This window comes from Limnobacter sp. UBA3528, from assembly GCF_002377005.1.
In the GTDB taxonomy this organism is placed as follows: domain Bacteria; phylum Pseudomonadota; class Gammaproteobacteria; order Burkholderiales; family Burkholderiaceae_B; genus Limnobacter.
On sequence record NZ_DFOZ01000022.1, the window covers coordinates 57,672 to 100,779 of the forward strand.

At 52.0% G+C, this 43,108-nt stretch carries 45 protein-coding genes and 1 tRNA gene (1 of these 46 running past the window's edge); 23 read left to right on the forward strand and 23 right to left on the reverse strand.

Annotation, left to right across the window (positions count from 1 at the left end; all coding sequences use genetic code 11):
- The 3 genes in view from ilvD to B4N58_RS06395 are tightly spaced (at most 50 nt apart) and all read left to right on the forward strand, a layout consistent with a single transcriptional unit that may run on beyond the window.
- On the forward strand, positions 1 to 766 hold the 3' portion of the coding sequence (gene ilvD / locus B4N58_RS06385) for a dihydroxy-acid dehydratase (protein WP_291747133.1). The gene continues 923 nt to the left of window position 1, outside the view; 766 of the gene's 1,689 nt are visible here — the last part of the coding sequence; its start codon lies beyond the left edge, outside the window; its stop codon occupies positions 764 to 766.
- On the forward strand, positions 747 to 1,073 hold the full coding sequence (locus tag B4N58_RS15695) for a hypothetical protein (RefSeq protein WP_291747135.1): 327 nt from the start codon (positions 747 to 749) through the stop codon (positions 1,071 to 1,073). The genes ilvD and B4N58_RS15695 overlap by 20 nt, the downstream gene beginning before the upstream one ends.
- A 50-nt stretch (positions 1,074 to 1,123) precedes the next feature.
- A complete protein-coding gene (locus tag B4N58_RS06395) occupies positions 1,124 to 1,432 on the forward strand; it encodes a c-type cytochrome (protein WP_008248641.1) in 309 nt (102 codons plus the stop codon).
- A gap of 64 nt (positions 1,433 to 1,496) precedes the next feature.
- Here B4N58_RS06395 and B4N58_RS06400 read toward each other — a convergent pair whose 3' ends face one another.
- The gene (locus B4N58_RS06400; RefSeq protein WP_291747139.1) at positions 1,497 to 2,651 is read right to left on the reverse strand and encodes a branched-chain amino acid ABC transporter substrate-binding protein; all 1,155 of its coding nucleotides are present in this window, start codon (positions 2,649 to 2,651) and stop codon (positions 1,497 to 1,499) included.
- Between the two features lie 246 nt (positions 2,652 to 2,897).
- Between B4N58_RS06400 and B4N58_RS06405 the strand changes: the two genes are divergently transcribed.
- The 4 genes from B4N58_RS06405 to B4N58_RS06420 are packed head-to-tail and all read left to right on the forward strand — an operon-like array spanning position 2,898 to position 6,382.
- Positions 2,898 to 3,785 carry a branched-chain amino acid ABC transporter permease gene (locus tag B4N58_RS06405; RefSeq protein WP_369745844.1) on the forward strand — a complete coding sequence of 296 codons (888 nt, stop codon included), beginning with the start codon at positions 2,898 to 2,900 and terminating at the stop codon, positions 3,783 to 3,785.
- On the forward strand, positions 3,782 to 4,855 hold the full coding sequence (locus B4N58_RS06410; protein WP_008248644.1) for an ABC transporter permease subunit: 1,074 nt from the start codon (positions 3,782 to 3,784) through the stop codon (positions 4,853 to 4,855). The genes B4N58_RS06405 and B4N58_RS06410 overlap by 4 nt, the downstream gene beginning before the upstream one ends.
- The gene (locus tag B4N58_RS06415; RefSeq protein WP_291747145.1) at positions 4,852 to 5,625 is read left to right on the forward strand and encodes an ABC transporter ATP-binding protein; all 774 of its coding nucleotides are present in this window, start codon (positions 4,852 to 4,854) and stop codon (positions 5,623 to 5,625) included. The genes B4N58_RS06410 and B4N58_RS06415 overlap by 4 nt, the downstream gene beginning before the upstream one ends.
- The gene (locus B4N58_RS06420; protein WP_291747147.1) at positions 5,618 to 6,382 is read left to right on the forward strand and encodes an ABC transporter ATP-binding protein; all 765 of its coding nucleotides are present in this window, start codon (positions 5,618 to 5,620) and stop codon (positions 6,380 to 6,382) included. The genes B4N58_RS06415 and B4N58_RS06420 overlap by 8 nt, the downstream gene beginning before the upstream one ends.
- 15 nt (positions 6,383 to 6,397) lie before the next feature.
- Here B4N58_RS06420 and B4N58_RS06425 read toward each other — a convergent pair whose 3' ends face one another.
- The gene (locus B4N58_RS06425; RefSeq protein WP_291747150.1) at positions 6,398 to 7,417 is read right to left on the reverse strand and encodes a CDP-6-deoxy-delta-3,4-glucoseen reductase; all 1,020 of its coding nucleotides are present in this window, start codon (positions 7,415 to 7,417) and stop codon (positions 6,398 to 6,400) included.
- On the opposite strand from B4N58_RS06425, the gene B4N58_RS06430 reads away from it, so the two are divergent.
- Positions 7,409 to 8,371: an SDR family NAD(P)-dependent oxidoreductase gene (locus B4N58_RS06430; RefSeq protein WP_291747153.1), complete on the forward strand. Its 963-nt coding sequence runs from the start codon at positions 7,409 to 7,411 to the stop codon at positions 8,369 to 8,371. The genes B4N58_RS06425 and B4N58_RS06430 overlap by 9 nt on opposite strands.
- A 19-nt stretch (positions 8,372 to 8,390) precedes the next feature.
- Here the strand turns inward: B4N58_RS06430 and B4N58_RS06435 are convergent, their stop codons facing one another.
- The 3 genes from B4N58_RS06435 to B4N58_RS06445 are packed head-to-tail and all read right to left on the reverse strand — an operon-like array spanning position 8,391 to position 10,533.
- Positions 8,391 to 8,666 (reverse strand): polyhydroxyalkanoic acid system family protein, encoded by a 276-nt coding sequence (locus B4N58_RS06435; RefSeq protein WP_008248652.1) that lies wholly within the window; start codon positions 8,664 to 8,666, stop codon positions 8,391 to 8,393.
- Between the two features lie 50 nt (positions 8,667 to 8,716).
- Positions 8,717 to 9,844 carry a TRAP transporter substrate-binding protein gene (locus B4N58_RS06440; RefSeq protein ID WP_008248654.1) on the reverse strand — a complete coding sequence of 376 codons (1,128 nt, stop codon included), beginning with the start codon at positions 9,842 to 9,844 and terminating at the stop codon, positions 8,717 to 8,719.
- A 2-nt stretch (positions 9,845 to 9,846) separates the two neighbouring features.
- On the reverse strand, positions 9,847 to 10,533 hold the full coding sequence (locus tag B4N58_RS06445) for a LutC/YkgG family protein (protein ID WP_291747159.1): 687 nt from the start codon (positions 10,531 to 10,533) through the stop codon (positions 9,847 to 9,849).
- Positions 10,534 to 10,700: 167 nt separating this feature from the next.
- Between B4N58_RS06445 and fdxA the strand changes: the two genes are divergently transcribed.
- The 7 genes from fdxA (at position 10,701) to B4N58_RS06480 (ending at position 16,024) form a co-directional block, all read left to right on the forward strand.
- Positions 10,701 to 11,024 carry a ferredoxin FdxA gene (gene fdxA / locus B4N58_RS06450; protein WP_008248660.1) on the forward strand — a complete coding sequence of 108 codons (324 nt, stop codon included), beginning with the start codon at positions 10,701 to 10,703 and terminating at the stop codon, positions 11,022 to 11,024.
- Between the two features lie 33 nt (positions 11,025 to 11,057).
- A complete protein-coding gene (locus tag B4N58_RS06455; RefSeq protein ID WP_171099620.1) occupies positions 11,058 to 11,864 on the forward strand; it encodes a ferredoxin--NADP reductase in 807 nt (268 codons plus the stop codon).
- 116 nt (positions 11,865 to 11,980) lie between these two features.
- Complete coding sequence (locus B4N58_RS06460; protein WP_008248663.1) at positions 11,981 to 13,216, forward strand: polyhydroxyalkanoate depolymerase; 1,236 nt, start codon at positions 11,981 to 11,983, stop codon at positions 13,214 to 13,216.
- Complete coding sequence (locus B4N58_RS06465) at positions 13,209 to 13,850, forward strand: RnfABCDGE type electron transport complex subunit B (RefSeq protein WP_291747165.1); 642 nt, start codon at positions 13,209 to 13,211, stop codon at positions 13,848 to 13,850. Before B4N58_RS06460 ends, B4N58_RS06465 begins: the two co-directional genes overlap by 8 nt.
- Entirely contained in the window at positions 13,847 to 14,479 is a 633-nt protein-coding gene (nth, locus tag B4N58_RS06470) for an endonuclease III (protein WP_008248668.1), read from the forward strand. Before B4N58_RS06465 ends, nth begins: the two co-directional genes overlap by 4 nt.
- Positions 14,476 to 15,582, forward strand: coding sequence for a hypothetical protein (locus B4N58_RS06475; RefSeq protein WP_291747169.1), 1,107 nt, complete (start codon positions 14,476 to 14,478; stop codon positions 15,580 to 15,582). Before nth ends, B4N58_RS06475 begins: the two co-directional genes overlap by 4 nt.
- Before the next feature lie 7 nt (positions 15,583 to 15,589).
- Entirely contained in the window at positions 15,590 to 16,024 is a 435-nt protein-coding gene (locus B4N58_RS06480; RefSeq protein ID WP_008248671.1) for a DUF1841 family protein, read from the forward strand.
- Positions 16,025 to 16,118: 94 nt separating this feature from the next.
- On the opposite strand, the gene B4N58_RS06485 is transcribed toward B4N58_RS06480, so the two are convergent.
- Complete coding sequence (locus B4N58_RS06485; protein ID WP_008248674.1) at positions 16,119 to 16,451, reverse strand: c-type cytochrome; 333 nt, start codon at positions 16,449 to 16,451, stop codon at positions 16,119 to 16,121.
- A 22-nt stretch (positions 16,452 to 16,473) separates the two neighbouring features.
- Positions 16,474 to 16,794: a c-type cytochrome gene (locus tag B4N58_RS06490; protein ID WP_040512392.1), complete on the reverse strand. Its 321-nt coding sequence runs from the start codon at positions 16,792 to 16,794 to the stop codon at positions 16,474 to 16,476.
- Positions 16,795 to 17,043: 249 nt separating this feature from the next.
- Here B4N58_RS06490 and B4N58_RS06495 point away from each other — a divergent pair, with 249 nt between their 5' ends.
- The 4 genes from B4N58_RS06495 (at position 17,044) to B4N58_RS06510 (ending at position 20,332) form a co-directional block, all read left to right on the forward strand.
- Positions 17,044 to 17,886 (forward strand): AAA family ATPase, encoded by an 843-nt coding sequence (locus B4N58_RS06495; RefSeq protein WP_291739489.1) that lies wholly within the window; start codon positions 17,044 to 17,046, stop codon positions 17,884 to 17,886.
- Between the two features lie 14 nt (positions 17,887 to 17,900).
- Positions 17,901 to 19,076, forward strand: coding sequence for a vWA domain-containing protein (locus tag B4N58_RS06500; protein ID WP_291747177.1), 1,176 nt, complete (start codon positions 17,901 to 17,903; stop codon positions 19,074 to 19,076).
- Between the two features lie 69 nt (positions 19,077 to 19,145).
- On the forward strand, positions 19,146 to 19,736 hold the full coding sequence (locus B4N58_RS06505; protein WP_105029410.1) for a glycine zipper 2TM domain-containing protein: 591 nt from the start codon (positions 19,146 to 19,148) through the stop codon (positions 19,734 to 19,736).
- Between the two features lie 134 nt (positions 19,737 to 19,870).
- Positions 19,871 to 20,332, forward strand: coding sequence for a hypothetical protein (locus B4N58_RS06510; protein ID WP_291747180.1), 462 nt, complete (start codon positions 19,871 to 19,873; stop codon positions 20,330 to 20,332).
- 9 nt (positions 20,333 to 20,341) lie between these two features.
- Here B4N58_RS06510 and htpG read toward each other — a convergent pair whose 3' ends face one another.
- The 4 genes from htpG to rnr form a co-directional block, all read right to left on the reverse strand.
- Positions 20,342 to 22,240, reverse strand: coding sequence for a molecular chaperone HtpG (htpG, locus tag B4N58_RS06515; protein WP_291747182.1), 1,899 nt, complete (start codon positions 22,238 to 22,240; stop codon positions 20,342 to 20,344).
- 97 nt (positions 22,241 to 22,337) lie between these two features.
- A complete protein-coding gene (gene parC / locus B4N58_RS06520; RefSeq protein ID WP_291747186.1) occupies positions 22,338 to 24,659 on the reverse strand; it encodes a DNA topoisomerase IV subunit A in 2,322 nt (773 codons plus the stop codon).
- An 18-nt stretch (positions 24,660 to 24,677) separates the two neighbouring features.
- On the reverse strand, positions 24,678 to 25,412 hold the full coding sequence (gene rlmB / locus B4N58_RS06525; protein WP_291747188.1) for a 23S rRNA (guanosine(2251)-2'-O)-methyltransferase RlmB: 735 nt from the start codon (positions 25,410 to 25,412) through the stop codon (positions 24,678 to 24,680).
- Between the two features lie 14 nt (positions 25,413 to 25,426).
- Positions 25,427 to 27,943 (reverse strand): ribonuclease R, encoded by a 2,517-nt coding sequence (rnr, locus tag B4N58_RS06530; RefSeq protein WP_291747191.1) that lies wholly within the window; start codon positions 27,941 to 27,943, stop codon positions 25,427 to 25,429.
- Positions 27,944 to 27,987: 44 nt separating this feature from the next.
- On the opposite strand from rnr, the gene B4N58_RS06535 reads away from it, so the two are divergent.
- Positions 27,988 to 28,074, forward strand: a tRNA-Leu gene (locus B4N58_RS06535).
- A gap of 135 nt (positions 28,075 to 28,209) precedes the next feature.
- On the opposite strand, the gene B4N58_RS06540 is transcribed toward B4N58_RS06535, so the two are convergent.
- The 10 genes from B4N58_RS06540 to B4N58_RS06585 form a co-directional block, all read right to left on the reverse strand.
- The gene (locus B4N58_RS06540) at positions 28,210 to 29,241 is read right to left on the reverse strand and encodes a DUF481 domain-containing protein (RefSeq protein ID WP_198006793.1); all 1,032 of its coding nucleotides are present in this window, start codon (positions 29,239 to 29,241) and stop codon (positions 28,210 to 28,212) included.
- Positions 29,242 to 29,386: 145 nt separating this feature from the next.
- Positions 29,387 to 29,863 (reverse strand): phosphoribosyltransferase, encoded by a 477-nt coding sequence (locus tag B4N58_RS06545; protein ID WP_291747194.1) that lies wholly within the window; start codon positions 29,861 to 29,863, stop codon positions 29,387 to 29,389.
- Between the two features lie 17 nt (positions 29,864 to 29,880).
- Positions 29,881 to 31,182 carry an adenylosuccinate synthase gene (locus B4N58_RS06550; RefSeq protein ID WP_040512347.1) on the reverse strand — a complete coding sequence of 434 codons (1,302 nt, stop codon included), beginning with the start codon at positions 31,180 to 31,182 and terminating at the stop codon, positions 29,881 to 29,883.
- Complete coding sequence (locus B4N58_RS06555) at positions 31,179 to 32,381, reverse strand: ATP phosphoribosyltransferase regulatory subunit (RefSeq protein WP_291747198.1); 1,203 nt, start codon at positions 32,379 to 32,381, stop codon at positions 31,179 to 31,181. The genes B4N58_RS06550 and B4N58_RS06555 overlap by 4 nt, the downstream gene beginning before the upstream one ends.
- A gap of 27 nt (positions 32,382 to 32,408) precedes the next feature.
- Positions 32,409 to 32,588, reverse strand: a complete 180-nt coding sequence (locus B4N58_RS06560; protein WP_008248713.1) for a DUF2065 domain-containing protein — start codon at positions 32,586 to 32,588, stop codon at positions 32,409 to 32,411.
- 69 nt (positions 32,589 to 32,657) lie between these two features.
- Positions 32,658 to 33,524 carry a protease modulator HflC gene (hflC, locus tag B4N58_RS06565; protein ID WP_040512348.1) on the reverse strand — a complete coding sequence of 289 codons (867 nt, stop codon included), beginning with the start codon at positions 33,522 to 33,524 and terminating at the stop codon, positions 32,658 to 32,660.
- Between the two features lie 2 nt (positions 33,525 to 33,526).
- On the reverse strand, positions 33,527 to 34,822 hold the full coding sequence (hflK, locus tag B4N58_RS06570; protein ID WP_008248717.1) for an FtsH protease activity modulator HflK: 1,296 nt from the start codon (positions 34,820 to 34,822) through the stop codon (positions 33,527 to 33,529).
- Between the two features lie 36 nt (positions 34,823 to 34,858).
- Complete coding sequence (gene hflX, locus B4N58_RS06575; protein ID WP_291747203.1) at positions 34,859 to 35,980, reverse strand: GTPase HflX; 1,122 nt, start codon at positions 35,978 to 35,980, stop codon at positions 34,859 to 34,861.
- A 36-nt stretch (positions 35,981 to 36,016) separates the two neighbouring features.
- Positions 36,017 to 36,250 (reverse strand): RNA chaperone Hfq, encoded by a 234-nt coding sequence (hfq, locus tag B4N58_RS06580; RefSeq protein ID WP_008248719.1) that lies wholly within the window; start codon positions 36,248 to 36,250, stop codon positions 36,017 to 36,019.
- 179 nt (positions 36,251 to 36,429) lie between these two features.
- On the reverse strand, positions 36,430 to 37,797 hold the full coding sequence (locus tag B4N58_RS06585; protein ID WP_008248720.1) for a YihY family inner membrane protein: 1,368 nt from the start codon (positions 37,795 to 37,797) through the stop codon (positions 36,430 to 36,432).
- Between the two features lie 50 nt (positions 37,798 to 37,847).
- On the opposite strand from B4N58_RS06585, the gene wrbA reads away from it, so the two are divergent.
- The 3 genes from wrbA to B4N58_RS06600 are packed head-to-tail and all read left to right on the forward strand — an operon-like array spanning position 37,848 to position 40,271.
- Positions 37,848 to 38,453, forward strand: a complete 606-nt coding sequence (gene wrbA / locus B4N58_RS06590; RefSeq protein WP_291747208.1) for an NAD(P)H:quinone oxidoreductase — start codon at positions 37,848 to 37,850, stop codon at positions 38,451 to 38,453.
- Complete coding sequence (locus tag B4N58_RS06595) at positions 38,453 to 38,836, forward strand: DUF2069 domain-containing protein (RefSeq protein WP_008248722.1); 384 nt, start codon at positions 38,453 to 38,455, stop codon at positions 38,834 to 38,836. Before wrbA ends, B4N58_RS06595 begins: the two co-directional genes overlap by 1 nt.
- Positions 38,837 to 38,840: 4 nt before the next feature.
- On the forward strand, positions 38,841 to 40,271 hold the full coding sequence (locus tag B4N58_RS06600; RefSeq protein ID WP_291747212.1) for an FAD-binding oxidoreductase: 1,431 nt from the start codon (positions 38,841 to 38,843) through the stop codon (positions 40,269 to 40,271).
- A gap of 74 nt (positions 40,272 to 40,345) precedes the next feature.
- Here B4N58_RS06600 and dusA read toward each other — a convergent pair whose 3' ends face one another.
- Complete coding sequence (gene dusA, locus B4N58_RS06605; RefSeq protein WP_050771149.1) at positions 40,346 to 41,326, reverse strand: tRNA dihydrouridine(20/20a) synthase DusA; 981 nt, start codon at positions 41,324 to 41,326, stop codon at positions 40,346 to 40,348.
- A 78-nt stretch (positions 41,327 to 41,404) separates the two neighbouring features.
- On the reverse strand, positions 41,405 to 43,108 hold a 1,704-nt coding region (gene typA / locus B4N58_RS06610), incomplete at its 5' end, for a translational GTPase TypA (RefSeq protein WP_291747218.1).

The following is a 43,108-nucleotide window of genomic DNA, read 5'->3' on the forward strand; positions in this document are numbered from 1 at the left end:
GCCTTCTGGCCAATACGTTGCCACTGACCTGCACGATGCCGGTGGTATTCCACAAGTCATGAAAATTTTGTTGGATGCGGGCCTGTTGCATGGCGATTGCATCACCATCACTGGCAAAACCATTGCAGAAACCCTGGCCGATATTCCTTCAGTGCCCCGCGCGAATCAAAACGTGATCATGCCGATCGAAAAAGCCCTGTACAAGCAAGGCCACTTGGCGATTCTGAAAGGCAACCTGGCACCCGAGGGTGCTGTGGCCAAGATCACAGGCCTCAAAAACCCTGTAATTACCGGACCAGCCAAGGTTTTTGACGACGAACAAAGCGCGATGGACGCAATTTTGGGCGACAAGATCAAAGACGGCGACGTGATTATTCTTCGCTACTTGGGCCCCAAAGGCGGTCCAGGCATGCCGGAAATGTTGGCCCCAACCTCGGCAATCATTGGCAAGGGCTTGGGAGAAACAGTCGGCCTGATCACCGACGGCCGCTTTTCCGGTGGCACCTGGGGTATGGTGGTCGGCCACGTTGCGCCAGAGGCCTACGTTGGCGGCCCGATCGCGCTGATCAAGGAAGGTGACTCCATCACGATGGACGCACATCAGAAATTGTTACAGATCAACGTGAGTGAGGAAGAACTGGCGAAGCGTCGTGAAAGCTGGGTAAAACCCAAGCCACGCTACACCACTGGTGTGCTGGCCAAATTCGCAGCCTTGGCCAGTAGCGCCAGCAAGGGTGCAGTCACCGATGGCGATCTCGACCTGTAAACCACCCAGCGATTTATTTAAACGGAAAACCCCGGCGTTGTCGTCGGGGTTTTTTATTTTGAAAATGTCGAATCCTCGCCTCCAGCTGGCGCCTTCTAAACTGTTGTCGGCGAACATCCAGGCCAAGCCAAGGCTCGAAAAGTTCAAACCAGCAAATGGCCATGAGAAACGGCAAAGCGATGGAAAACCACTCCCAATTGATCACAGGATGCACACCGCCAAGTTTCATTGTGAGCAAAAGGATGCCCAGAAGGATAAAAATCATGCTGTTTCACATGACAAACAACTGTGTTGTCTGCCAAAATGACGCCCGAGACGTTATTAATGTGCTAACTGTAACAAAGTGAGGAGTTCAGTATGATCAAGCAAATGGGTGTCTTGGCGATTGCAGCCACCATGGTTGCTCTGCCGTTGTCAGCCAGCGCCGACGAAGCATTGGCCAAGAGCAAAGCGTGCTTGGCCTGCCACCAGGTTCAGAAAAAAGTAGTTGGCCCAGCCTTTAAAGACGTGGCAGCCAAGTACAAAGGCCAAGCAGGTGCAGAAGCAATGCTGGCCGGCAAAATCAAGAACGGCACCAAGGGCGTTTGGGGTCCAGTTCCCATGCCTGCTCAAAACGTGACCGAAGAAGAAGCCAAGAAATTGGCAGCTTGGGTTCTTGCTCTGTAATCAGTGGGCAAGCAACTCAAAAAAGCCAAGGTGTTGCGCCTTGGCTTTTTTTATTTGAAGTCGCTTAATTCACAACCTTCACTGGAAATTTTCCTTGAGGGCCGTAAGAGTTCAAGGTCACTGCTGCATTCAGCACATCGCCCACTTCGTCAAATGCGATAGTTCCGATCACACCGTCATATCGTATGTCTTTCAACTTCGGAAGATACTTCTTGGGATCGGCTGACTTTGCATTTTTCATGGCCATGCCCATGGTCATGACAGCGTCGTAAACGAAAGGGGCATAAACCTGAATGTCAGTCTTGAACTGGGCTTTGTATCGCTTTTCGAATGCTGGTCCACCTGGCATTTTGCTCAAAGCCATACCGCCCTCAGCACAAAGTACATTCGAACCCACATTGTCACCACCCAAACGCATCAACTCAGCGGTGCAAATGCCATCACCGCCAATTAACTTTGCCTTGATGCCCAACTGCTTCATTTGACGCAACATAGGGCCAGCTTGTGCATCCATGCCGCCGTAAAAAACCAGGTCAGGGTTCACGCGCTTTACCGAGGTCAAAATTGCTGCGAAGTCGGTCGCTTTGTCGTTGGTGTAGTGGCGCTCCAGCACCTTGACACCCTTGGCCTCCAACTGCTTGGTAAAAATATCCGCCAACGGTTGTCCATAACCCGTGCGGTCATCAATGACCACAACCCTTTTCGCCTTCATTTCATCGACAGCATATTTGGCCAAGGCAACACCTAGCACGCCATCATGCGCAATCACCCTGAAGACGGACTCAAATCCCTGCTTGGTCACTTTGGGTGTAGTAGCGGACGGTGTGATTTGAGGAATGCCGCAATCGTAATAAATGCGCGATGCGGGAATTGTGGTGCCACTATTCAGATGCCCCACAATGCCATTGACCTTCATGTCACACAATTTTTGGGCAACGATTGCACCAGTTTTTGGATCGGCAGCATCGTCTTCTGCAATCAACTGAAACTTGGCAGTGCCCCCATCCAGCTGAATTTTCATTTTGTTCAAATCCTCAATCGCCAGCCTGGCACCCGATTCATTGTCTTTGCCGTAATGCGCCTGCGGCCCAGAGAGCGGAGCAATGTGCCCTATCTTGACCAACACCTCTTTGGCTTGAACTGCACCGCTTACCAAAGCCATCAACACAGATGTACACAACAATGAATGTTTTAAATGCCAGGAACGAGAAAGGTTCATGACCACCTCCAACTTGTTTTTAGGATTGATTCCGCCAATGTAGCATCTAAACCGGTAATGGGTTGACCTGTCAATTAACTGACTTCTTTCTGAAGAATGGCACCGAAGCCAAACACAAATTGCTCTATTCTTTTTCTGGTCACCCTTCTCTCAATTGCTTTGGCGTATATGGATATATTTGCGCAACAACTGATCAACGGCCTGGTGCTTGGCAGCATTTATGCTTTGGTGGCACTTGGATACACCATGGTGTACGGCGTTTTGGGGTTGATCAATTTCGCGCACGGCGAGGTTGTCATGATTGGAGCCATGGTGGCTTTCAGCGCAATCACCTTGTTTCTGGGACTGTTTCCGGAAACACCTGGCTGGATGCTTTTTCTGGTGGGTGTGCTGTGCGCTGTGCCTGTGTGCATGTTGGTTAGCTTCTCCATTGAACGCTTTGCCTATCGCCCCTTGCGCAATGCCCCCCGCCTGGCACCTTTGATCTCCGCCATTGGCGTTTCAATTATTTTGCAAACCCTCGCCATGATTATTTGGGGGCGGAATTACCTTATTTTTCCAGCCACTCTGCCCACAGACCCCATTGTTTTGCACACCTTTGCTCCCAGTCTTGAAAGCGATTACGAAAGAATCGTCTCCATCACCCCGGTTCAACTTCTGATCGTTGTAGTGTCCGCAGCACTTATGTTTGGGCTCACTTACACAGTGAATAAAACCCGCTTGGGCAAAGCGATGCGCGCTACATCCGAAAACCCTCAACTGGCTGGCCTCATGGGAATCAATGCAAATTCAGTGATTGCCGCCACGTTTGTAATTGGTGCGGCTTTGGCTGGAGTGGCCGGTGTCATGGTGGCTGCCAATTATTCAGTGGCTCATTTCTACATGGGGTTTTTGCCGGGATTAAAAGCATTTACTGCTGCGGTACTCGGCGGTATCGGCAATATTTACGGTGCCATGTTGGGTGGCCTGCTTTTGGGTATTGTCGAGAGCCTCGGGGCCGGTTACCTGGGGCAGTTGACGGGTGGTTTTTTGGGTTCGCACTACCAAGATATCTTCGCGTTCGCGGTGTTGATTTTGGTGCTAACCCTTCGACCATCAGGCCTGCTGGGTGAAAGGGTGTCGGATCGCGCATGAATAAACTTGCCAATCGCCATCAACAGATCATCGGATTCCTGCTGGTCGCAGTCGCACTGGCTGCACTGCCCTGGGTCGCGGGCTTGATCGGTAACAGCTGGGTTCGAATTTTGAACATCGCATTGCTGTATGTGATGTTGGCGTTGGGGCTCAACATTGTGGTGGGCTTCGCAGGCTTGCTCGATCTGGGGTATATCGCATTTTATGCCGTGGGGGCCTATGTTTACGGTTTACTCGCCTCACCCCATTTAACCGACAACTTCGAAACCATTGCCGCCCTCTTTCCCGATGGTCTTCATCTTTCCATTTGGTTAATGATTCCACTGGGTGCACTGATTGCTGCGCTGTTTGGTGTACTTCTGGGTGCGCCCACTCTTCGGCTGCGAGGCGACTACCTGGCTATTGTTACCCTGGGTTTCGGTGAAATCATTCGACTGTTTTTGAACAATCTGAATGCCCCAGTCAACATCACCAACGGCCCTCAAGGCATCAACATGATTGAACCCGTGGAAATTGCGGGGGTTCGTTTTTCACGCACAGTTGATTTATTCGGCATCGAGGTTCCTGCGCTTCACCTTTACTACTACCTGTTTCTCGCCCTCACTCTCATCATTATTGTTATTTGCATGCGACTACAAAACAGCCGAATTGGACGAGCATGGACAGCGATCCGCGACGACGAAATTGCGGCAAAATCGATGGGAATTAACACCCGCAACATGAAATTGCTGGCCTTCGCACTGGGAGCCTCTTTCGGTGGCGTTGCTGGGGCCATGTTTTCTGCGTTTCAGGGCTTTATCAGCCCGGAATCCTTTGGTCTAATGGAATCAATCATTGTGCTTTGCATGGTGGTGTTGGGCGGGATGGGTCACATTCCTGGCGTTATATTGGGCGCACTTTTGCTGGCAGGTTTTCCGGAAATGCTGCGGCAAGTGGTTACACCCGTTCAAGAGTTTTTGTTTGGTACTGTGCTGGTGGATGCCGAAATACTTCGCTCCTTGATCTATGGGCTCACCATGGTGTTGGTGATGCTGTATCGCCCAAATGGGCTTTGGCCACATCGCAAATGAACACGCCATTGTTTAGCGCCACTAACCTGAAAAAAAACTTCGGCGGTATTGCTGCCGTGGATGATGTCAGCCTGAGCATTCAAACCGGGCAAGTCATTGGGCTAATTGGTCCGAATGGCGCGGGTAAAACCACCTGCTTTAACCTGATTACGGGTTTGTACACACCCGATGTTGGGCTCTTTGCATTCAAGGGCAAAACCTACAACCCTGCTTCGCCCCACCATGTTGCCCAAATGGGTTTGGCCCGCACCTTCCAAAATATTCGTTTGTTCAAAAGCATGACAGCGCTTGAAAATGTGGCTGTGGGTATGCACAGCAAAACCAGTCAGGGTGTGTTCGGTGCGGTACTTCGTACCCCTGCACAACGCAGGGAGGAAGAACAGGTTCGGCAGCGTGCCCTGCATTGGTTGCATTACGTGGGCATTGGCGCCTACAGCAATCACCTGGCCGGGCAGCTTTCATACGGCGATCAACGTCGACTTGAAATTGCACGCGCCTTGGCCAGTGAGCCTGCATTACTGGCGCTGGACGAACCGGCTGCCGGCATGAACGCAACAGAGAAATTAAAGCTGCGCGAGTTGCTGCTTCAAATTCGACAAGATGGAAAATCAATACTGCTGATTGAACACGATGTCAAACTGGTCATGGGTATTTGTGACGAGGTTACTGTGTTGGACTACGGCAAAATAATTGCACAAGGCACCCCTGCACAGGTACAGCAGTCCCCTGCCGTGATTGAAGCTTATCTTGGGGGGCTTCACCATGCGTAATGCTGTCCGAAACACTCTGCCGAACACCATATTGGATATTCAGGGTCTCACCGTGGCCTACGGTGGCATTCAAGCGGTCAAGGGCTTAAATTTTCAGGTGCAACAGGGTGAACTGGTCTGCCTGATTGGCTGCAACGGCGCGGGCAAGACATCGACCATGAAAGCCATTGCGGGCTTATTGCCCTTCCAGGCCCATGCAGCAACCCTCAAAAGTTCAATTGACCTGATTACGCTGCCTGCACATGAAAGACTAAAAAACGGTTTGGCCTTGGTACCAGAAGGACGCGGAATTTTTGCACGCATGACCGTGTTGGAAAATCTTGAGTTGGGCGCAAACGCGCGCTTGCAAACTGGGTGCCCACAAGCAGAGCTCAATGCTGATCTCGACCATCTGCTGACATTGTTTCCACGCATCAAAGAACGACTAAAGCAATCTGCTGGAACCTTGAGTGGTGGAGAACAGCAGATGTTGGCAATGGCACGGGCCCTAATGGGCAAACCTGATTTGCTGCTGCTGGACGAACCCAGCATGGGCTTGGCCCCATTGATGGTTGAGAAAATTTTTGAAGTCATTCAACAGGTACACCAGCAAGGCATGACCATATTGCTGGTGGAGCAAAATGCACACATTGCCCTGCAACTGGCGAATCGCGCCTATGTAATGGACTCCGGTTTGATAGATTACGAAGGCTTGGCCAGTGAACTGATTAATGACCCCAGAATCCGTGAGACCTATCTGGGGCAAGTGCCGCAATAAAAGCTGCTTTGTCGATCAGGCATCTGCCATTGAGGTGAAAGAGTCTGCAAAAAACTCATCCTCGGGCAAGCCACACTGGGCAGTGAAATCACGCTGCGCTGACTCAATCACAATAGGTGCACCACAGGCATACACTTGGTGCGCGCTCAAATCCGGGAAATCCTGCATCACCGCGTGATGCACAAAACCTGTTCGCCCTCTCCAGTTGCAGGCCGGGCTTGCATCGGAAAGCACCGGCACAAATTTGAAATTTGAATGATCGGCCATCCACCGAATGGGTAAATCAAGCAGGTACAAGTCAGCCTTGGTTCGAGCACCCCAATACAACACAAAATCACGGCTGCTGTTCTTGAAAAAGGCCTGTTCCAATAACGATTTAATTGGGGCAAAACCAGTGCCACTGGCCAACAACACCACAGGCTTTGTAGAGTCGTCGCGCAAGAAAAATGTACCGAACGGTCCTTCAAAACGCAGAATTTCTCTTTCTTTCATGGTGTTGAATACATGGTCAGTGAACAAGCCACCCGGCATGTGACGAATATGAAGCTCGATTCCACCTTCTTGATAGGGTGCGTTGGCCAGCGAGTAACTGCGTCGAGATCCATCGCGCAACATGAATTCAATGTACTGCCCGGCATTGAATTGCAACACCTCATTGGCGGGTAACTGCAACTTGAGAATTGCCACGTCGCTCGCTGGCTTTTCGAGGCTCTGCAAACGACACGGCATCTTCTTGATGGGAATATCACCCAAACCGGAAAGCTCTCGAACTTTCAATTTCACAGGGCCCAATGGTTTTGCACAACAGGTGAGCACCTTCCCGCGTACACGCTCTTCTTCGCTCAGGGCGCGTGACTGGTAGGTGCCATAATCCACCTGGCCTTCAAGCAAATCGGCCTTGCAAGATCCACATGCACCGTCTTTGCAGCCATATGGCAAAATGACGTTTGCGCGCAGTGCTGCCGACAACAGAGTATCGTCAGACTCGCATTCAAACTGTTTTTGACTGGGAAGAATTTCTACGTTGTGAATCATCAAACTACTTTCCGTGACATCGACAAACCCGACGGGTTATTTTTCAAACGCAGTTTGCCCCGTCGCTTTCGGCAAAGCAAAATTAGCGTTGCGGGCTGCGGGCAAGTGGGCTTGGTCTTGTTGCAAACCTTTCCAGATCAACATTTTACAGCGACTTACCGCCCTGGGGCAGACACGGCAGCAAAGCGCGCTGCCATCTTGGCCCACAACACGCGACCACTTGCGATCGACCTGAACTCAAAACAAGACTTGTTGCGTCTTATTTCGCTGGGTCACCGAATTGTCTGGATGGCCCCACCCAACGCATCACTAAACACCGACAACACACTGAAGAAACTGGTGTTGTGGGCCGCCACGCGTGCCAAAGCCCACGGCAAACCCGCTCCACGCATCAGCTACGTATCTACCACTGGTGTTTATGGCAATGCGCAAGGGCAATGGATCAATGAATACACTCCACTGAATGCCCAATCAGAAAGGGCCAAACGGCGTGTTCATGCAGAAACCCAACTGCGTTTGGGTTTAAAACATGGTGTGCACGTACACCTGCTGCGTGCACCGGGTATTTATGGCGATGACCGATTGCCAATTGACCGCATCAAAAACCGCACACCTGCCTTGCTGCCTGATGAAGATGCGTGGTCAAACCACATTCACGAACTCGATTTGGGCCGTTTAAGCCGATGGGTCAATTACAAAGGCGGTACCTTTGAGGTGCTGAACGCCTGCGATGCGAAACCCAGCAAAATGGGAGACTACTTTGATATGGTGGCCGATGCTTATCAGCTTCCACGCCCACCCCGCTTTTCACGGGAAGAGGTGAAACGAATGGTCAGCCCCATGATGTGGAGCTTCATGTCGGAATCGCGGCGAATCGAATCGTTGAATCAGAAAAAGCTGGGATTCCGTCTTCGCTATCCCAGCGTTGCTGACTTTTTAAGTGTGAAGTTCTGATTCAATCCAATCCACCTTTTCAGGCAAACATCTTGTCGATATTTTTGTCGATTTCGGCCTGAATTTTTCCTTTGAACGCCTTCAGCATAAAACCCAAGGAAATATCGACAGTGACATCTTTGTCGGTTACGTCCAGTTTGCCCTTCACACCCGAACGCGTGAAGTTCAAGGTGTTGCCTTGCCACTGGCTATCCAGCTGGAATTCTTTTTGAAGTTGATCTGCCAGTTTCTGCGCAGTTTGCTTGGCTTCTTCCAGGGTCAAATTGTGTGTTTTGCGGGCGTGAATATCAGACATGTTGGCTCACTCTTGAAGGTGTTATGGCTGCATATTAACCCAGCCTGGGTTTACACGGTAGAGAACCAAAAATCGAAGGCCATTTTAGAAGAAGGTGTCAGGTCATTCTCAAAACCAACCACACGTTTGGCAAAACGCATTTGGGAATCAATGATGCGCTTGAAAATCCGACTGTTGGCTGATTCGCGCGCAATGATTTTGCGCCACGCAGTCAGCTGTGCCTTCAAAATATCATCAGGAGTCACGTAATAGCGAACGCCTTGTTTGCGGCGCATTTCCTCGTAATCAGTTGAAAACCGGTCAGAGGCCTTCCAGCTTAAATCAGCAGAGGAAGCCTGCAAGGCGTATCGAATAATCGAGCGCAACGCAAATGGCAAACTGTCAAAACGCTGCTTGTTGAAGATAACTTCAAATACCTCACTGCTTTGGTGAAAGCTGCGAATCATGCACACCGACGAGACACTTGGAAAGCCCAAAGCACGATCGGAACTGGGGTTGTTGAACTCCGCCGCATCAATCAGGCCTTTGTCCAGCCAGGGCACAATATCGGCGGGCTGCAAGGCGGTGGTGGTCAGGCCAAGTTCCTTGAACACTTCTGCGGCCAAACCTACAGCGCGAAAACGCATTTTGTCGAGGTCTTTGATGCTCTCGATCCGATTCTTGAACCAGCCCAAAGGCTGGGGTGTCAATGGCCCGTACATGAAGCCTTGAATATTCAAGTTCATTTCTTTTTGAACCAGTTCGTCATAGAGCTGTTGACCACCGCCGTACTGAAACCACGCCAGAATCTGGTTCGAGCTCATGCCAAAACTGGGGCCGCTGCCGAACAGGGAAAAGGCAGCGTGGCGATCATGCCAATAAGTTGGAACTCCATGACCACCGTCAAGCTGCCCTTTGTGCACAGCATTCTGAATACCGAAAGCTTTCACAATGCTGTTGGTGGGGTACACATCAATGCGCAACTCGCCGCCCGACATGTCGTTCACCTTCTTTGCGAAATCCTGGGCAAACTCATTGAAAATGTCTTTGGTGGGCCAAGTGCTTTGGAACTTGAATACGACAGGTTTTGCTGTTTTGACCAAGGCAGCAGACTGGGAAGCCACTGGAGTGACCATGGCTCCTGCAGCACCCGCCACCAAGGCCTTTTTTACAAAGCGTCGCCGGGAGTCGTCGCGCATGCTTATTTGCCGACCAAAATTAAATGCACCCTGTATGGACCATGCGCGCCCAGCACAATGGTTTGTTCAATGTCGGCTGTACGTGAAGGGCCAGACACAAAGTTCAATGCACGCGGCATTATCCGACTTTCTTTTCTCAAAAGCTCAAATGCGTCTTCCATGGTGTGTACCACTTGCTCTTCCCGAACAATCGCAATGTGAGTTTCAGGCAGCAAGTGCGTGCTGGCAGGTTCGTCGGTTTTGCTGGCAAAAACCAGGGTTCCGGTTTCCGCCACCGCGCACGCCACAGCGCTGATACCGATCAGATCATCGCCTGTCGGGGCACCCAAACGCGCCTCATGCGGCAACACGGACCAGTCCAACTGATTCAACGACGGCCAAATAGCCACAGTGCCGTTCAATTCATTCTCGGCAAGAAAGGCCGCACAGGCTTGGGCCACCTCCGCAGTCGACTTCACCCGTTGAACAGTGCAAAGCATCGCCCGGGATTTCTCCTCAAACAAAGCCACCACGTTCTCAAACGGGCTTGGTGCAGGTCCTCGGGTTTTCCTGGCCAGATACCCCTTGGCCAGGGTCATCTCGTTCTCGTGCATGGTGACAGGCCGAGACTGGAGGCTGCGAATCCGGCTCAGAATTTCTGAACGAGCCGCGGTGGTATCCAGGTCGTCGTCGTTGAAAGATTGGCTCAAAGTGCACCCTAGGCAGATATTCGTAGTAATCATTATAGAAAAACCACGCCACTGTCGCCCCTAGGGTATGCCCCATGCCAGTTGGTGAATTCGAGCGGAGATTCAGGTGCAATGCGGTCCAATCGATTACAATGTCTCGTTATCTTGTCTAACCAATCATTTTCACCATGACACACGTAGTTACCGAGTCTTGCATCAAGTGCAAATACACCGATTGTGTGGACGTATGCCCAGTCGACTGTTTTCGCGAAGGCCCCAATTTTTTGGTAATCGATCCAGACGAGTGTATCGACTGCGCCGTTTGCATTCCTGAATGCCCCGTCAACGCGATTTATGCCGAGGAAGATGTGCCTGCCGACCAGGTGAAATTCATCGACATGAACGTAGAACTGGCCAAAGATTGGCCAAGCATTACTCGCATGAAGGCGCATCTGCCCGATGCCGATGACTGGAAAGATGTGAAAGACAAGCTGCAATACCTTGAGAAGTAATCGGCTCCAAGGTAGTACCCATCGAGTAGCACCATGAGTGAAGTTGAAGACAAATACACCCGTGAAACAATTACCAGCTTACGAGTCTGGGTACCGGGCAAATTGTTTTCCTTCACTTGTACCCGCCCAACTGGCTTTCGCTTCACCGCGGGCCAATTTGCAAGGCTGGGTGTTGACAACACGCTGCAACTGCCCGCTGAACCAGAAATTATCTGGCGAGCCTATTCCATGGTTTCCGGTCCGTTTGACGAACATCTCGAGTTTTTCTCGATTGTCGTACCCAACGGGGCTTTCACCAGTCACCTAAGCCAGCTGAAGGTGGGCTCTCCCATCTACATCGACAAAACCAACTTCGGCTTTCTCACCACCGCCCGCTTTGAAACCGGCAAAGATCTCTGGTTGTTGGGCTCGGGCACAGGTCTGGCACCGTTTCTCTCGATCCTTCATGACCCTCACACTTGGGAACAGTTTGAAAACATCGTGCTGGTGCACAGTGCCCGCACGGCTGAGGAACTGGTTTACCAAGACATGATCAACGGGTTTGTTGAACATCCCGTGTTTAGCGAATTAATCGAGAACGTCAAAAAACGATTTGTTTACGTACCTGTGGTCACCCGCGAGAAGATACCGAATTGCCTGGATGAACGGATTACCGCACTGCTGGAACAAGGCATCTTGGCCAAACACACAGGCTTACCCATGAATGTTGAACGCAGTCGATTCATGATTTGCGGCAACCCCGAGATGGTTACTGACATACGCAAGGTACTGAAATCAAAAGGCTATTCACCAGCAAGACGAAACACCCCAGGTGAAATCGCGGTTGAAAACTATTGGTGATCGAAGAATCATTCAAACATGTTGCGTTGCAGCAATGTTTGCAAGATAATCGTCAGGAACCTGACACATAATTGTCAAATCAAGACAATCGCCTAATAAAGCCGGAGGCACTTTCAATGCTGTATCAAATGCACGAATTTCAGCGAGCGCTGTTAAACCCCATGACCATCTGGGCAGAAGCAGGTTCTAAGCTATACAGCAATCCATTCAGCCCTTTGGCGCATTTGCCCATGGCACGTCGTATTTCAGCGGGTTTCGAATTGATGTACCGCTTGGGCAAGGAATATGAGAAACCTGAATTCGGAATTACCACAGTCAAGTGCGGCGATCGCGAAGTATCTATTGCTCAGGAAATTGTTGAAACCAAGCCATTTTGCAAACTGATTCATTTCCGCAAAATGATTCCCGCCGAATCCAAACCCTTGAAGCCACAACCCAAGGTATTGGTATTTGCGCCCTTGTCTGGTCATCACTCCACCCTGCTGCGAGACACAGTCAAAACGCTGCTTCAAGACCACGATGTGTACATCACCGATTGGGTTGACGCGCGCATGGTTCCCCTGTCTGAAGGCGAATTCCGCTTGGACGATTATGTGCATTACTGCATCGAATTCATTCAACTTCTGGGTCCCGATGTTCACCTGATCTCAGTGTGCCAACCCACTGTACCGGTGATGGCTGCCGTGTCGCTGATGGCATCCAACAAAGACCCCAAACAGGCCAAAAGCATGACCATGATGGGCGGCCCGATTGACACCCGTGAAAGCCCCACCGAGGTGAACAATCTGGCCACCAAAAAGCCCTACTCCTGGTTTGAAAACAATGTAATTTACAGCGTACCCCACACCTACCCAGGCTACCTGCGCCGCGTGTATCCAGGCTTTTTGCAGCATTTGGGTTTTGTCAGCATGAACCCGGACAAACATGCCCAAAGCCATTACGACTTTTACATGCACCTGGTTGAAGGTGATGGGGAAAGCGCTGAAAGCCACCGCCAATTTTACGACGAATACAATGCCGTGCTTGATATGCCGGCTGAATATTATTTGGACACGATCAAAACCGTGTTTCAAGATCACGCCTTGCCACTTGGCACTTGGGAAGTTCGAGGCCAGCAGGTCAAACCCGAAGACGTAAAAACAGTGGCGCTATTAACCATTGAAGGCGAGTTGGACGATATTTCTGGTCCAGGTCAAACCAAGGCTGCGCTCAAGCTGTGCAAAAACCTGCCTGTGGACAAGAAAGAACATTACGAAGCCATGGAATGCGGACACTATGGTATCTTCAGCGGTCGCCGTTGGCGCGAGAAGGTTTATCCGAAAATCCGCGAATTCATAGCCAAGAATGCATGAGCAACTTGTACATCAAATAGACGATCTACTTCCTCAAACCCAATGCACTCAATGTGGGTTTGAGGGCTGCTTACCCTACGCCAAGGCCTTGGCGAGCGGTGAGGCCGATTTAAACCGGTGCCCCCCCGGCGGCGAGAGTACAATCGTCGCGTTGGCTGCCCTGTTGAATCTTCCAGAAAAACCAGTTGACCCCAGCTGCGGCACTACCATTGAGCGTCACATCGCCAGCATTCACCCTCAACATTGCATCGGCTGCACTTTGTGCATCAAGGCGTGCCCTGTTGACGCAATCGTGGGAAGTAGCAAACGCAGGCATGCCGTGCTGGCCGAGCTTTGCACGGGCTGCGAGCTGTGCATTCCGCCTTGTCCCGTCGACTGCATCGATATGGTGTTCATGCCTGAATTCAGCGCTTGGGATCAAACCCAGGCGCATGCTGCCCGTACTCGCATGCAAACTCGCGAAATACGCTTAGAACGGCAAAAAGAAGAACAGGCAGAAAGACTCGAAGCCAAAGCAATTCACAAACTCGACGAGCTAGACGACACTCCCAGCCCCGAGGCAGCAGCCAAAAAAGCGGTGGTACAAGCCGCACTGGCCAGGGCGCGGGCACGGCGGCAGGCACAAACACCATGAACAAAGAAAAGCGTACCGAGATTTTCAAACGGTTTCAGCAGGCCAATCCCGAACCAAAAACCGAGCTGGAGTATTCAACGCCGTTTGAACTGCTGGCTGCAGTGTTGCTGAGCGCACAGGCCACCGACAAAGGCGTGAATATCGCCACGCGGAAACTGTTCGCTGTCGCAAATACACCAGCATCCATCGCGGCGCTTGGTGTAGCCGGGGTAGAGGGTTACATCAAAACCATTGGTCTTTTCCGATCCAAAGCCAAGCACCTTGTGCAAACTGCCGAAATTTTGCGGGACCAGCACAATGGCGAGGTTCCGGCTGACCGGGAAGCACTTGAAAGCCTTCCGGGCGTTGGTCGCAAAACAGCAAACGTGGTATTGAACACCGCATTTGGACAGCCCACCATGGCTGTCGATACGCATATTTTCCGGATTAGTAACCGCACAGGTATAGCCCCTGGAAAAGACGTACTGGAAGTTGAAAAACGATTGTTGAAGCTGGTGCCCCAAGAGTTTATGTTAAACGCCCACCATTGGCTGATTTTGCATGGTCGCTATGTGTGCAAAGCACGCAAACCCGAATGCACTCGTTGTAGTATCGTGGACTTGTGCGAATTCAAAAAGAAAACAACATGACCCACGCTATTTGCGTTCAGGTGTTCAGTGATGCCAGTCTTGAAGACGCGAGTACGCTGATTGAAAGTGCTGTCGAAAAAGCTGGACTTCGCCGCCACTCCGACTACATCAGCCGGGTCATTTTGTTGTGCACTCCCCATTTCGCGCCGCTTTTGCAGGACCTGGCACAGATGTGTGTCAGCAAAACCAACTGTATGAATGTGTGGGGAGGTTGTGCCTCTGGCCTGTTGGGCCAGGGCCAGGTGTACAGCAACGAGCCCACAATATTGGTCGCTGTGTTTGGCAAAGAATTTGAAATGCCGCAAGACAATATTCCTGCGAGGCACACTGCGCTGAAGCTGTGCATGGTGGAGCACGAGCAAGTACTGACCGACCATTGGGTAGTGGCCGAGAGCGAACCCGACTCAAGCGTGGTGCAGGCCGACACACTGGGCTTGTTGTCGTATGGTGCAAATTACGCAAAAATGCCACGCGTTGAGCACGGTCGCATTTGCGGTGAAGCTATTTGTGCAACCCAGCTGCTGGTGCAAACTCCCGTGATTCTCAACTCTGAGGGACTCACATTTCTAGGACCCTATCAAACAGTGACCGAAAGCAACGGCCTGTTCCTGATTCGCGTAGGCCATGAAAAAGCGGCCACAGCACTTCAATGCCCGGGCGAGCAACCGCGCCCGGTGGGCATGCGTTTGCAGGTGGTGCACGACAAAGGCGAAAGCTGGATACCCGTGATGGAAATTCATGCCGATGGTACCCTAGGGCTGGCTGCGCCGGTCCTCAAAGGGCAAAAGGTTCGACTGGCCCACCGCACCCCCAAGGCCATCGACAGGGAAATTCACGATTGGATGCCCGCGGTGACGGCTCATTTCAGTGCCAAGGCGCCTGACGTGGGAATCCTTTTCGCGGGTTTCGAACGCAGCCAAATGTGCCATGCCGACGACAATGACATCGCCACTGTGTTGTCCAGTTTTCCCGACACTGAATGGATTGGCGTATTTGGTCAAGCAGCTTGGTTAAACCAAGGCGACACCGTGGTAACGCCACCCAGAAATAACAGACTGAGTCTGTGCCTGTTCAACAGCCCACAGATGGAATACACGAGGTAACTTTTTCATGTTCAACCCAACACGCGACCAGGCAAGGCTGTTCTTTTTGAACAGCTGGAAAAAATACCACAAGGAAGAACCACTCAGTGAAGCGGAAAGCCTTGCACTGCAATGGATGACCAAGCACCCGGAGTATTTTGAAGTTTTTGATGCTGAACCAGAATCGATTCTTGCAGCCGATTTCTCAGTAGAAGCGGGCCAAAGCAATCCGTTTCTGCACCTGTCCATGCACTTGGCCGTGGCTGAACAGGTGAGCATCGACCAGCCACCCGGCATTCGGGCAGCTTTCTCCAAACTGTGTGAAAAAATGGGCGATGACCACAAAGCCGCTCACCAGGTTTTTGAATGTTTGGCTGAGCAAATTTACCAGCAACAGAAAAACGGGGTTGCATTCAGCAGCGAAAATTACATTCAATGCATTTTGGAACACAGCGGGGTTTGATCCACTCCCATTCGTCGTAAAAAAACCCGCTTCAGCAACATGGCTTCAAGCGGGTTTTTTCATTAAGCCCAGTCCATTCAGACTGGCAAGCAATTTACTTCTTCAGGTACAAATCGCCTTCAAGCGAGGCAAAGAATGCTGACAAATCCTTGATGTCTTGCTGGCTCAAGCCTGCAGCCATGCCAGCCATAATGGCATTGTTGCGGCCACCTTTCTGATACTGCTTCAAAGTATTGGCGATGTAGTCAGCATGTTGACCTGCCAGCTTGGGGTAAGAAGGATCCATGGTTTTGTTCCAGTTGCCTTCTACAGCATGGCAGGCAGCACACTGAGCTTCAGCCTTGGCCTTACCTGCTGCAATATCAGCAGCCTGAACAGAGAATGACGCGGCAAACAAGGCTGCGGCGATAGCGAATTTAGTTTTCATATTGAGTTGTCCTTGTTGCAAATCACTTGGCTTGTGCGTAGTACGCGGCCAGGTCAGCGATGTCCTGTTCGGTCAGCGTTTCAGCGATACCGCGCATGGTGGGGTGCTTGCGATCGCCTTTCTTGTAGGCATTTAGCGCTGCCTCAATGTACTTGGCGTTCTGGCCCGCGATATAAGGCACGTTGTACACCTCGGGGAAGCTGGCCTTGTAACCGGGAATACCATGGCAGCCAATGCACATGGACTTCTTCGATGCCGCTGCCTCGGCGTTGCCTTCAACAGCCATTGCGGGGTTAGAAAAAGCCACCGCAGCCAACAGGCCGGTTGCGCTGATTGCGCTCATTGCGCGCATTGCGCGAACAGTCAAACCGATACGTTTCATCTCGCTCTCTCGTCAACAAATGTAATTGGTGGTCAGCCGCGCCGTTTTGTGTAGAGGGTGGCGCTGGGCAAAAACCTTGCTATTTTACGGTTGATCTGCCGCTTAGTCTATGAACTGCTGGTCGAAAGCGCCAAATTGGATGAAAAATTCAGCAAATTCGCCCTGAAAAGCACTTACACTTGCGATATTGAATTACAAGGAATTACAAAAATGCGTTTTGAAGGTAGCAAAACCTACGTCGCCACTGACGATCTTAAACTTGCCGTCAATGCAGCCATTACCCTGCAACGCCCCTTGCTGATCAAAGGCGAACCCGGCACCGGCAAAACACTGCTGGCTGAAGAAGTGGCTGCATCCCTCGGCCTTGAGTTAATGCAGTGGCACATCAAATCGACCACCAAGGCCCAACAAGGCCTTTACGAGTACGACGCGGTGAGCCGCCTGCGCGATTCGCAGTTGGGTGAAGCGCGTGTCAAAGACATCGCAAACTACATTGTGAAAGGCGTGCTGTGGCAAGCGTTCGAGGCCGACAAGCCAGTTGTGCTGCTGATCGATGAAATCGACAAAGCCGACATTGAGTTCCCGAATGACTTGCTGCGTGAAATTGATCGCATGGAGTTTTACTGCTACGAAACCAAGCAGCTGATCAAGGCCAAGCACCGCCCGATCGTCATCATCACCTCCAACAACGAGAAAGAGTTGCCCGATGCCTTCCTGCGTCGCTGCTTTTTTCACTACATTCAGTTTCCTGACAAAGCCACCATGGAAAGCATTGTGGCTGTGCACTTCAAGAACTTGAAAAAAGAATTGCTGGATGCTGCCATGGCCAGTTTTTTTGGCATTCGCGCCCTGCCCGGCTTGAAGAAAAAACCGACCACATCGGAGTTGATCGATTGGCTACGCCTGCTGCTGGCTGAAGACATTCCAGCCAGTGCACTGCAAGCGAAAGACGGAAAAGACGCCATTCCACCCATGCACGGGGCGTTGCTGAAAAACGAGCAAGACATTGAACTGTTCAACCGCTTGGTGTTCATGGCCCGTCAGGGTCGCTGATAAAGGCTTTTGCTGTGCTACTGGATTTTTTCTTTCAACTTCGCGATGCCAAAATTCCCGTCACCGTGCGGGAATACCTCACCCTGCTTGAGGGGATGAAGGCGCAATTCATGACCCCAAGCCTGGACAATTTTTACCATCTGTCCCGCCTTACGCTGGTGAAGGATGAACGGTTCTTTGACCGGTTCGACCAGGTATTCGGCAGCTACTTCAAAGGGCTGGAAAAGAACATGGACCTGTTCGCCCAGCTGCCGAAAGACTGGCTGGAAAAGCGATTCAACCGCGAATTCACGCCTGAAGAAATGGCGGCCATTGAAGCCATGGGCGGGTTGGACAAGCTGATGGAACGCTTGAAGGAACTGCTGAAAGAACAAAAAGAACGCCACGAAGGTGGCAGCAAATGGATTGGCTCGGGCGGTACCTCCCCGTTTGGCAACAACGGATACAACCCGGAAGGCGTGCGCATTGGACAAGATGAAAGCAGAAACCGCCGCGCGGTGAAGGTTTGGGACCAACGCCTTTACCAGGATTACGACGACGAACTGGAAATTGGCACACGCAATATCAAGATTGCCCTGCGCCGCCTGCGCCGGTTTGCTCGTGAGGGGGCGCAGGAAGAACTGGATTTGGACAACACCATTGAATCCACGGCGCGCAATGCGGGCTGGCTGGATTTGAAAATGCGTCCGGAACGCCACAATTCAGTGAAGGTGTTGATGCTGCTGGATGTGGGTGGTTCCATGGATGATCACATTCGCCGCACGGAAGAATTGTTCAGTGCCGCGAAAAGTGAATTCAAGCATTTGGAATTTTATTACTTCCACAATTGCGTCTACGATTTCTTGTGGAAAAAAAACCACCGTCGCCACAGCGAGCGGTTTCAGACCACAGACATACTGCGCACCTACAACGGCGACTACCGTTTGATCTTTGTGGGAGACGCCACGATGAGCCCCTACGAAATTCTACAGCCCGGTGGTTCGGTCGAGTACAATAACAAGGAAGCTGGCGCAGTGTGGTTGCGTCGTTTTCTTGATCGTTTTCCGAAAGCCGTCTGGCTGAATCCGGAACCCGAAGGGCTATGGCAATATCGCCAAAGCGTTGAAATCATTCAAAATATCATGGAACACCGCATGCACCCCCTCACGGTCGGTGGGCTTGAAACTGCAATGCGATACCTTAGTAAGTAATCCTTGTATTCCTTTTTCTGACCCTCCCCGTTATTAGCAACACAAACACATTTCGTGTGGAGAAAGAAAATGGAAACCAAACGTACCCATCCCCTGATTATTACTGCCGCTGTTGCCGTTATTTTGGCCAGTGGCATTGCAATTGCATCCATGACTGGCCTGCTGCCAAGCAGCAACGCCAATATGAGCGACCAGGAAATCGCCCAATTGGAAGAAGAAGCACGACTGGAAGAAGAAGCTAAAGCCAAGGAAGAAGCCGCTGCGAAGAAAGCAGCTTCAAAGCCTGTCGCTTCCAAGCCCGCACCAGTGCAAACAGCCGCAACTTGTAACACTTGTGGCCGCGTTGTGGAAATTCGCCAGCGCACCATTCAAGGTGAAGGCTCCGGCATCGGCGCAGTGGCTGGTGGCGTGGTAGGCGGCCTGCTGGGCAACCAGATTGGCGGCGGTAGCGGCAAGAAGGTGGCCACCGCAGCCGGCGTGGTGGGTGGTGCCGTGCTTGGTAATAAAATTGAAAAGGACCGTAACTCCAGCACCCAGTATGATGTGGTGGTTCAATATGACGCTGGCGGTTCCGACGTGTTCAGTTTCAGCAGCCCACCCAGCTGGCAATCTGGCGACCGCGTGAAAGTTGTGAACGGTCAGATCACCTCTAGCCTGTAAACCCGCTCATCTGTTTACAGGATTTGTTTGGTCACCCAGCAATGGGTGGCCTTTTTCATTTGAATGGCCGGTTGTGGAACCAGTTGAAATTGTGGGGCACTCAATTCAAATTTCCTTTTGAATGGAATCTCCACATGACAGCATTGAATGACCCCGATTTGATCAAGGCATTAGCCGCCTGGGTGGGACAACTGAAAAGCCCCTATCATGAGGACAAACAAGTGAACAAATATCCCGTGAAGCTGATGTCAAGCTCTCCAAACGCTTGGCTTGAAATCAAGCAAATTGACCAAGGCATGATGGAAATAACCTGTATTCACAGGGTAATGGAGCAAGACGAGCACAGTGACCTGGAAGGCATACGCAAAGAATGTAGTCAGTTCAATGCCTTGATGGAGCGCGTTCGGCTTCCCGCTTATATGTGGGAGGACAGCAACAAGGCCGAATTTCAGCTACGGTGGCAAGAAACATTGGTAACCCAAGCCGACCTAAAGTATGTGCAACGATTTTTTGAACAATCACTTTACCTGGCCAACGCCTTGCAAAGCAGGCTGGGCTGGGCACTGAACAGTCAGCCCCAGCCACTTAGTCACTGAACACGCCAATCAGGCCTTAACCGTCAACAACAACATGTTCAAGCGGCGAACAAACCCGGCAGGGTCTTCAAGCTGACCACCCTCGGCCAACACCGCTTGATCAAACAACACATTCACCCACTCGTCAAAGTGATCTTTCTCGATCTTCAAACGCTGAATGAACGGATGCTCGGGGTTTAGCTCCAGAATCGGCTTGGTGTCGGGTGCATTCTGGCCTGCCTGCTTTAGCATGCGCTTCAAATGCTCGCTCATGCCCGCCTCATCAGCCACGATACACGCAGGGCTGTCGGTCAATCGCAAAGTGACACGGGCTTCTTTAATGCGATCCTTCAACAAGTCTTCGACCTTCTTCAGTACATCCTTGAACTCGTCTTCAACCTTCTTCTTGGTTTCCTTGTCTTTTTCATCCTCAAGGGCACCCAGGTCCAAACCACCCTTGGCACAGCTCTGCAATTCCTTGCCGTCAAACTCTTGGAGGTAGGACAGCATCCACTCGTCCACACGGTCACTGAGCAATAACACCTCCACACCCTTCTTCTTGAATACTTCGAGGTGTGGGCTGTACTTGGCTGCGGCGTAGGTATCAGCGGTCACGTAGTAAATCTTTTCCTGACCCTCTTTCATGCGGCCTACGTAGTCAGCCAGTGAAACGGTTTGCGCCTCACCCTCGCTTTGGGTAGTCGCAAAGCGCAGTAATTTGGCAATGCGCTCTTTGTTCGCCGGGTCGTCGCCCATGCCCTCTTTCAGCACCTGGCCAAACTCTTTCCAGAAACTGGCGTATTTCTCGGTTTCATTAGCTGCCATGTCTTCCAGCAAGCCCAACACCTTCTTCACAGAGCCTTCACGAATGGCTTTCACATCACGGCTTTCCTGCAGAATTTCGCGCGACACGTTCAAAGGCAAATCTGAGGAATCGATCACGCCTTTCACAAAGCGCATGTAGGGGGGCATCAACTGTTCCGCGTCGTCCATGATGAATACACGCTTTACATACAGCTTGATACCCTTCTGCTGGTTCCGGTCCCACAAGTCATAAGGGGCTTTGGCGGGGATGTACAACAAAGAAGTGTATTCAGAACGGCCACCTTCCACACGGTTGTGGGTGTAAGCAAGGGGGTCGGCAAAGTCAAAACTGATGGTTTTGTAAAACTCGTTGTACTGTTCAGCGGTAATGTCGCTTTTTGAACGTGCCCACAAGGCATTGGCCTTGTTCACATTTTCCCACTCGCCAGTGGCTTTCATGCCACCCGCTTCCTCGTCCCATTCTTCTTTCAACATTTGAATGGGCAGCGAAATATGGTCGGAATACTTGGTCAAAATGCTCTTCAACTTCCAGCCGGAAAGCAGCTCGTCTTCATCGGCCTTCAAGTGAAGAATAATTTGCGTGCCGCGGTCTGCTTTCTCTATGGCTTCCACGCTGAATTCGCCATCGCCTTTGGATTCCCATTCCACACCCTCGCCAGCGGGCAAACCCGCTTTGCGCGAGCGCACTGTCACCTTGTCGGCCACAATGAAGGCCGAATAGAACCCAACGCCAAACTGACCAATCAAAGCAGCGTCCTTTTGCTGGTCACCGCTTAATTTACCGAAAAATTCTTTGGTACCACTTTTTGCAATAGTGCCAAGATGTTCAATCGCGTCATCGCGGCTAAGACCGATGCCATTGTCTTCAATCGTGATGGTGCGTGCGTCTTTGTCAAAGCTCACACGAATTTTCAATTCACTGTCGTTCTCGAAAAGACCGGCATTGTTGATGGCTTCAAAGCGCAGTTTGTCGCAAGCATCCGAGGCATTGGACACCAGCTCGCGAAGAAAAATTTCCTTGTTGGAATACAGGGAATGAATCATCAAATGCAGAAGTTGCTTCACTTCCGTTTGAAAACCCATTGTTTCCTTCATTGCACCCATGTTATTGCTCCCTTCATCTTCTTGGTTTGGATGTCGGAGATGTGGGGACAAAGTTCAGGATTTCAAGACGAGAAAAAAGGCCCCAAAGGACCTTTTTTTAACTGAACTTGCGCAAGCTATCTGCCTTGAACTTGATATCCAGTTCCTTGCCTTTTCGACCACGTTTGCCAAGGCGCTCAGCCAATAAGGCGGGTTTCAGAACTTCCTCGCGATCTTTACCTCCCCGGCCTGTACCAGCTACCACCAGGCTGTCTGCGGGCCCGAAGGCAACGGCAGCCACCAGCGTGTCTTTGTCATCAAGCGGCAACAACTGCACGCCGCGCCCGCCGCCAGAAAGCTGTTTTAGCTCGTCCAGCATGAACACATGAAAACGCCCAGACTCAGAAAGCACCGCGACACGGTCGTCTGTGGGCTGCAGCAGCGCTGGTGACAACAACTTTTCACCAGGATTAAGACTGATGAACTGCTTGCCCGCCTTCATGCGGCTTTCCATGTTGCCAGCAGTGGCCAAAAAGCCGTAGGCGGCGCTGCATGCCAGAAACACGGGTTGTGTGGCCGGTGCGGCCAAGGCGTGACTCAGCGAACCCCCATTCAGCTCGACCAGGCTTTGGGCAGGAATGCCATCACCCCTGCCGCCAGGCCATGCCGCAACCGGCACACTGAACACTTTGCCCAGCGCATTGCCAGCGCCAAACAAGTAGGTATTGTCGGTGGTTTTGCATTCAAAAGCCGCATACAAAGCATCCCCAACCTTGAAGCCGAATTGCGCGGCATCATGACCGTGGCCCTGCCGGTTTCGAATCCAGAACTTCTGCGAGACAATCACGGTGGTAGGCTCTTCAACCACTTTCACTTCCACACTGGCCTTCTCGGCTTCCTCAATCAGCGTGCGGCGATCATCGCCGTAGGTGTCGGTGTCTTTGCGAATTTCGCCAATAATCCGGGTTTTCAGTTTGCCTTCATCGGCCAGCAAGGCTTCCAGGTCTGCCTTTTCCTCGGCCAGCTTGGCCAGTTCTTGTTCAATCTTGATTTTTTCAAGACGTGCCAACTGGCGCAGTCGAATTTCAAGAATGTCTTCGGCTTGCCGGTCGCTCAGCTTGAAGGCCTCGATCAGCGCAGGCTTGGGTTCATCGCTTTCGCGAATTACCTTGATCACTTCATCAATGTTCAGCCAGGCAATCAGGCGTCCTTCCAGCACGTGAATGCGGTCGTTCACCTGCGCCAGACGGTGTTGGCTGCGGCGGGTTACGCACACTTTGCGAAACTCGATCCAGTCCAGCAGCATGTCAATCAAACCACGCTGGCCGGGGCGGCCTGCATTGTCGATACTCACAAGGTTAATCGATGTGTTTGTTTCAAGGCTGGTGTGGCTAAGCAGCAGATTTGAGAACTCTTCCACCGACACATTGCGGCTTTTGGGCTCGAACACCAATCGCACCGCATTTTCCTTGCCCGATTCATCGCGCACAGCATCCAGCATGGCCAACACTTGCGCCTTCAGGTTTTGCTGCTCGGTGCTCAAACCCTTCTTGCCAGTCTTTACCTTGGGGTTGGTCAGCTCTTCAATCTCTTCAAGCACCTTGGCAGTACTGGTATTGGGTGGCAATTCCTTCACCACCAGTTGCCACTGGCCACGGGCCATTTCTTCAATGTCCCAACGAGCGCGCACCTTGATGGAGCCACGCCCACCGGCATAAATTTCTTTCATCGCGCTCGCTGGCGAAATAATTTGCGCGCCACCCGGGAAATCGGGCGCCGGCAAATGACCCATGATGGTGTCCAGGTCAGCATTCGGGTGCTTGATCAAATGAATCGTGGCCGCTGCCACTTCCCGAATATTGTGGGGAGGAATGTCGGTGGCCATGCCCACTGCAATACCGGAAGCACCATTCAGCAATACAAAAGGCAGGCGCGCCGGCAGCAGTTTGGGTTCCTGAAAGCTGCCATCGTAGTTCGGAATGAAGTCGACGGTACCCATGTCCACTTCATCCAGCAGCAGCTTGGCAATCGGGGTTAAGCGGGCCTCGGTGTATCGCATAGCGGCAGCACCGTCGCCGTCGCGGCTACCAAAGTTGCCTTGGCCATCAATAAGCGGATAACGCAGGGTGAAGTTCTGCGCCATGCGCACCAGTGCATCGTAAGCAGCCTGGTCGCCATGTGGGTGATATTTACCCAACACATCACCCACCACACGGGCAGATTTCACGGGCTTGGCATTGTTGCCCAGGCCCATTTCATTCATGGCGTACAAAATTCGCCGTTGTACTGGTTTTTGACCATCGGCGCACTCGGGCAGGGCCCTGCCCTTCACCACAGAAATGGCGTAATCCAGGTAAGCGCGCTCAGCATACAGGCCAAGGGTAATCGTTTCAGAATCGTCGCCAGAAGGTGGCGTTGCATCGAGGGTGAGTTGTTCCATGCGGTGCTTCGAGGTTTCTTATTTTGAGAATTGACGTTGACGAATGGTTTCAAACAGACACACTGAACTGGCCACGGACACGTTCAGGCTTTCAACACTGCCGATCATCGGGATTTGTACCAGTTGATCGCATTTTTCGCGGGTCAGGCGGCGCATACCGTCGCCTTCGGCGCCCAGCACCCAAGCGATAGGGCCATTCAAATCAGCGTCATACAGGGTATCTGTGGCTTCGCCTGCCGTGCCAATACACCACACGCCGGCATCTTGAATTTCTTCCAGCGTACGGGCGAGGTTGGTTACAGTGATCACAGGGATTGTTTCAGCGGCGCCACAGGCCACCTTGGACACCACTGGGGTAATGCCCACCGATTTGTCTTTTGGCAGCACCACGGCGTGCACACCGGCTGCATCGGCACTCCGCAGGCATGCGCCCAAGTTGTGGGGATCGGTCACACCATCCAGTACCAACAGCAAGGTGTTCTTGCCGTGGGTATCTATGATTTCAAACAGATCGTTGCTTTTCACCAATTCCTTGGCAAAGGCCACCACGCCTTGATGTTGTTTGTGCCCTGCTGCCTTTTCCAAACGATCAGAATCGGCTGCACTTACTTTCACGCCAGCCGCTTTCACCTTGTCGATGAACTGCTGCATGCGTTTGTCTTTGCGGTGTTGGTCTACCAACACCTCTTCCACGCTGGCCGGGGCTGTTTTAACCCGGGCCGACACGGCATGAAAACCATACAAAATGGCCAATTGAGTCGCTCCGCTTATCTAGGTTTTTTCGCTGCAGTGCGCATTTTAGACCCTGTGGCGGGTTTGGTACGGCTGACACGCTTGGCTTTCTGAATTTCTTCCTTGCGTTTTTTCTCGGCGGCCGCCTTGCTGCGTGATTCATCCGCAGCCCGCTTCTTGTTCACACCGCGTGTCGCTGTGTTTTCTTCCGGCGGCAGTGCCGGCGCCGTTTTACCCGCGTCTTGCACTGCCTGTTGCAACTGGGCTGTGTTGGTGCGGCGGCCTTGCTGGCGCTGGGGTCGATTGCCTTGCTTGCCATTCGGTTTGGCCAAACCAGGGTCGCGCATGAGGCTTTCAAACTTCACGCCTTGCACCAGGCGGAATTCTATTCGGCGGGCATCCAGGTCAACCCTGGACACTTGCACATTGATCGGATCGGTCAGGCGGTAGCGGATTCCACTACGCTCACCCCGCAATTCATGCAGGCTGTCGCTGTACTGAAAGTATTCCGTTCCCAGTTCTGACACATGCACCAAGCCTTCCACATACAAGGCATCAAGGGTAATGAACAAACCAAAGCTGGTTACGCCCGAGACATGGCCCTGGAAGGTGTCGCCCACGCGCTCTTTCATGAAGAAGCACTTCAGCCAGGACATCACATCACGAGAAGCCTCATCGGCACGACGCTCGGTGGACGAAAACCAGTTACCGGATTGATCCCAACGCGCAATTTCCTCAGCCTTGTCGACACGACGCTTCGGGTCGAAATCTTCGAACTCACGCTCATCGAGTGGCAAGGGTACGTAGCGCTTGCCAGCCAACAGGGCCTTGATGCTTCGATGAACCATCAAGTCTGGATAACGACGAATCGGCGACGTAAAGTGCGCGTAGGCTGGATACGCCAAGCCAAAGTGACCGCTGTTGTGCGGCGTGTAAATCGCCTGCTGCATTGAGCGCAGCATCATCGTTTGAAGCAAGGCCTGATCAGGACGCCCCTGAATTTTTTTCATCAGGTTTGCGTAATCCATGCTGGTGGGGTCGTCCCCACCATCCAGTGTCAAGCCAACTGAGCGCAAAAATGCGCGCAAGTTTTGCAGCTTCTCAACTGTTGGTCCCTCGTGCACACGGTACAAACTGGGGTGTTTGCTACGCTCCAGAAAATCGGCAGCGCACACGTTGGCGGCCAACATGCATTCTTCAATCAAACGGTGTGCGTCGTTGCGGCGTTTGGGCACAATTTTGTCGATTTTGCCATCGGGGTCCAGCATTACCTGGGTTTCAACGGTGTCAATTTCCATGGCACCGCGGCGCTGGCGCGACTCAAACAAGACCTTGAACAGTGTGTACAGATTTTCGACGTCGCCATACACATGCCCCATCGCTTTGGCGGTCAGGCTTTGTGAATCGGTCAATGCGTCCCAAACCTGGTTGTATGTCAGGCGGGCTGCAGAATGGATCACTGCGTTGTAAAACTGGTAGGCCTTGATCGCACCCTTGGGCCCAATGATCATGTCACAAACTAAAACCAAGCGGTCGACGCCTGGGTTTAGTGAACACAAGCCGTTGGACAATTTCTCGGGCAACATCGGAATAACCCGACGCGGAAAATACACCGACGTGCCACGCTTGGTGGCCTCTTGGTCGATGGGTGTACCGGGCAACACATAGTGGCTTACATCGGCAATGGCCACCAGCAAACGCCAGCCACCTTTGGTGTCGTTTGATGGCGTACAGTACACCGCATCATCAAAGTCACGGGCATCTTCACCATCGATGGTTACAAAAGGGACATCGCGCAAGTCTACGCGGCCTTTCAGGTCTTTGTACTCCACTTCGTTGGGAATACTTTCGGCCTGATTCATCGTGAGTAAATTGAATTCATGTGGCACATCGAATTTACGCACTGCAATTTCGATTTCCATGCCTGGGTCATCCAGCTCGCCTAAAACCTCGGCCACTTTGCCGATTGGCTGAGAATGACGCGTGGGCTGCTCGATGATTTCGACCGTCACCACTTTGCCCGGCGTGGCATTGCCCACGTCTTTCGGCGACACGAGAATATCGTGTTTAATGCGCTGGTCTTCGGGAATTACCAGCAAAATGCCACGTTCAGAAACCAGTCGCCCTACCAAACGGTTGGTTTTGCGCTCGGTCACCTCAACAATCGTGCCTTCAGGTTTGCCACGGTGGTCCGTGCCGGTAATTCGCACCAGCACTCGGTCACCATGCAATACCTTTTGCATTTCGCGCGGAGAAAGGAAGGCATCGGGCCCGCGATCGTCGCGAACCAGAAAACCGAAACCGTCACGGTGACCCGCCACACGGCCTGCCACAAAATCAAGTTTGGTAGAAAGCAACAACATGCCCTTTCGGTTGGGCATTAATTGACCATCACGCTCCATGGCGTTCAGTCGTTTTTCAATAATGGGGATTTGATCTTCAGTGAGTTTAAGGTGCTCAAAAACCTGTTCGCGGGTTAAGGGGGCTTGCGCTTGGCGCAGTACAGCCAGGATGTCTTCACGACTTGGAATTTTTATTTCTGTTTTATGCATTGACAAATTTATTTATTTCATTAGAATTCACGGCTCGCACCTGTGCCCAGGTGGCGGAATTGGTAGACGCGCTAGGTTCAGGTCCTAGTGGTGGTAACACTGTGGAGGTTCGAGTCCTCTCCTGGGCACCAGCAGTTTTCTCTGTAACATGTGCGTTCCAACGCAGTGTACAGCACTTTCCCGGCTTTAATTCTGAATTTCCAAAGCGCTTTGCGAATTTGCATTGCCGCTGGTGTCTGCAATACAAATTCGCCAAAAAATTTCACCTAAAAACCATAACCCACGCTGAAAATCAGGCTGGTATCGGTTTTCTTCACGCCGGGTGGCGGCATGTTGTCATAATCCACATTCACTTGCGTGGCCACATTCACATTTTCAACAATCGGAACACGCAAACCTACTTTGGTTTTGAACAAAGCGTCAGCTGTGTCCTCAAGGCTTACCGACAAATCATTGTTGTTGAAAAACACCAGGCGTTTGTTCCAGAATTTTCGCTCATAGTCCAATCCCAGGCTTAATGACGGAAACGACTCGTCTGGGGCAACAATATAATCTTCGTTGATGTAAGCCAAACCATATTCTGTTGATAACTTGGCACGCTCGGTTTCAAAAAACTGATAACCATAACCAGCACCCAGCGAGGTTCTCAAATTCAAGTCAGCCAATTTGTCCTGCTCGCCTTTGGCGTTCACAAACAGGTAATCTTTTTCGCTGAGAAATGCATCGTACTGGGTTAGCAAGTATCGGTTCGAAGTGGTGGTCACCCCTGCAGACTCTGCCTCGTTCACCTCAGCTGCCAGCGTGTATCTGTTCTCTGGGGTTCGAGCAATCAACTCCGCATCAAAATTCAGGGCGTCGTCTTCCGAGTTACCCCTATTGAATACGCCACCCAAGTTGGCTCTTCCGCTGTATTTCACCGAGTGATCCACCACAGGCGGATTAAACATCGCTATATCGGCCCTTGGCAGGGGCTTGGTGCGCCCCAAATCACCTTGATCGATAACCAGCTCGCCCTGTTGGCTCAACGTTACCCTGCCCTTTGCAGTGCTGCCATCTTTAAGCTTCACTGTGACGCCATCATCAGACTGCAATTCAAGAACCTGCTTCCAGGGCAACTCGACTTCGCCGAACAAGGGAGATTTTAAGGTAAGGATGTTGTCGCTTAGTTTGACAATTTCGCCAGTCAAGCGATCACCGTTTTTCAACACCACGTTGGCTGCGAAAACCGGGCCACTGAACAAGGACAGTGCAACTGCACAAGCGGGTGCAAATTTCAATAAAGGGGGGAGTTTTTTCACGTTTACTTCTTTTAAGACAGGCATTGTCCCGAGGTCTCCTTGGCAGGTAAATGGACCCATAGGATAACACATCGATTTTTAGGTCTTTTTAGACCGCAAATAAGGTATTTTTGAGAGAAGTTAGTACAAGATATTCAGGGGGATTTCAGAGAAAATCGCGGGTTTCAAATGGCTGCACAATCCAGACATCTGATTCGAGATATTCGGCAGCAAAATCGGGTTTGAAAACAGACCCGGGCTTTACCCAAACCACCGCCGTTTTCAGGTCAACAATGTCGGGACAAATCGTGCGTAGATGTTCGCACAAGGCCTGCAAGGTGTGCCCGGTGTCGGCCAGGTCGTCCACCAAAAGCACGTTACCACCCACTGGCGCAACCGCAGCTATGCTGGCGGAAAGCTGCAATTCGCCTTGGGTGGTACCCTCGCCATCACGATAGGACGACGCAGCGATTACAGCCATTGGTTTGCGCAAGGAACGAGACAAACCATCCGCCAGGAAAAGACCGCCTCGAGAAACCCCAAGGACACAATCAGGCTGAAAACCAGAACTTTGAACGGCCCGTACCACCTGATCAATCAGGTGGTGGTACTGCGCATAATCAATATGCAGCTTGTCGCTCATGCGCGAGAGTTCTTGGCTCAGGCTTTGTAGGGGTGACGCAGCACAATGGTTTCATCACGGTCAGGGCCGGTCGAAATCATGTCAACAGGCACACCGCACACTGCCTCCATGCGCTTCAGGTATGTTTTGGCCTCTTCCGGCAAATCGTCAAACTGTTTCACGCCGAAAGTTGTGCCCTTCCAGCCAGGGAAAATTTCAAAAATCGGCTTGCACCCCTCGACTTTGTCGCTACCAAAAGGAAGAATGTTGGTCTTGGTGCCATCGGCCAATTCATAGCCCACACACATTTGAATGGTTTCCATGCCATCCAGCACGTCTAGCTTGGTGATGCACAGGCCGGAAACACCGTTCAACTGAATGGTACGGCGCAAGGCAGCCGCATCAAACCAGCCACAGCGACGCGGACGACCGGTTACCGAACCAAACTCATTGCCCTTCTTGGCCAGGTACATGCCCTTCTCGCAAAACAATTCAGTCGGGAAAGGACCAGACCCCACGCGCGTTGCGTAGGCCTTGGTAATTCCCAATACATACTGCAAACGCTGTGGACCAACACCTGCGCCAGGCGAGGCCGCACCGGCGATACAGTTGGAACTGGTCACGAAAGGGAAAGTACCGTGGTCGATGTCAAGCAAGGCCCCTTGAGCACCTTCAAATAGCAGGTTTTTGCCTTCGTCATTGGCTTGCTGCAGCAAGGTAGGCACATCGGCCACCATATTCTTGATTCGAGGAGCAAGCGCCATGGCTTTGTCAAATACCACCTGCGCGTCGACAGGCTCAGCACCCAGGTATTGGGTCAAGACAAAGTTGTGGTAATCCAGCACTTCATCCAGTTTGGCGCGGAATTTCTCGGGATGAAACAGATCCTGAACACGAAGGGCACGGCGGGCGGCCTTGTCTTCATAGGCAGGGCCAATACCACGGCCAGTAGTACCTATTTTTGCATCGCCACGCTTGGCTTCGCGGGCTTTGTCCAGCGCAATGTGGTGGTCCAGAATCAATGGGCAGGTTTCGCTGATTTTCAGGCGACTTTCCACTGAAATGCCACCGGCTTGCAGTTCGTCAATTTCACTGAGCAAGGCCTCTGGTGACAAAACCACGCCATTGCCAATGTACACCTGCACATCAGGGCGCAAAATACCAGAGGGAATCAAACGCAAAATCGTTTTCTTGCCACCAATTACCAGTGTGTGGCCCGCATTGTGACCGCCCTGGAAACGAACAACGCCTTGGGCATGGTCAGTCAACCAGTCCACCACCTTGCCCTTGCCTTCGTCACCCCACTGGGTACCAATCACAACCACATTTCGAAAACTCATTTCAATTTCTCCTGATTCATGCCAATCGGCACCACTTTCCACACGGCGTTGGCCTGTACAAGCTGCCGATCACATACAAACTCTTCTTCCTCTTGGGCGGTATTGGGCAGCGACTGAAGCACCACCTCGCCCTGACTGCGCAATTCGCGAATCACAGCCATTAATTCAGTGTCATAAACCCAGGGAGCGCGAATGGCTGTTTTGGGCTTGGAATGCACAGCCTGCAAAGACACCAGTTCGCGCAAATCCACAGAGAAGCCGGTGGCAGGGCGGGCTCGGCCATACACGGCACCCACATCGTCATAGCGGCCACCACGCAGCACTGCATTGGGACAACCTTCTACGTAAGCTGAAAAAATCAGACCGCTGTGATAATCAAAACTGGCCAGGTCCGCCAAATCGAGAATGAGTGCAGGCATGGCCGACACCGTTTCCTGCAAGCGCGCAATCAAAGTGCGCAACTCATTGAGTACCGCACCCACCTTCGGGTTGCGGGGCAAGGTCTCGGCCGCCCGGTTCAGCACGCAATTGCCGCCACCGACCGAACCATACAAACTCAGCAAAGCCAGTACATTTGCCTTGCAGGCACCAGAAACGCCGGCCAGCAGCGTCTCAAGGGCAGGCCGGTCTTTTTGGGCCAAGCTATCGTGCAGACGACGAATGAGACTATCGGTAAGGCCTTCACCATCCACCACTGCGGCTAACAAACCCGCATGCGACAGGGCAAGGCGATAGCCCTTCAGCCCCGACAAATTCAATGTGTCAACAGCCAAATTCAATATTTCAAGATCGGCCTCAATGCCACCACAACCGTAAAGTTCAGCACCACATTGCAATGGCTCGCGGGTATTGTGCAAACCCAAAGCCTGCGTGTGAAGCACCGGTCCGCAATAACAAAGGCGGGTTACACCTTTTCGGTTCAAGATGTGAGCATCAATTCGAGCCACTTGGGGTGTTGTGTCTGCACGCAAACCCAACATACGCCCACTCGCCTGGTCCAGCAACTTGAAAGTTTGCAAATTCAGGGAAGCATCGGCATTGCCGAGCAGCGACTCGGTGTACTCCAGCATGGGTGGCATCACCAATTCATAGCCGTATACGCGAAAGCGGTCCAACAGGGACCGTCGCAATTCTTCGATTCGCCGGGCCTCGGAGGGCAATACATCGGCGACAGACTCTGGCAAAAGCCAAGCAGACATGACTATTCCAACTCTTAAACGAGTGTTCTAAAACAAAAAAAGCGTGATACCGATGAGAATCGCCACCAGCCCCACAAATCGTATTTGACCTTCTGTGAGCGAGGCAATCTTGAGAAAGGTCTCTTTCCATTGTTTTGGAAAAAGAAAAGGCATAAAGCCCTCGAGAATGAACACGAGGGCCAAAGCCAGCCAAAAGGTCTCGCTCATATCAATTTTCCCTGAGCCAGACCTTTCAAGCGAAGGTGATTAACCAACGCAAGCGCACGAAAGCCCAAGTTATTGCGTTTTCTGCAAAAACTTGAAGAAATCAGACTGCGGATCAACCACCATCACATCAGACTTGGATGTCAAAGACTTCTTGTAAGCATCCAGACTGCGGTAAAAGGAATAGAACTCGGGATTGCGACCAAAAGCGGCATTATAAATCGAACCGGCCTTTGCATCACCCTCCCCCTTGATAGTTTGTGCTTCTCTGTAGGCTTCAGCCAAAATTACAACCACTTGGCGGTCTGCATCCGCACGAATTTGCTCGGCTTCCGCTGCACCTGTGGCTCGCAAATCGTTGGCTACACGCTTTCGCTCGGCTTCCATGCGACGAAACACAGATTCACTGACTTCAGGTAGCAAATCTACGCGTTTCAAGCGAACGTCCAGAATTTCCACACCAATTTCCGCAGCCTCATCCTTCACCTTTTCAACCACGGTGTTCATCACTGTGGTGCGTTCGCCAGAGACCATTTGAGGCACGGTACGCTTGGTAATTTCTTCGTTCAAGGCAGACTTGACCACCTGAGACATGCGACTTTGAGCCAAGCGGGAATCACCACTCAAGCGAACAAAGTACAAGCGAGGATCGACAATACGCCACTTGATGTAAGAATCGATCAAGAGGTTCTTCTTCTCGGAGGTAATAAAACGCTCAGGTTCAGGTGTGTCGATGGTTTGAATGCGCTTGTCCAGAAAAATAACATTCTGGAAAGGCGCTGGCAGCTTGAAATACAAGCCAGGCTCCTGGCGTACTTCCTCAACCTGACCCAACGCGAACACAATGGCGTATTGGCGCTGATCCACCACATAAAGACAGGTATTGGCCACAAAAAAGCCAATCAACGCAGCCGCTACTACTACAAAAATCTTAGGCATGATTAACGAGCTCCCCGGTCACGATTGCGCATGGCATCGCGAATGCTAGTGTCAAATCCATCATTGGCATTACGTGGTGCAGATGGGCTGGTTTCAGCGGCCTTGGCGGCAGCGGCAGCAGATGTCGCATTGCTTTCAGCGTTTGATGAACCAGTTTTTTCAATCAACTTGTCCAATGGCAAATACAGAAGCTGGCTGTTTCCTTTGGAATCAACAATAACTTTGGTCACGTTGGTATAAATTTCCTGCATCGCATCGATGTACAGGCGATCACGCGTAACTTTTGGCGCTTTCTCATATTCGGTCAAAATTGCCTTGAAGCGAGCTGAATCACCCTCGGACTGGGCAACCACGCGTTCGCGATAACCATTCGCTTCTTCCAGCAAGCGGGCTGCATTGCCTCGGGCACGCGGAATCACATCGTTTGCATACGCCTCACCGTCGTTTTTCAAACGCTCGCGATCCTGGCCTGCTTTCACTGCGTCGTCAAACGCGGCTTGAACCTGTTCGGGAGGTTGAACACCTTGGACCGTGACGCTGGATACCAAAATACCCGTACCGTATTTGTCCAGAATTTCCTGCATCACTTCTGCAGTATTCAAAGCGATTTGCTCTCGGCCTTCGTAGAGCACGAAATCCATCTTGCTGCGACCCACCACCTCACGAATGGCCGTTTCAGCCGCCATTTTTACGGTTTCGTCGGGATCAATGGTGTTGAACAGGTAATCACCCGCGTCTTTCAAACGGTATTGAACCGCGAATTGAATGTCGATGATGTTTTCGTCTTCGGTCAGCATCAGCGCTTCTCGCAGCACCTTGCTTTTCACGTCATTGCGATAACCCACCTCAACAATGCGCACCTGAGAGGAGTTCACCACTTCATGCGACTGGATTGGGTAAGGCAAACGCCATTGGAAACCGGGCATCGAAGTGTGGTGGTACTTACCAAACTGCAACACCACGCCTTCGCGACCTTCCTGAACAATGTAAAAACCACTGGCCAACCAGACAAGTACCGCAACTACAATCACCGCGGTAAACCCTTTGCCTGCATTTTCCATGCTGGGGCCACCACTGCCGCCTCCCAAGGGGCCACGCGGACCGCCACCATTGCCGCCCTTCTTTCCGAACAGCCGGTTCAGCCTGCTGTTGAAGTCGCGCCACAGTTCATCAAGGTCTGGGGGGCCATCCTGACGGCCACCGGGACGGCGATTGTCTTGATCTTGAGGCTTTGCGGGTTCATCGTTGTTTTGATTACCCGATGAATTTCTGCCCCAATCCGGATCATTCATTGACATGCTTGTTCCTACTGCTGAAAAATTAATTGTTGACGTTCAGGCCCACTGCAATTCATCTGACTGCGTGTCTGCACCCCGACTTTGAGCATAGAAGTTGCCAGCAAGTTCAGTCAGACATTCACGTAATTCAGGAATTCCAAGCCCATAGCGCGCACTCACCGCCACGGACAAAATCTTACCATCGCCGTCACGCTCGACTTCCACAGAACGCTCACAGGCGTCTATTTTGTTCCAGATGATCACTTGTGGAACATCCCCCGCTTCAATCTCAAGCAACACCTTGTTGACCTCGTCGATTTGGCTGTGTCGAACCGGCGAGCTCACATCAACGACATGCAACAACACATCGGCGTGCACGGCACTTTCCAGGGTTGCTTTGAAAGCATCTACCAGGGAATGAGACAAATCGCGAATAAATCCAACGGTGTCCGACAAGGCCATATCTACCTTGGGTGCAAGCCAAACGCGGCGCGTGGTCGTGTCCAGAGTGGCAAAAAGCTGGTCTGCGGCGTACGCCTTGTCGCTTGCTATGGCATTGAACAAAGTGCTTTTACCCGCGTTGGTGTACCCCACAATAGCGACCGTAAACTGCCCTCGCCGTTCACGTTGCCTGCGCTGGGTTTGACGCTGTTTCTGGAGCTTCTCGAGCCGGGTTTTCAGCTGCTTGACCTTCACACCAATCAAGCGGCGATCTGTTTCCAGCTGGGTTTCACCAGGACCACGCATGCCAATACCGCCCTGCTGTCCATACAAATTCGCGTTTCCGCGCACCAACCGGGAGGCCATGTACTGAAGCTGGGCGAGTTCAACTTGTAACTTGCCCTCAAAACTGCGCGCGCGAATGGCAAAAATGTCTAGAATCAGACCCGTGCGATCGATTACACGACGCCCGAGCGCATTTTCAAGATTTCGCTGTTGAGCGGGGCTCAGGCTGTGGTTAAAGATGACAAGCTCGACTTCTTCGGCTTCGCAATGTGCAAGTATTTCCTGCACTTTGCCGGAGCCAATGAAAGTGGCTGAGTCGGGAGAACGCCGTTTGGACACGAAAACGCCAATCACCTCTGCACCAGCAGAGGTGGCCAGAAGAGCCAGCTCATCGACACTTTCGCGGAACTCGTGTTGACCTAGGTCAAGTGCAACCAGGGAACTACGCGTCATTTCAAACCGCGGAAAAATTTGAAAGTGAAGATAAGGTTACTCCTTCACCTCGGGGGTGAATGTAACTGAACGGCCAGGCACAACAGTCGAAATTGCGTGCTTGTAAACCATTTGGGTTACGGTATTACGCAGCAGAACCACGTATTGATCAAAAGACTCGATTTGGCCCTGAAGCTTGATGCCGTTGACCAGGTAAATGGACACGGGTACATGCTCTTTGCGCAGCAAATTGAGGAAGGGGTCTTGTAGTAGTTGCCCTTTGTTACTCATAACAGCTCCAGACTGTGTTGATATTATTAAATGTCAGAGCTTTTGGCTCGTCACGCTTAGTTTACAGAAAGCGCCTATGGGTGCCAAACGTAAGCCCTTCTTTTGTTGATATGGACACTCTTTTTTCATAAAAAGTTCAAATCAAACGCCAAAGAGTGATTCCCGTTGACATCACCCACTTAGCAGGGGGCTAACTCAAGCCATTGAGACAAGCGTGGGCGCCGGATAAACTCCTCCTGAAACTCAGTTAGTTTCGCTGTGGACTGGGGCAATCTGGCAGCCCATTCTGAGGTTAGTGAGGGGTCGTACCAAAGCGCTTTTGCAACCACTTCAGCGCTGATATTGGCGGGGTCGCAGATCAGGGCAAAGCGGTCATCGCCCCGCACAATTGCCAAAAGACCTATCACGCCATGGTCAATCAACAAACTCAAGATCTCGTCCAGTTGGTCGGGCGGCACCTTGGCAAACACCCGCAACTCTTCCATGGTCATGCCAGGCTTTTCCTGCTGCCGCGATTTTTCCAGTTCAACCAATACGCTCAAACCTTGCAGCCAGCGTTCACCAGGACGGTTGCTGGGGTTCCAGTAACCAGTGCGGGCCACCGGCAAAGCAGCAACGGTGCTGGCCCCCAAGAGTACAATGATCCAGCTGACGTAAATCCAGAGCAAAAAGATTGGAAACGCGGCCAAAGCACCATACAAAGCCGTGTAACTCGGAAAATGCGTGATGTAAGCGGCAAATGCCCGCTTTGAAATTTCGAACAAAACTGCGGCCAGCACGCCACCCACCAGCGCGTCTTTCCAATGCACTGCCCTGTTGGGCACAATCCGATAGATGAAAGCAAAGGCAAGTACTGTCAAAGTCAGAGGTATAAGGTTGAGGGCAGGAAACATGCCCCCCAGCACAGGGTTCACACCCGCCATGGTTTCACCGATCAGTGCAGTGGACACGCTGATGCTCAGCCCGATCAACACAGGAGCCAATGACAGGACAGCCCAGTACAACACAACCTTGTTCATGGTCGAGCGTTGACGCTTGACGTTCCAGATCTGATTAAACACCCGATCAACAGTGAACATGGTGGTTAAAGCAGTGATCACCAAGAACACAATGCCAATCGCAGTCAGCCCCTTCGCTTTGTCAGAAAACTGTGTGACATAGGTCAAAATGGTTTCAGACAAGGTTTCCGGAAAAAAACTGTCGATCAAATAGCCCTGCAAAGAAGACTGCAAACGATCGAACATCGGGAATGCCGTGAATATGGCCAACACGACAGTGGCCAAAGGCACCAAGGAAAGCACGGTGGTGAAAGTAAGGCTGGCTGCCACCTGCGGCAAACGCTGCTCGCTGATGCGCTGACTGACCAAGCGTGTAAATGCGATCCACCATCGCAAATTCAACGGAGACAGCTCAACATCGGCCACACTGAACGCACGGCGGGCACCACGCATGAAGCGGGCACGCCGTGTCTGGTTTTCTTCGACAGATTTGCCGATGGCTTTGAAACTCTTGGTCTCAGTTGTTTCGGAGGGTGCGGCTGAACTCATGCGCTTCGATACAATAGGGGTTCCAACAGCCCCCATGATAACCCCTAAGCATGATTGAAGTATTGGTCTTGTATTACAGCCGCCATGGCGCAACCGCGCAGTTGGCCCGTGAAATTGCGCAGGGCATTGACTCGGTAAAGGGAGTTTCGGCCAGAATTCGAACTGTACCCGCAGTGTCTGCAAACACGGAAGCAACCGAACCTGATATCCCCGAACAGGGCCCGCCTTACGCCGAGCCAGCTGACTTGAAAGAATGCGCTGGCCTTGCCATGGGCTCGCCCACACGGTTTGGCAACATGGCTGCGCCCATGAAGTATTTTCTGGACGGCACCGTTGGCACTTGGTTGGCTGGCGATTTGATCAACAAACCCTTTTGCGTTTTTACCAGCACGGGTAGCCTGCATGGTGGCCAGGAAACCACACTGACCAGCATGGCATTGCCATTGATTCACCATGGCATGCTTTGGCTGGGTATTCCCTATTCCGAGCAGGCACTGAATGACACACACACAGGTGGCACGCCCTATGGCGTAACCCATTGGGCAGGTGGACAGGGCCAGCACCCTGTTTCAGAACATGAAAAAATGTTGGCCAGAGCACAAGGTGCTCGCCTTGCGAAAGCCGCATTGGCCCTACAACACATGGACAAATCTTGATGAGCAGCACCCCTGAAATTGATTCAACCCGCAAAAAAGCATACTGGGCAACGGTAATCAGCCTGTTGGCATTAATCGCCCTGTGTGTAGCCTGGGAGCTTTTTATTGCGCCGATTCGCCCCGGTGGCAGCTGGCTGGTGCTGAAGGTGTTGCCCTTGCTGCTGGTGGTGCCGGGTATTTTCAAACAACGCGTACGAACCTACCAGGCCACATCACTGTTGGTGTGGCTATACTTTGCGGAAGGTGCCACACGCGCCAGTTCCGATCCGGCACTGGCCTCGCAGTTGATGGCCGGGCTGGAGGTGCTTTTGACCATTGCGCTGTTTGCCAGTGTCAGCGTATTCGCCCGCACCTACAAAGTACCCAAAACCAAGGTTGCTTGAACGCATGAATGAATTTTTGGAACAATTGCGCAAACAGGTACCTGGGCTGCTGATTAACACCGATGCAGCCTACATTGCCCGAGCGTGCACCGACTGGCGTAAACGCTACTGCACCACTGCGCTCGCTGTTCTGGAACCCATGAGTACCCGGCAGGTGCAGGCGATTGTAAAAACATGCGATGCGTTCAATGTGGCGATTTCAACCCAGGGTGGTAACACCGGATTGGTGGGCGGGGCAGTGCCAGCGGCCGACAGTGATCCGGTAAAACTAGCCCACGTGGTTCTTAAAACCGGGCGCATTCGTGAAGTATTGAAACTTGACGAAAGCAACCTGACCCTGACTGCCAGTGCTGGTTATACGCTGTACGAGATTCAGGAGTACGCACAGGCACACGGCTTTTTGTTTCCCCTCAGCCTGGCTTCGGAAGGCACCTGCACTTTGGGCGGCAACCTGGCGAGCAACGCAGGCGGCGTGGCCGTACTGCGCTATGGCAACACCCGTGAATTGTGCCTTGGACTTGAGTATGTGAACGCGCAAGGCGAGTTGTGTGGTGACTTGCGTGGACTTCGCAAAAACAACACTGGATATGACTTGCGCCATTTACTGATCGGCTCAGAAGGCACACTGGGTATTGTAACCACCGCCTGCATGAAGGTGTACCCTGCCCCGAAAAGCCGCTGCGTGGCCTGGCTGAATGTTGACAACATTCAAACCGCGGTGGATGCCTTGGGCTTTGTACAAGGCCACTTGTTCGGTGAACTCAGCAGCTACGAATGGATGAACGCCAATGCAATTGATGTGGTTCAAACCCATTTTCCTGCCCGCGCGCCTACCTGCCCTGGTGCTGTTGACCATGTGCTCGCTGAATTCACCTCATTGGGTTCCGAAACCACCTTGCGTGAACAAGTCACCAAAACACTCGAGGCGCTGTTGGAAGAGCTTCCCGGGGTACGCAACATCGCCATGGCTCAAAATGGACGGGAAATTGAAGCGTTTTGGGCATTGCGAGAAAACATTTCCGAAGCGCAGGCCAAAGAGGGTTTGAACGTGAAACACGATGTAGCCTGCGCTGTCTCGCAGCTACCCACATTTCACGACATGGCCCTGAATGACATTGCTGAGCACGGCGTGGATGTTCGGCCGGTGTTGTTTGGTCATTTGGGCGATGGCAACCTGCACTTCAATTTGTCGGCGCCCAAAAGCAGCGATGCCGCTGAATTTCTGAAGCAACACCAAACTTTGCTGAACAATTTGGTACACGATGCAATTCTTCGCTGCGGCGGTACCGTATCGGCTGAACATGGCATTGGACAGTTGAAAGCCGAACTACTGCGAGATATTACGAGTGCCAGCAACTATGCTGCATTCAAGGCCATCAAACAGGCCATGGATCCTAAAAACCTCTTGAACCCCGGCAAGCTGGTGTTGATATGAGCCCGGCAGCGGTTGCGGGTTTATTGATAACCTATTAAGAGATTGCAGCCATCTCGTCAGGGTTACCTGATTTCTCACTGCCGAGTTGACTTAACCATCATCGCCAGCGCGTCTTCAACCACCTGCCAGTTGTTGGCCTTCAGCCGGGTTGAATCCGACAACACTTGGCGGTAAAGCCTTCCACCGGGCTGTCCGTGAAACAGACCCAACCACGATTTTGTGATGCTTCGAATGCTCTCGCCCCGGCTCAACTCCTGTTCAGCATAGGCGCGCAATTCATCGATTACGTCCAAACGGGTTTTCTGAGTAGTTGGCTTACCAATCACTTCATCAAAGCCGGCCAATAGCCACGGATTGGAATAGGCCTCTCGACCAATCATGCAGCCATCTGCCCACTGAAGGTGACTTTCAATTGCTTCCAGGGTGGTAATCCCCCCATTCAAAATGATTTGAAGGTGCGGAAAATGTTGCTTCAGACGTTTGACCACCTCGTAACGCAAAGGAGGAATATCACGATTTTCCTTGGGTGACAGGCCTTTCAGCACTGCGTTGCGTGCATGCACAATGAAGGTGTTACAACCCGCCTCACTGACCTTGCCTACAAAGTCAAAAAGCATGGTTTCGCTTTCATCGTAATCAAGCCCGATCCGATGCTTCACAGTCACATCAATCGAGCAGGCGTCCCGCATGGCCTTCACGCAATCGGCCACCAAACCGGGCTCAGCCATCAGGCAGGCACCAAACGCACCTTTCTGAACCCGCTCGGAAGGGCAACCCACATTCATGTTCAATTCATCGTAACCCGCCTGCTCAATCCACTTGGCGCAACGTGCCATGTGCTCGGGGTCGCTGCCACCGAGCTGAAAAGCAACTGGGTGTTCTTCGTCATTGAATGCCAAAAAACGATTGCGATCGCCGTACACCAGCGCACCTGTAGTGATCATTTCGGTGTAAAGCCAGGTGTGCTGACTGATCGCACGGTGAAACCGGCGGCAATGCCGATCGGTCCAGTCGATCATTGGTGCAACAGATAAAGTTCTTGGTTTGAATGTCATGCTTCGGATTTTACAAACAAAAAGGGCGAGGCCAAAGCCACGCCCCTCTTGAAATCTGGCCTTTCAGCCAAACAAAACTTACGCTGCGTCGCGGCTTGCGCGCTTGCGCTCGTGTTCCTTCAGGAAGCGCTTGCGAATACGAATGTTCTTCGGTGTAATTTCCACCAATTCGTCTTCCGCAATAAATTCAACCGCGTATTCCAGATTCATCTGGATCGGTGGAACCAGGCGAACGGCTTCATCGGTACCTGATGAACGAACGTTGGTCAGCTGCTTGCCCTTGATCGGGTTCACAACCAGGTCGTTGTCACGGCTGTGAATACCGATCACCATGCCTTCGTACAGGGCTTCGCCCGGGGACACAAACATGCGGCCACGGTCTTGCAGTTTCCACAAGGCGTAGGCGACTGCATCACCATCATCTTGAGAAATCAGCACGCCGTTGTGACGCTCGGCCGAGCCGCCTTCGCGCACAGGTGCATATTGATCAAACACGTGGCTGATCAAGCCAGTGCCGCGTGTCAATGTCATGAAGTCGCCCTGGAAACCAATCAAGCCACGCGCTGGAATTTTGTATTCCAGACGAACACGGCCTTTGCCATCGGGAGACATGTCGAGCAAATCACCTTTACGTCGACCCAGTTCTTCCATCACGCCGCCCTGGTGTGAATCTTCCACATCCACGGTCAACATTTCATAGGGCTCGCACTTCACGCCGTCGATTTCCTTGAACACCACGCGTGGGCGGGAAACAGCCAACTCGTAGCCTTCACGGCGCATGTTTTCCAGCAAAATGGTTAGGTGCAATTCACCACGACCAGAGACTTCAAACACTGTATCGTCATCGGTGTCTTTCACGCGCAAAGCCACGTTGGCCTTCAATTCACGCTGCAAACGGTCACGCAACTGGCGGCTGGTTACAAACTTGCCTTCACGGCCTGCCAATGGGGAGGTGTTCACCATGAAGTTCATGGTCAAGGTTGGCTCGTCAATTGCCGGAATTTCCAAACCTTCCACGCAATCGGGTGCGCAAATTGTGGTACCGATACCGATTTCTTCAATACCATTGATCAGGCAAATATCACCGGCCTGTGCTTCATCTTCCTGAATACGCTCCAGACCGCGGAACTTTAGAACCTGGTTGATACGACCGTTGAATGGGGTGCCGTCTGGACCATTGATGCAGGTGACCTGCTGACCCACGCGCACCGTACCGCGCTTGATGCGGCCAATACCGATCTTGCCAACATAGCTGTTGTAATCCAGGGAGGTAATCTGGAACTGCAGTGGACCATTGGGGTCATCATCACGTACAGGAACGTACTTCAAAATCGCTTCGAACAATGGGCGCATGGTTCCTTCACGTACATCCGGTGTATCGCCTGCATAGCCATTCAAGCCAGATGCATACACAATCGGGAAGTCCAACTGCTCGTCGGTCGCACCCAACTTGTCGAACAAGTCGAAAGTCTGATCAATTACCCACTCAACGCGCGCACCTGGGCGGTCTACTTTGTTCACTACCACGATTGGCTTCAAACCCAAGGCCAAGGCCTTGCGGGTTACAAAGCGTGTTTGGGGCATGGGGCCTTCTACAGCGTCTACCAGCAACAGCACGGAATCAACCATCGACAACACGCGCTCCACTTCACCACCGAAGTCGGCGTGTCCTGGGGTGTCAACGATGTTGATGTGGGTGCCTTCATATTCAACCGCGCAGTTTTTTGACAGAATCGTGATGCCACGTTCTTTTTCAATGTCGTTGCTGTCCATCACGCGTTC

Excerpts from the sequence above, each read along its gene's own strand:
- B4N58_RS15695 (WP_291747135.1), top strand. The coding sequence starts at position 747 with ATGGCGATCTCGACCTGTAAACCACCCAGCGATTTATTTAAACGGAAA.
- B4N58_RS06395 (WP_008248641.1), top strand. The coding sequence starts at position 1,124 with ATGATCAAGCAAATGGGTGTCTTGGCGATTGCAGCCACCATGGTTGCT.
- B4N58_RS06400 (WP_291747139.1), bottom strand. The coding sequence starts at position 2,651 with ATGAACCTTTCTCGTTCCTGGCATTTAAAACATTCATTGTTGTGTACA.
- B4N58_RS06405 (WP_369745844.1), top strand. The coding sequence starts at position 2,898 with ATGGTGTACGGCGTTTTGGGGTTGATCAATTTCGCGCACGGCGAGGTT.
- B4N58_RS06410 (WP_008248644.1), top strand. The coding sequence starts at position 3,782 with ATGAATAAACTTGCCAATCGCCATCAACAGATCATCGGATTCCTGCTG.
- B4N58_RS06415 (WP_291747145.1), top strand. The coding sequence starts at position 4,852 with ATGAACACGCCATTGTTTAGCGCCACTAACCTGAAAAAAAACTTCGGC.
- B4N58_RS06420 (WP_291747147.1), top strand. The coding sequence starts at position 5,618 with ATGCGTAATGCTGTCCGAAACACTCTGCCGAACACCATATTGGATATT.
- B4N58_RS06425 (WP_291747150.1), bottom strand. The coding sequence starts at position 7,417 with ATGATTCACAACGTAGAAATTCTTCCCAGTCAAAAACAGTTTGAATGC.
- B4N58_RS06435 (WP_008248652.1), bottom strand. The coding sequence starts at position 8,666 with ATGTCTGATATTCACGCCCGCAAAACACACAATTTGACCCTGGAAGAA.
- B4N58_RS06440 (WP_008248654.1), bottom strand. The coding sequence starts at position 9,844 with ATGCGCGACGACTCCCGGCGACGCTTTGTAAAAAAGGCCTTGGTGGCG.
- fdxA (WP_008248660.1), top strand. The coding sequence starts at position 10,701 with ATGACACACGTAGTTACCGAGTCTTGCATCAAGTGCAAATACACCGAT.
- B4N58_RS06455 (WP_171099620.1), top strand. The coding sequence starts at position 11,058 with ATGAGTGAAGTTGAAGACAAATACACCCGTGAAACAATTACCAGCTTA.
- B4N58_RS06460 (WP_008248663.1), top strand. The coding sequence starts at position 11,981 with ATGCTGTATCAAATGCACGAATTTCAGCGAGCGCTGTTAAACCCCATG.
- B4N58_RS06465 (WP_291747165.1), top strand. The coding sequence starts at position 13,209 with ATGCATGAGCAACTTGTACATCAAATAGACGATCTACTTCCTCAAACC.
- nth (WP_008248668.1), top strand. The coding sequence starts at position 13,847 with ATGAACAAAGAAAAGCGTACCGAGATTTTCAAACGGTTTCAGCAGGCC.
- B4N58_RS06475 (WP_291747169.1), top strand. The coding sequence starts at position 14,476 with ATGACCCACGCTATTTGCGTTCAGGTGTTCAGTGATGCCAGTCTTGAA.
- B4N58_RS06480 (WP_008248671.1), top strand. The coding sequence starts at position 15,590 with ATGTTCAACCCAACACGCGACCAGGCAAGGCTGTTCTTTTTGAACAGC.
- B4N58_RS06485 (WP_008248674.1), bottom strand. The coding sequence starts at position 16,451 with ATGAAAACTAAATTCGCTATCGCCGCAGCCTTGTTTGCCGCGTCATTC.
- B4N58_RS06490 (WP_040512392.1), bottom strand. The coding sequence starts at position 16,794 with ATGAGCGCAATCAGCGCAACCGGCCTGTTGGCTGCGGTGGCTTTTTCT.
- B4N58_RS06495 (WP_291739489.1), top strand. The coding sequence starts at position 17,044 with ATGCGTTTTGAAGGTAGCAAAACCTACGTCGCCACTGACGATCTTAAA.
- B4N58_RS06505 (WP_105029410.1), top strand. The coding sequence starts at position 19,146 with ATGGAAACCAAACGTACCCATCCCCTGATTATTACTGCCGCTGTTGCC.
- B4N58_RS06510 (WP_291747180.1), top strand. The coding sequence starts at position 19,871 with ATGACAGCATTGAATGACCCCGATTTGATCAAGGCATTAGCCGCCTGG.
- htpG (WP_291747182.1), bottom strand. The coding sequence starts at position 22,240 with ATGGGTGCAATGAAGGAAACAATGGGTTTTCAAACGGAAGTGAAGCAA.
- parC (WP_291747186.1), bottom strand. The coding sequence starts at position 24,659 with ATGGAACAACTCACCCTCGATGCAACGCCACCTTCTGGCGACGATTCT.
- rnr (WP_291747191.1), bottom strand. The coding sequence starts at position 27,943 with ATGCATAAAACAGAAATAAAAATTCCAAGTCGTGAAGACATCCTGGCT.
- B4N58_RS06545 (WP_291747194.1), bottom strand. The coding sequence starts at position 29,863 with ATGAGCGACAAGCTGCATATTGATTATGCGCAGTACCACCACCTGATT.
- B4N58_RS06550 (WP_040512347.1), bottom strand. The coding sequence starts at position 31,182 with ATGAGTTTTCGAAATGTGGTTGTGATTGGTACCCAGTGGGGTGACGAA.
- B4N58_RS06555 (WP_291747198.1), bottom strand. The coding sequence starts at position 32,381 with ATGTCTGCTTGGCTTTTGCCAGAGTCTGTCGCCGATGTATTGCCCTCC.
- B4N58_RS06560 (WP_008248713.1), bottom strand. The coding sequence starts at position 32,588 with ATGAGCGAGACCTTTTGGCTGGCTTTGGCCCTCGTGTTCATTCTCGAG.
- hflC (WP_040512348.1), bottom strand. The coding sequence starts at position 33,524 with ATGCCTAAGATTTTTGTAGTAGTAGCGGCTGCGTTGATTGGCTTTTTT.
- hflK (WP_008248717.1), bottom strand. The coding sequence starts at position 34,822 with ATGTCAATGAATGATCCGGATTGGGGCAGAAATTCATCGGGTAATCAA.
- hflX (WP_291747203.1), bottom strand. The coding sequence starts at position 35,980 with ATGACGCGTAGTTCCCTGGTTGCACTTGACCTAGGTCAACACGAGTTC.
- hfq (WP_008248719.1), bottom strand. The coding sequence starts at position 36,250 with ATGAGTAACAAAGGGCAACTACTACAAGACCCCTTCCTCAATTTGCTG.
- B4N58_RS06585 (WP_008248720.1), bottom strand. The coding sequence starts at position 37,797 with ATGAGTTCAGCCGCACCCTCCGAAACAACTGAGACCAAGAGTTTCAAA.
- wrbA (WP_291747208.1), top strand. The coding sequence starts at position 37,848 with ATGATTGAAGTATTGGTCTTGTATTACAGCCGCCATGGCGCAACCGCG.
- B4N58_RS06595 (WP_008248722.1), top strand. The coding sequence starts at position 38,453 with ATGAGCAGCACCCCTGAAATTGATTCAACCCGCAAAAAAGCATACTGG.
- B4N58_RS06600 (WP_291747212.1), top strand. The coding sequence starts at position 38,841 with ATGAATGAATTTTTGGAACAATTGCGCAAACAGGTACCTGGGCTGCTG.
- dusA (WP_050771149.1), bottom strand. The coding sequence starts at position 41,326 with ATGACATTCAAACCAAGAACTTTATCTGTTGCACCAATGATCGACTGG.